The 41,131-nt window shown below is 40.3% G+C and carries 55 protein-coding genes, 1 tRNA gene and 1 pseudogene (1 of these 57 running past the window's edge); 43 read left to right on the top strand and 14 right to left on the bottom strand.

The window, feature by feature from the left end; all coding sequences use genetic code 11:
* Positions 1-68: 68 nt before the first annotated feature.
* The 4 genes from ssb to C5N92_RS04845 are packed head-to-tail and all read right to left on the bottom strand — an operon-like array spanning position 69 to position 1,225.
* Entirely contained in the window at positions 69-521 is a 453-nt protein-coding gene (gene ssb / locus C5N92_RS04855; protein ID WP_111749732.1) for a single-stranded DNA-binding protein, read from the bottom strand.
* Positions 509-772, bottom strand: coding sequence for a hypothetical protein (locus C5N92_RS04850; RefSeq protein WP_111749731.1), 264 nt, complete (start codon positions 770-772; stop codon positions 509-511). The genes ssb and C5N92_RS04850 overlap by 13 nt, the downstream gene beginning before the upstream one ends.
* Positions 747-1,022, bottom strand: a complete 276-nt coding sequence (locus tag C5N92_RS11170; RefSeq protein WP_133254057.1) for a hypothetical protein — start codon at positions 1,020-1,022, stop codon at positions 747-749. Before C5N92_RS11170 ends, C5N92_RS04850 begins: the two co-directional genes overlap by 26 nt.
* A 2-nt stretch (positions 1,023-1,024) precedes the next feature.
* Positions 1,025-1,225 (bottom strand): hypothetical protein, encoded by a 201-nt coding sequence (locus tag C5N92_RS04845; RefSeq protein WP_111749730.1) that lies wholly within the window; start codon positions 1,223-1,225, stop codon positions 1,025-1,027.
* A 201-nt stretch (positions 1,226-1,426) separates the two neighbouring features.
* Here C5N92_RS04845 and C5N92_RS04840 point away from each other — a divergent pair, with 201 nt between their 5' ends.
* Positions 1,427-1,648, top strand: coding sequence for a hypothetical protein (locus C5N92_RS04840; protein ID WP_111749729.1), 222 nt, complete (start codon positions 1,427-1,429; stop codon positions 1,646-1,648).
* Here the strand turns inward: C5N92_RS04840 and C5N92_RS04835 are convergent.
* Together C5N92_RS04835 and C5N92_RS04830 are read right to left on the bottom strand one after the other, a co-directional pair.
* Complete coding sequence (locus tag C5N92_RS04835; RefSeq protein WP_111749728.1) at positions 1,617-1,847, bottom strand: hypothetical protein; 231 nt, start codon at positions 1,845-1,847, stop codon at positions 1,617-1,619. The two genes, C5N92_RS04840 and C5N92_RS04835, sit on opposite strands and share 32 nt — an antisense overlap.
* A gap of 119 nt (positions 1,848-1,966) precedes the next feature.
* Positions 1,967-2,044: transfer RNA gene (locus tag C5N92_RS04830), tRNA-Arg, on the bottom strand.
* An 805-nt stretch (positions 2,045-2,849) separates the two neighbouring features.
* Here C5N92_RS04830 and C5N92_RS04825 point away from each other — a divergent pair.
* Both C5N92_RS04825 and C5N92_RS04820 read left to right on the top strand, forming a co-directional pair.
* The gene (locus tag C5N92_RS04825) at positions 2,850-3,068 is read left to right on the top strand and encodes a hypothetical protein (protein WP_111749727.1); all 219 of its coding nucleotides are present in this window, start codon (positions 2,850-2,852) and stop codon (positions 3,066-3,068) included.
* 145 nt (positions 3,069-3,213) lie between these two features.
* Complete coding sequence (locus C5N92_RS04820; RefSeq protein ID WP_111749726.1) at positions 3,214-3,810, top strand: hypothetical protein; 597 nt, start codon at positions 3,214-3,216, stop codon at positions 3,808-3,810.
* Between the two features lie 85 nt (positions 3,811-3,895).
* On the opposite strand, the gene C5N92_RS04815 is transcribed toward C5N92_RS04820, so the two are convergent.
* From C5N92_RS04815 to C5N92_RS04800, 4 genes are read right to left on the bottom strand one after another with little or no spacing between them, the layout of a single operon-like run.
* Entirely contained in the window at positions 3,896-4,591 is a 696-nt protein-coding gene (locus C5N92_RS04815; RefSeq protein WP_111749725.1) for a hypothetical protein, read from the bottom strand.
* Positions 4,564-4,938, bottom strand: a complete 375-nt coding sequence (locus tag C5N92_RS04810; protein ID WP_111749724.1) for a hypothetical protein — start codon at positions 4,936-4,938, stop codon at positions 4,564-4,566. The genes C5N92_RS04815 and C5N92_RS04810 overlap by 28 nt, the downstream gene beginning before the upstream one ends.
* The gene (locus C5N92_RS04805) at positions 4,928-5,776 is read right to left on the bottom strand and encodes a ParA family protein (protein ID WP_238138438.1); all 849 of its coding nucleotides are present in this window, start codon (positions 5,774-5,776) and stop codon (positions 4,928-4,930) included. Before C5N92_RS04805 ends, C5N92_RS04810 begins: the two co-directional genes overlap by 11 nt.
* Before the next feature lie 58 nt (positions 5,777-5,834).
* Entirely contained in the window at positions 5,835-6,440 is a 606-nt protein-coding gene (locus C5N92_RS04800; RefSeq protein ID WP_111749723.1) for a helix-turn-helix domain-containing protein, read from the bottom strand.
* A gap of 150 nt (positions 6,441-6,590) precedes the next feature.
* Between C5N92_RS04800 and C5N92_RS04795 the strand changes: the two genes are divergently transcribed.
* From C5N92_RS04795 to C5N92_RS11165, 12 genes are all read left to right on the top strand, one after another.
* Positions 6,591-6,854 (top strand): Cro/CI family transcriptional regulator, encoded by a 264-nt coding sequence (locus C5N92_RS04795; RefSeq protein ID WP_111749722.1) that lies wholly within the window; start codon positions 6,591-6,593, stop codon positions 6,852-6,854.
* A 74-nt stretch (positions 6,855-6,928) separates the two neighbouring features.
* Positions 6,929-7,369 carry a YmfL family putative regulatory protein gene (locus tag C5N92_RS04790; RefSeq protein WP_111749721.1) on the top strand — a complete coding sequence of 147 codons (441 nt, stop codon included), beginning with the start codon at positions 6,929-6,931 and terminating at the stop codon, positions 7,367-7,369.
* A 44-nt stretch (positions 7,370-7,413) separates the two neighbouring features.
* On the top strand, positions 7,414-8,139 hold the full coding sequence (locus C5N92_RS04785) for a Rha family transcriptional regulator (RefSeq protein ID WP_111749736.1): 726 nt from the start codon (positions 7,414-7,416) through the stop codon (positions 8,137-8,139).
* Positions 8,136-8,966: a DNA replication protein gene (locus C5N92_RS04780; RefSeq protein ID WP_111749720.1), complete on the top strand. Its 831-nt coding sequence runs from the start codon at positions 8,136-8,138 to the stop codon at positions 8,964-8,966. Before C5N92_RS04785 ends, C5N92_RS04780 begins: the two co-directional genes overlap by 4 nt.
* Positions 8,966-9,640, top strand: coding sequence for a replication protein P (locus C5N92_RS04775; RefSeq protein WP_111749719.1), 675 nt, complete (start codon positions 8,966-8,968; stop codon positions 9,638-9,640). Before C5N92_RS04780 ends, C5N92_RS04775 begins: the two co-directional genes overlap by 1 nt.
* Positions 9,637-9,915 (top strand): DNA N-6-adenine-methyltransferase, encoded by a 279-nt coding sequence (locus tag C5N92_RS04770; protein WP_111749718.1) that lies wholly within the window; start codon positions 9,637-9,639, stop codon positions 9,913-9,915. Before C5N92_RS04775 ends, C5N92_RS04770 begins: the two co-directional genes overlap by 4 nt.
* Positions 9,843-10,862, top strand: a complete 1,020-nt coding sequence (locus C5N92_RS04765) for a DUF968 domain-containing protein (protein ID WP_111749717.1) — start codon at positions 9,843-9,845, stop codon at positions 10,860-10,862. The genes C5N92_RS04770 and C5N92_RS04765 overlap by 73 nt, the downstream gene beginning before the upstream one ends.
* A gap of 3 nt (positions 10,863-10,865) precedes the next feature.
* Complete coding sequence (locus C5N92_RS11245; protein ID WP_165827748.1) at positions 10,866-11,039, top strand: hypothetical protein; 174 nt, start codon at positions 10,866-10,868, stop codon at positions 11,037-11,039.
* Between the two features lie 2 nt (positions 11,040-11,041).
* The gene (locus C5N92_RS04760; protein ID WP_111749716.1) at positions 11,042-11,395 is read left to right on the top strand and encodes a RusA family crossover junction endodeoxyribonuclease; all 354 of its coding nucleotides are present in this window, start codon (positions 11,042-11,044) and stop codon (positions 11,393-11,395) included.
* Positions 11,385-11,741 carry a hypothetical protein gene (locus tag C5N92_RS04755; protein ID WP_111749715.1) on the top strand — a complete coding sequence of 119 codons (357 nt, stop codon included), beginning with the start codon at positions 11,385-11,387 and terminating at the stop codon, positions 11,739-11,741. The genes C5N92_RS04760 and C5N92_RS04755 overlap by 11 nt, the downstream gene beginning before the upstream one ends.
* Before the next feature lie 125 nt (positions 11,742-11,866).
* Entirely contained in the window at positions 11,867-12,307 is a 441-nt protein-coding gene (locus tag C5N92_RS04750) for a hypothetical protein (protein ID WP_161494254.1), read from the top strand.
* A gap of 195 nt (positions 12,308-12,502) precedes the next feature.
* Entirely contained in the window at positions 12,503-12,697 is a 195-nt protein-coding gene (locus C5N92_RS11165) for a hypothetical protein (RefSeq protein ID WP_133254056.1), read from the top strand.
* On the opposite strand, the gene C5N92_RS04745 is transcribed toward C5N92_RS11165, so the two are convergent.
* Positions 12,660-13,109: a hypothetical protein gene (locus C5N92_RS04745; RefSeq protein ID WP_111749713.1), complete on the bottom strand. Its 450-nt coding sequence runs from the start codon at positions 13,107-13,109 to the stop codon at positions 12,660-12,662. The two genes, C5N92_RS11165 and C5N92_RS04745, sit on opposite strands and share 38 nt — an antisense overlap.
* A gap of 111 nt (positions 13,110-13,220) precedes the next feature.
* Between C5N92_RS04745 and C5N92_RS04740 the strand changes: the two genes are divergently transcribed.
* The 28 genes from C5N92_RS04740 (at position 13,221) to C5N92_RS04615 (ending at position 37,615) form a co-directional block, all read left to right on the top strand.
* Complete coding sequence (locus C5N92_RS04740; RefSeq protein ID WP_181015871.1) at positions 13,221-13,520, top strand: hypothetical protein; 300 nt, start codon at positions 13,221-13,223, stop codon at positions 13,518-13,520.
* Positions 13,495-14,037, top strand: coding sequence for a lysozyme (locus tag C5N92_RS04735; RefSeq protein WP_111749712.1), 543 nt, complete (start codon positions 13,495-13,497; stop codon positions 14,035-14,037). The genes C5N92_RS04740 and C5N92_RS04735 overlap by 26 nt, the downstream gene beginning before the upstream one ends.
* A complete protein-coding gene (locus tag C5N92_RS04730) occupies positions 14,013-14,369 on the top strand; it encodes a DUF2570 family protein (RefSeq protein WP_111749711.1) in 357 nt (118 codons plus the stop codon). The genes C5N92_RS04735 and C5N92_RS04730 overlap by 25 nt, the downstream gene beginning before the upstream one ends.
* A complete protein-coding gene (gene lysC / locus C5N92_RS04725) occupies positions 14,332-14,547 on the top strand; it encodes an Rz1-like lysis system protein LysC (protein WP_181015870.1) in 216 nt (71 codons plus the stop codon). Before C5N92_RS04730 ends, lysC begins: the two co-directional genes overlap by 38 nt.
* A 74-nt stretch (positions 14,548-14,621) precedes the next feature.
* Positions 14,622-14,972 (top strand): HNH endonuclease, encoded by a 351-nt coding sequence (locus C5N92_RS04720; protein ID WP_111749710.1) that lies wholly within the window; start codon positions 14,622-14,624, stop codon positions 14,970-14,972.
* Positions 14,973-15,081: 109 nt separating this feature from the next.
* Positions 15,082-15,567: a phage terminase small subunit P27 family gene (locus C5N92_RS04715; protein WP_111749709.1), complete on the top strand. Its 486-nt coding sequence runs from the start codon at positions 15,082-15,084 to the stop codon at positions 15,565-15,567.
* Positions 15,564-17,267, top strand: a complete 1,704-nt coding sequence (locus C5N92_RS04710; protein WP_111749708.1) for a terminase large subunit — start codon at positions 15,564-15,566, stop codon at positions 17,265-17,267. The genes C5N92_RS04715 and C5N92_RS04710 overlap by 4 nt, the downstream gene beginning before the upstream one ends.
* Before the next feature lie 44 nt (positions 17,268-17,311).
* Positions 17,312-17,464, top strand: coding sequence for a hypothetical protein (locus C5N92_RS11240; protein ID WP_165827747.1), 153 nt, complete (start codon positions 17,312-17,314; stop codon positions 17,462-17,464).
* Positions 17,461-18,678 carry a phage portal protein gene (locus tag C5N92_RS04705; protein WP_111749707.1) on the top strand — a complete coding sequence of 406 codons (1,218 nt, stop codon included), beginning with the start codon at positions 17,461-17,463 and terminating at the stop codon, positions 18,676-18,678. Before C5N92_RS11240 ends, C5N92_RS04705 begins: the two co-directional genes overlap by 4 nt.
* Complete coding sequence (locus C5N92_RS04700; protein ID WP_111749706.1) at positions 18,671-19,270, top strand: HK97 family phage prohead protease; 600 nt, start codon at positions 18,671-18,673, stop codon at positions 19,268-19,270. The genes C5N92_RS04705 and C5N92_RS04700 overlap by 8 nt, the downstream gene beginning before the upstream one ends.
* A gap of 86 nt (positions 19,271-19,356) precedes the next feature.
* The gene (locus C5N92_RS04695) at positions 19,357-20,553 is read left to right on the top strand and encodes a phage major capsid protein (RefSeq protein WP_111749705.1); all 1,197 of its coding nucleotides are present in this window, start codon (positions 19,357-19,359) and stop codon (positions 20,551-20,553) included.
* A 38-nt stretch (positions 20,554-20,591) separates the two neighbouring features.
* Complete coding sequence (locus C5N92_RS04690; protein ID WP_111749704.1) at positions 20,592-20,912, top strand: head-tail connector protein; 321 nt, start codon at positions 20,592-20,594, stop codon at positions 20,910-20,912.
* A 38-nt stretch (positions 20,913-20,950) separates the two neighbouring features.
* On the top strand, positions 20,951-21,283 hold the full coding sequence (locus C5N92_RS04685; RefSeq protein ID WP_111749703.1) for a phage head closure protein: 333 nt from the start codon (positions 20,951-20,953) through the stop codon (positions 21,281-21,283).
* On the top strand, positions 21,267-21,746 hold the full coding sequence (locus tag C5N92_RS04680; protein ID WP_111749702.1) for an HK97-gp10 family putative phage morphogenesis protein: 480 nt from the start codon (positions 21,267-21,269) through the stop codon (positions 21,744-21,746). The genes C5N92_RS04685 and C5N92_RS04680 overlap by 17 nt, the downstream gene beginning before the upstream one ends.
* A complete protein-coding gene (locus C5N92_RS04675; protein ID WP_111749701.1) occupies positions 21,743-22,090 on the top strand; it encodes a DUF3168 domain-containing protein in 348 nt (115 codons plus the stop codon). The genes C5N92_RS04680 and C5N92_RS04675 overlap by 4 nt, the downstream gene beginning before the upstream one ends.
* A 2-nt stretch (positions 22,091-22,092) precedes the next feature.
* On the top strand, positions 22,093-22,737 hold the full coding sequence (locus C5N92_RS04670) for a phage tail protein (protein WP_111749700.1): 645 nt from the start codon (positions 22,093-22,095) through the stop codon (positions 22,735-22,737).
* 80 nt (positions 22,738-22,817) lie between these two features.
* Positions 22,818-23,228, top strand: a complete 411-nt coding sequence (locus C5N92_RS04665; RefSeq protein WP_342767552.1) for a hypothetical protein — start codon at positions 22,818-22,820, stop codon at positions 23,226-23,228.
* A gap of 44 nt (positions 23,229-23,272) precedes the next feature.
* Positions 23,273-23,497, top strand: a complete 225-nt coding sequence (locus C5N92_RS04660) for a DUF4035 domain-containing protein (RefSeq protein ID WP_111749698.1) — start codon at positions 23,273-23,275, stop codon at positions 23,495-23,497.
* A gap of 62 nt (positions 23,498-23,559) precedes the next feature.
* Positions 23,560-23,760 carry a hypothetical protein gene (locus C5N92_RS04655; RefSeq protein WP_111749697.1) on the top strand — a complete coding sequence of 67 codons (201 nt, stop codon included), beginning with the start codon at positions 23,560-23,562 and terminating at the stop codon, positions 23,758-23,760.
* 55 nt (positions 23,761-23,815) lie between these two features.
* Positions 23,816-27,181, top strand: coding sequence for a phage tail tape measure protein (locus tag C5N92_RS04650; protein ID WP_111749696.1), 3,366 nt, complete (start codon positions 23,816-23,818; stop codon positions 27,179-27,181).
* Complete coding sequence (locus C5N92_RS11160) at positions 27,108-27,359, top strand: hypothetical protein (protein WP_161494255.1); 252 nt, start codon at positions 27,108-27,110, stop codon at positions 27,357-27,359. The genes C5N92_RS04650 and C5N92_RS11160 overlap by 74 nt, the downstream gene beginning before the upstream one ends.
* Positions 27,360-27,415: 56 nt before the next feature.
* Positions 27,416-27,745, top strand: coding sequence for a phage tail protein (locus C5N92_RS04645; protein WP_111749695.1), 330 nt, complete (start codon positions 27,416-27,418; stop codon positions 27,743-27,745).
* Entirely contained in the window at positions 27,745-28,458 is a 714-nt protein-coding gene (locus C5N92_RS04640) for a phage minor tail protein L (protein ID WP_111749694.1), read from the top strand. The genes C5N92_RS04645 and C5N92_RS04640 overlap by 1 nt, the downstream gene beginning before the upstream one ends.
* A 2-nt stretch (positions 28,459-28,460) precedes the next feature.
* Positions 28,461-29,222 carry a C40 family peptidase gene (locus C5N92_RS04635; RefSeq protein ID WP_111749693.1) on the top strand — a complete coding sequence of 254 codons (762 nt, stop codon included), beginning with the start codon at positions 28,461-28,463 and terminating at the stop codon, positions 29,220-29,222.
* Entirely contained in the window at positions 29,159-29,803 is a 645-nt protein-coding gene (locus C5N92_RS04630) for a tail assembly protein (protein ID WP_111749692.1), read from the top strand. Before C5N92_RS04635 ends, C5N92_RS04630 begins: the two co-directional genes overlap by 64 nt.
* Positions 29,804-29,806: 3 nt before the next feature.
* On the top strand, positions 29,807-36,994 hold the full coding sequence (locus C5N92_RS11365) for a TipJ family phage tail tip protein (protein ID WP_111749691.1): 7,188 nt from the start codon (positions 29,807-29,809) through the stop codon (positions 36,992-36,994).
* Between the two features lie 73 nt (positions 36,995-37,067).
* On the top strand, positions 37,068-37,361 hold the full coding sequence (locus tag C5N92_RS04620; RefSeq protein ID WP_111749690.1) for a hypothetical protein: 294 nt from the start codon (positions 37,068-37,070) through the stop codon (positions 37,359-37,361).
* On the top strand, positions 37,361-37,615 hold the full coding sequence (locus C5N92_RS04615; RefSeq protein WP_111749689.1) for a hypothetical protein: 255 nt from the start codon (positions 37,361-37,363) through the stop codon (positions 37,613-37,615). The genes C5N92_RS04620 and C5N92_RS04615 overlap by 1 nt, the downstream gene beginning before the upstream one ends.
* 66 nt (positions 37,616-37,681) lie before the next feature.
* Here C5N92_RS04615 and C5N92_RS04610 read toward each other — a convergent pair.
* From C5N92_RS04610 to guaA, 3 genes and pseudogenes are all read right to left on the bottom strand, one after another.
* Positions 37,682-38,681: pseudogene (locus C5N92_RS04610) on the bottom strand (IS481 family transposase).
* 117 nt (positions 38,682-38,798) lie between these two features.
* Positions 38,799-39,998 carry a tyrosine-type recombinase/integrase gene (locus C5N92_RS04605; protein WP_111749688.1) on the bottom strand — a complete coding sequence of 400 codons (1,200 nt, stop codon included), beginning with the start codon at positions 39,996-39,998 and terminating at the stop codon, positions 38,799-38,801.
* Between the two features lie 202 nt (positions 39,999-40,200).
* Positions 40,201-41,131, bottom strand: partial view of a glutamine-hydrolyzing GMP synthase gene (gene guaA, locus C5N92_RS04600; RefSeq protein WP_111749687.1) — the 3' portion only. The gene runs 641 nt beyond the window's last position; only the last 931 of its 1,572 coding nucleotides appear in the window; the start codon falls outside the window, past its right edge; its stop codon occupies positions 40,201-40,203.

The raw sequence follows: 41,131 nt of genomic DNA, 5'->3' as shown, positions 1-41,131 counted from the left end.
AGTCTTATTTTATAAGGCTTCTCTCTGGTTTCTATGATGTATTTTTACATAATTTCTGTATATGGATTTCAGAACGGTATGTCCGAATCAAAATCCCGTTTTTCATCTTCTGACAAAATGTCATCTTGGCGGTGGTTTTGGCTTGGTGGTTTACCCTGTGGCTCTTGTGCCCAGTTATTATTACTTTGAGCATTGCCGAGCATTTGTAATTGATCGGTGATAATTTCAGTGGTGTAGCGGTCTGTACCGTCTTGTGCTTGCCATTTGCGTGTGCGGAGCTTGCCTTCAACATAAATTTGAGAACCTTTTTTTAAGTACTTCTCAAATATTTCAGCGAGCTTACGAAATGCAATAACAGTGTGCCATTCCGTATTTTCCTTTTTTTCGCCACTTTGTTTATCTATCCAAGTTTCAGATGTTGCGACACTAATACGAGCAACGGGATCGCCATTGGGTAATGTGCGTAACTCAGGGGCATTCCCTAATCGACCTAAGATGATGACTTTATTTACTCCTGACATTCAGCATTCTCCTGTTTTTTAGGTGATGGCGGTTGTTTATAACTCATCCAGGCGTGGATCAACGGATATTCTTTTTCTTGGTTTCGATCTTTAATGATTAAATCGTAGCTAAATGCTTGCTTTTCGCTCTCCCATTCGCTTAAGAAAACAAAGTTCTTTCGGTCTCCTTTTTTCTTACCAACAATGGCAACAACTAAATATTTGCCATCTTGAGTGGGTTTTTCTTCATCGATATATTTCCAATCTGACATTTGTAATCTCCTGAGTTGGTTGACAATCTTCATAGGCGACACACCAATCTTTATTATAGATTTGCTCTTTTTGGCGGGTCATACTTCGTATTTGTTCACGTCGCATCACTGCACTTTGACATAGGCAGATTGTGCCGTGGCTTGCTTGCCAGCTATCGTAGTTATTTGTGACGAGATAGCCTTGTTGTTCACGGTTTCCGTTGGGGAGAGCAACAATACAAGGCTTGATGGTATAAGTCCGTTTCTTCATAGCTATTCACAGGTTAAGGATTGTTGAAAGAAAATGCCGTTTGGTTTAGTTACTGCTTTTTGTCCAAGATCTTGGCATTCAAGCAGTGACACTACTTGTTTACCATCGTAGTCATCATTTAGGGTAATACCTGCAGCAGTCATTGCGAGAGACAACCCAACAGCCAAGACGATTGCCCAAAGTAGATTAGTTAGTGTGTTCATGTTTTGTCTCCTAAAAAAACGCCCACCTGTTACAGTGGGCTAACGGATCATCATTATGATTACGGGTGTTTTAAGTGCTTACCGCATACACTTTTGTTCAGTCCGATTTTGACGAGATCGGGAACTCGCCTCTTGTATGCGACTACACCGAGGAATATAATGTTTTCTGCGACTACATTTTAATCAAGAGGAGAAAACATTATGAACAAGTCATCTGCTGACTCACTTGCTTTGCTTTTCGCAAGAGATATTTTAAAAGCTTCAAATGCTTCGACAGCATCGTCTTTTCTTTGCTTAGATAAGGAAAACGCAAATTCTCTTGCTGACTTTATCGAGACTCTTTCAAGTAGATTTGAGTCAATAGACGATGGTGTATCATTACCAATGATTTTTAATTCTCATAAGAATCAATCAGATAGATAGCTTTACAAGTGAGTTTTGCTAATTCATCTGGTGGATAATCAGTTTTTCTTGATACACTTTCCAAAACAGCCTGTTTAATTCGTTCTTTATCTAAGTCAGACAGGCTGTTTTTTATTACTAATAGTTTTAACTTCTCAGGCTGTTCAAGCTGGTCATTAAGAATAATCTTTTTAACCATTTCATAATTTTCGGTTTCCATTATTAATCTCTTTTGTTTGTTGCCATTCAAAACCGCACTTAGTTCTGGCTTAGTTATCCTTGATTTGGTAACAGCGCTATTACCCAGACCTTTAGCGGATCTCTAAATGCGGTTTTGAATGGCGACCGCAGTGGGATTTGAACCCACAACATACTGCTTAGAAGGCAGTTGCTCTATCCGATTTGAACTATTCGGTCGATGGTGACTGTGAATTATTTATACTCGCCACAGTCGAGCGAAGAGAGTACATTTAAAAATTTGGGTCGTCATCCCTTGTCAGGACCTCTACTGAGATAGCTCGTAGTGACTAAATCTTTGAGCAAACTTAACTACCATGTTAAGTCCATTGAAGCGTTGATTTGCTACGCTAGCTCAACGCTAAGCCTCGATAGCCATTTCGTTGAGTTCAACGAGATGGTCAGCCGTCTCTCCGAGCTGTCACGTTTTTAGCTAACGTTTGCTGTCTGTTGCTTTTTCATTGTTCACCAACTAAAAAACAGACCAAAAAATGTGGTTCTGCCCCCACTATCCGTTCCACTCACTGGCAAACTTGTCAACAATGGGTTAGTTGCACCTCAATGGTTCTGTTGCCAATCTGCCGTCACGGCAGTTTTTCACATAAGACTAAACGTTCAATCAGCCTACGGGGCTTTCAATCCGCAAATTTAAGCATCTGCACTTATTGACCGCTTGAGGTGTTTTTGAGTAAAATTTTTAAAGAGCAAGAAACCTTGTTGGGACTCGGTTTTGTTTATGTGACAATTTAAACATTGTGTTTAAGAAAAATCAACATCAAAATGTTTAAGTTGTTAATGGTTTTTTGCAACTATTTGTTTTTAAACGATATTTAATTTTTTGATTGATTAAATTTTAACCTATTTGTTTTATTTCTTACTTGGTGAGATTGTTTTTTAATCTATTGAACGCTAGCTAGTTGAACTAAATGTTGCTATAAAATATACTGTTCAAAAAAACAGTTATAATAAAAAGGAGGAAGTTGAAATGGAGAAGTTTGTTATCAATGACAGTGTTGATAGTTTGTATTTTTCAACGAAACGGATCGAAAATATTGTTGCGCTGTTAGGTGTTTTAGAGAAAACAGATTTGAGTTCGATCCCTGTTGGTGAAATGAACTGTGTATTTGGCTTATTGTATGACGTATTAGGAGAAGCATACGATGTTCAGGCCGAGTGGGTCGCAAGAGGAATAGAAATCCATTAACGATAAGAGCGGGAGTGATCCCGCTTTTATTTTGCCATTTAGAAATCTAAAGTGGTTTGTAAAAATTTGATGAGATGTGACCGCTTGTAGAATTGTAAATGGGAAAATAAAGAAAATACAATAAAACAAGTAAAGGAGACAACTTATGAAAAAACTACTGACTACCTTATGCCTTTTTCCTGCTATTGCCTTAGCAACAGAAACAGGTGAAAGCTGTGCCAAGATCGAAGATAGCACTAAACGTCTTGAGTGTTATGACGGTGTTTTCTTGAAAACAGAACAGAAAACCAATGAAGTGAAAGTTGAAAAATCACAATGGGAGTATGAACAGGAAAAGGATGAGTTAAGAAATGCGACAACATACAGAGCTGATAATGCATCTCTTAATGCGGTTGACTTCGGTTTTCCTTATCATGGTTCAAAACTCTATTTAACATTAAGGAAAGATCCTAAATATGGTAATGATGTGATGTTTTTCATCAATGGGCAGTTTAATGGTTGTATGATTAATAGCTGTAAAATTACTGTAAAATTTGATGATGGTAAACTAGAAAGCTATCGTATGGTTGGTTCAGATAGTGGCAGTAATGATACGATTTTCATTGAAAATGCAAAATCAGTGAAAACCTTTGTAGATAAATTGAAAAAATCTAAGAAGTTGATTGTAGAAGCCAGCTTTTACAACTATGGTAAAGGTCAATTCACCTTTGATACACAAGGTTTAGAGTGGAAACATTTTTAATTGAGAAAAGCTACGCAGTTGCGTGGCTTTTTTTATTGATGCATAAATGGGGTAGGGGATAAAAGAAAACCGCCACGGTGGGCGGTTATCGACTCAGATTTGGAACAAAAACGCAACTGATTGTTTTAGGAAGTAGTTCAGGAATAAACAGGTGGTTTCGCCCTATGTTTCTTAACATATCTTCTTTTCTGCATAATGATAATGCTCTAATGCTATTCTCTAATAGAGATAATAGTTGGTTTAGTAGTGATTTAATTTCATCTGATGTTAATGGTTCTGGCTCCATAATTTTTGAATAACTAAGCATAACATTAAGCCCTGATGCTTGATTGTTGTGAATATAACCGCAAGCATCTGAATATTCCTTCATAAAATCGCTATATATATCTTGAGAATAAACTTGATGATTGGATAGTTTATCTCTAAGTGCTTGAAACAGAGGTGTTATTCTTGTTTCGTCATCAGCACTCTTTTCTAAACAGCAACGAGCCACATTCTCAATTAAGGAGCGATAAGAAAAATAGAAATATCTAGTATGATTTACTTTGATGTTATTCAAACAACATAAAGCATCATAAATAATACTATTCATAAATCGGTCACTTTTAGCAGTGCTTACCTTGATGAAAATAATGCGTTTTATAATGGTGTTTACGATACTTAAATTTTCATATCCAATTTCTTGGAAATGGTCTTTAAACCATCTTAATTGCTGCTTTATTTTGAGCGGATCATCATCAATGTAGTTCATTTCTATTTGCCCAAGATTTTTGTTATCCATTGGAGAGACTCATCTTTCTTATTTTTTCTATGTCTTATTTTAATTGGTTCGTCATTTTCCCTTTCTTTTGTCACTCTCAAGATATGATTATATAACGATACGCTCATATTTTCTTTATATCCTTTTTGTAGGATATGTTTAATAGTAAATGCTACAATAAGCGTTCTTGAAGAAAGAATATAAGGTTTTAAATTCAATTTAATTTCTTTTGTTAAAAATAAATTGATTGTTTCATTTTTATTAAAAATGTTTTTATCAAATAATGCCTTTGCAAGGAAACCCAAGAAAAAATAGATGTTTTTATTTTTTGTAAGCAGGTCTAATTCCTCATTAAAATTAACGTTCATTTTTTATCCCCCCTTGTTTTAATTGCTGCTCAAGTTCATCGCATATATTTGCGATATTAGAACTTGTTCGAGCATATCTGGTTGCAACATTCCCACGCCCTGAATGTTTAAGATCATTCGCTGTATGAAACTGATTATTAAAAAAGTACATATCAGGCAATTTACTTTCCATATCTCTTTTCAAAGCTTTTTGCTTCTCTAGTAACTCTTTTGGAGTGTCAGTGTATATTATACCAAGAGGACGTACTTGTATTCTAGCTCTCTTTACTAATCCTTTAACGACATTTACTAAATTGGCGGTGCCAAAACCTGAATATTTATCAATTTTAGACGGAAGAATATAATAGTCACTGCAAAATAGCGATGCATCCGTATAAATTGAAATAGTAGGAGGACAATCAATTAAAATATAATCATATTTATCTCTTAACTTGTTATCACAAATAAAATTTTTAAGTCTATGTATTTGAGATGAGTCGCTATGGTTTTCATTTATAATGTTTATATCTCCCAATACAATATCTAGATTTTCGTCAATGGATTTAATAAGCTGTTCTGCATCTGCTTCATCCGAATCTTCATATAATGTATTATTGGTTTTAAAGATTTTCCGAATAGTATTTTCATTAGAGACTTCTTTAAGATATTCATCTATTTTTTCTTCTGTATCATAGAAGGTTTGAGTGCAGTTAAATTGCGGATCTGCATCTACAATTAGCACCTTCTTTCCTTGTTTGGAAAAGCAATCAGCAACACTTACACACAATGTTGTCTTCCCAACACCACCTTTCATATTGATAAAACTAATTACTTTTGCAGATTTATTTTCTGTATTCATCTAATAACTCCTACCTAATTTACACCTAAAGTATTAACTAATAAAATCCACTTCCGTTCTACAAATAACTCCTATGCTCAACCGCCACGCCGATAATATCTGCTTCTGTAATGGACGTGACAAGGTCGCGCTCATTTAGTGGTACAAGTAAAAGATTGTCTTTATTTATTTGTCTAAATTTCCCGAAGTACAACTTATTGTCGAGATGAACAAAGATATAGCACCCTGAAATCAGTTTGGTTTTTTGTTCAAATCTTATTGTGTCACCTTGTTTGAATCGATCGATATCACTCGTAATAGTAATGATGAATGAACGGTAGTCAGCTAAGTGTTTGGCAAGGCTGTCCCAAGTTTGCTGTTCATAATTCTCTACTGGATAAACATCGTTGTTTGGCGGTGACAAGGTTGGGTTCTCGTTATTTGGTGCTTCGACACCAAAAATTAGCCACTCTGGTGTTACACCTAAAAAATTAGCGAGATCATAAGTTGCTACCATTGAAGGCGTAGCTTCAGCATTAAACCAACGTCTAACCGCACTTGCTGTAAGGTTAGTTTCTTTAGCTAGTTTTGAGATTATCCCTCGTTCTTCCAATAACCCTTTATCTTTTAAGATTCTGGTTAGTCTTTTTGAGAAATCTTGTCTGAATTTTTCTTCAGTAAACATAAGTAGCTTCCCTTTTTAATATAAACATTTTGTTTAAATAATAAAAAAAATCAAAAAAACAATCACGCACTCAAAATACAGGCACAAAATGTTTACATTCATTTTGTTTTTTATTAAACTTAAACAAAATGTATAAATCATAAGGTAAACATGACGAGCTTAACTGAGATTATCAACTCATTTGGTAGTGTATTAAAAGCTGCCGAATATTTAAATGTAAGTCATTCTGCTGTTCACCGATGGTTAAAAGCAGAGGCTCTCCCCAGAACTGAATGGACAGGTGAAACGAATTATGCCGAACGGTTATCGCAGGCACTTGGTGGGAAATTATCAAAAGAGGAAATCCTTAAAATCGCCCACCCTCGTAATAATCAAACAGCCAATCCAGCTGGGCGAGGTAAGCGTACTAAATAGGATTTAATCACTTACCGTTAGCTATCGTAACAAACAAATTCTTAGAACAACACCATAAAAAAAGAGGGATTTTTATGACGATGAAGCAAATCATTATGTCGATGATAGAGAAGTGTCATGGAGGTAAAACAGCGGTTGCCGCATTTCTTGGGATGTCAGAGCAGTCTTTTAATAATCGACTTTATCAGACTAAAGGGCAGAAATTCAGTGATGAAGAGCTGATTGCCATTGAAACAGAATATGGCGTAAGTGATTGGTCTGACGAAGTCAATCGTAGATTAGGAAAGGTTAGTTTTATCCAACCAAATAAAAATGAACTTGATACTGTCGAGATTTCTCGGCTTCAAATGCAAGATCAGGCAGCTAATGGGTCACTGTATATCAAGTTAGACGAGTTCGTTAGAGATGGGCATTTAACACAAAACGAGCAAGAAGTATTAAGGCAGCTTTTGTACAAGGCTCAGCAAACGAAAGCAGCACTTTTTGAAAGCGTTATTGTGCTTTATTCCAAATAAAAACCCACGCTGGAACGTGGGTATATCAAAGGGAGATAATGTTTATGAAAACAGAGTTATTATCTACTAATCAGAGAGAAAATGCAACCCTAACGATGAGTAGTCGGGAGATTGCTTTATTAATCAATAAAAATCACGCTGATCTGTGCCGCTCAATCGAAAGATTAAGTGCAAAAGGGATTATTAAGGGGTATCAGCCGATGGCGTACACCCACCCACAGAACGGACAAACATACTATGAATACCATTTAGAGAAAAGAGATTGTTTAGTTGTGGTTGCTCAAAATTGTCCAGAGTTTACAGCTGCGATTGTCGATCGCTGGCAAGAATTAGAGCAAAAGCAAGTGCAACAACTCCCTAGCTATTCAGAAGCATTACGCCAACTCGCCGATAAAATCGAAGAGAGCGAGCAGAAATCTCTTCAAATTGCCTCAATTGAAAGTTATTTCCGCAATGGCATTTCTCCCTTTGAGTTTGTAAAAGGCTTAAATGGTGTGAACTCACTGAAAATCGGTGCGTTTTTAGTGGATAAAAACTGGCTCTATCAAGATGGTAATCATAAGCGGGTGAAGTCGTATGCTCGTGATCAGTATTTGACGGAAGAAACGACGGAGATTTCTCAACACGGCAAAGATCCGTTTGTGGCATATAAACCTATTTTACTCAAGAAGGGGGCGGCAAAGCTCTATGAGTGGTACACAAAGCGAGAATTACCGATGAAAGCAAATTGGAATGGCGTATTTACTCAAGATAAGGTGGTGGGATTATGAGTTTTAGCCAAAAATTACGCCAATTGGGGCAACCTATTGCGTACTATCCGCAATTAGCAAAACCGTTAGGCGGTGTGACAGCTGCAATTTTATTTGGACAATTATTCTTTTGGCAGGATAAGACCTCAAACTCATTAGGCGTATATAAAACACAAGCTGAGCTTGAGCAAGAAACGGGATTAAGTCGCCGTGAGCAAGAAACAGCACGCAAAAAATTAGTTGAGTTAGGTATCTTAGTTGAAACTCACAAACGTCTAGAACACCGTATTTATTTTAAGCTGGATTTAGTTAAATTTGATGCATTAATGGACGACATTCGGGAAGAAACAAAACCGCCATTACCCAATGTCACTAATGAGCATTCCCCAATGGCGGAAAGCGACATTCGGGAAGAAACAAAACCGCCATTCGTTAATACAGAGAATACTACAGAGAATACTAACAATAATACTTCCCTGACGGGAAGTATAAACGCGTGTGAGAAAAAATCTGAAACGTTGATTTTGCTTGAGCAGTTTGGGATTACCGAACAACTGGCAAAAGATTTCATCGTACACCGCAAAGCCAAAAAATCTCCGATCACTGAAACTGCGTTGAAAGGTTTTCAGCGTGAGGCGGACAAAGCCAAAATTCCTATTCAACAAGCCATTGCAATTTCAATTGAGCGTGGTTGGCGTGGGTTCAATGCTGGTTGGGATTGGCAAGATGGCGGAGTTTCTGCAAAAAATCCACAAAATCCATCCGCTCGTAATACTTCCAAGCCGTTTATCCCTGATGACGAAGGCAACTGGGCGGAAGGTATGTCTATCACGCTAAGGGGAAGTTAATGCAAAACGTGGCATCAATGAACTTGAAAAGCCTTGTCGGGCAAGAGCCAAATTACCAAGTGCCAGCAAAGACAACGGCAATTCCAGACGGTGCGATTAGAGCCGTTAATCAATTATTCATTCAGCTTCGGGCGATTTTTCCTGCGTGGAAAAATTCATTCCCTGATGCAGACAGTTACCGTGAAGCAAAACGGATTTGGCTTGAAACGTTGGTGAACGAAAAAATTACGACGATTGAGCAACTGCAAAACGGGATTGAGCGAGCGAAAAAATCTAAAAATCCATTCTGGCCAAGCGTAGGCGAGTTTGTGGAGTGGTGCAAAGCGGTGGACTACGAAACGTTAGGTTTGCCTGATGAGGATAAACTTTACAAGCGGTTACAAGCGTTTATGGCATTTGGTATGGAAGAAATCCAGCAGTTTAAGTTTGTTTCTACGGCGGAGTATTACTTGATTACCGATTTATATGTGCGTTGTCGGACTGGTGAATGGAGCGATAAGCAACTCAAAGATGAGATTCAAAAATCTCTCGTCAAGATGAGCAAGCGGTTAAAAACAGGGGAGGTTTTACCAGAACCCAAACTGGCGTTACCTGAAGAAGTGAAGGTAATTGATCGTGAAAAAGTTAGCGCTTTCTGGAGTGGTTTGTTGAAACAGGTTAGGGGGAGAAGATGAGTTTTGACAAAAATACATGGCAGACACCGAAATATGTTTTTAATTGGTTATATAACCTATTTTGCTGGTTTCATTTGGATGGTTGTGCTAATGCAAGAAATACACTGTGTCACCGTTGGATCGGCAAAGATAGCGAAATTTGCGAGGATTTGTCACTCGTTCAGTCAGTTTGGATTTTATTAAATCCTGTGGAAATAACTAAATGGCATTACTTCTCACACCTTATTTTCAAACGGAGCTTGGTTTGGTGTTTTATCGCATACCGCCAACGGTGAGCGTGTCAGATTTTGGTGAACGAACAGTATTGCAACCAGCTCCAGAGACATTGCGTACCGTAAAATCGGGGAAAATTGCAAATTTTGAGCATAATCCAACCGCTTGTAAGCAATTAAAAGCCTTTGCTAAATCGCTTAAGGTGAGAGCGAGCGTTAATAAAAATGCATTTGGTACTTATGGCGATTTACCTTATGTCAAATTTGTTAAAAGCATTAAAACGTGCCAATGCCGTGATGGTGAGTATTGTCATCCTGAAAAAACCTTGGCGGAAGTAGAGAGTGGTTCTGCGTTAGTTTGTTGGCATCATGACAAATTATGGATAGAAGGGAAAATTGACGCATCTACGATATCAGCTTTGGCGGAGCAAAATTGGTGTGATTTTATCGCCATGTGTATTCGTAACGATTTGAGAAAATCACAATATGCCAGTATTGAATTTGCAGATTTGGTTTTTTGGGCAACGCTCAAAGGATTATTAGGTGAATTAAATCAGGATGAATTACGTCAGTTTTTAGGTTTGCCTGTGCAGGTAGATTTAGGCAAAGAGAGTACGATTGGGTTCGAAGTTGCCTCGCCAATGTCAACACTACAAAACAGCATTAAGCCTCTATTGGCTCTTAAGGTCGATCCCGAACCACTATCAAGCTTTCTCGCAAGACCTAAATTAAAACGTTTTGAGTGCCGTAAGTGGTTGCAGTTTGTGAAATCTCAGCCTTGTGTTTGTTGTGGCCAACGTGCTGACGATCCACATCACATTATCGGGTATAACGGCAAAATGGGTGGTAAAGAGCATGATTTATTTACGATTCCACTTTGTCGTAGTCACCATAACGAATTACATGCGAGTGTAGAACGATTTGAACAGCAGTACGGTTCGCAGATTACGTTACTGTATAAATTTTTAGATAGAGCAATTGGTATGGGTGCATTAGTAATTGATGGATAAATTATGGGCGTATATGTATTGAAATGCCCTTGTTGTGGGGCAGATATGAAAGATTGGCGGAACTATGCAGAAAAAGACGAAGTAGACCGCATCAAACCGTTTGAGTGTACAGGGTTTCGTTGTGGTAAACGGTGGGCTGAAAATGAGTTAGAGCCAAAACTCAAAGGGAGCGAATAAGTATGGTTACGTTAGAGCTACCTTATCCGCCAACGGTGAATCACTATTGGAAGCATACTCGCAATGGGATTCATTATGTGACCCCAAAAGGCAAAGCATTTCAACAAGCGGTGATTTGGCAAACAAAACATGCAAAAAAATTCAAAGGGAGAGTAGAGCTCAAAATTGATATTTACCCACCAGATAACCGTAAACGTGACATTGATAATATTTTCAAAGCATTGTTAGACGGTTTAACCAAGTCTGGTGTAATTGCTGATGATAGCTTGGTGTATAAATTAGTGGCGGAAAAACTCGCCCCAGTACAAGACGGCAAAGTCGTGGTGATGATTAAGGAGATTGAACATGGTCATTAATATTCATTCGGTGTTGATTATTTGGGGACAAATGGCGAGAGAGAAGGGGTGTAAAGGTTATCCAACCATGGAAAGTTTTTGTCGAGAAAGCAAATATCAGGGAACGTCATCTATCAGATTGTCGGACGATACTTTTTTTGCAATCGATAAATTATTTATTGCCTTGTACGATCATGACATCACGCAATTTCAGATTTTGCGTAATAAATACATTAAAGTTCAGGATGATGTAGAGAGTTACAAATCATTAAATTTAAATCGTAGAACTTATTTTACTTATCTTGCTTACGCTAAAGCATTTGTGACTGGCGGTATTATAGGTAGAGATATTCAGGTTTGGGTATGACATAAATAAGCCACCGTTCTACGGTGGTTTTTTTTGTAAAAATATGTCAAATTTGTGAGATGCATCACGGATTTATAATCAAAAATTGTATAGATTTAGTGCGTTTTTTTAAGGGAGATCTTACAATGAAAAAATTATTACTTATCTTAACATCTCTATTAATTGTTGGTTGTGCGGGTGGTCCTAAAGCAACAGTTGAAGATGACGCTAAAGCTAAACAATTTGTTGTCCCAACGGATAATACAGCAAATTTATACGTTTACCGCAATGAAAATTTTGGCGGGGCTATTAATATGGATATTTTGATTGATAATCATCGTGTAGCTACAACAGGACCCAAAACTTATATTATGAAAAATTTACCTGCAGGTGAGCATAAAGTTGAAGGTATTGCAGCGGAAGGTACAAGTATCCTTACAGTCAATTTATTACCAAATACAATCAAATTCGTATGGCAAGAAGTTAAAATGGGCGTATTTGCTGCAAGAAATAAACTTCAAGAAGTGTCAGCAGAAGTTGGTAAAAAAGGAGTTCAAGAAAGTAAGCTATTGTTGCATGAAAAATAATTATGAGTTTCTAACTTAGTGGACTTTATTTTAGTGGTAAGCTTTTCCCAGATGTCTAGAGATAAAAAGTAGTTGCAAGTGCGCACTAAAGTTGATACATTTCAGCTATGCTTGCAACTCGTACAAGCGAGAGAAAGCGAAATAATTTTGTAACCCTGAGCAGAAATGCTTGGGGTTTTTTGTTTGGGGGAAGGGATGGAAATTACATTAGGCGATAAAATTAAAATCAATGGCGAAGAAGTGCCAGAGTATTTGCTCAAGGCACTTCGAGATAATATCAATGTTTTATACCCGCAAAATCCAGTTGAGTGCAATGGTAAAATTATCACCTCTAGTATAGAGGTGAATAAATTCAACGTCTCACAAAACCATATTCCGCAGAGTGCTTGACACAAGGGTACAGTAATTCAACAATTTTATGTGTTAGTTCTTCATTGCGAGCATTCATGAAAGCGTGAACTAATTCTTCTAAATATGCCCCTACTTGAGATTCATAAGAAAGAGTAGATGATTCCACTACATTAAGGTAGATGAAATTTCTTATGTGAAGATGTAGTGCTGGTTGTGGGATGTAGTATGAAAAAGGTATTCCATCAATGTCAACTTGCATTTGTCTCGAACCAAAAATTAAAACTACCTTTTTGTTAATGTGGCAGTGAGAGTTTATAATATCTACAGCTGTTATAAACGCCTTAATTGCTGTTTGATATTGTTCATTATCTTCAAACTCCATTGATTCTATTTCAAAAAATGATCTTATAGGATATGGAATAGAATTAATAATTGTATTATGGTCAATCATTTTAAACCTCTGCTAGTTTATTTGTTGGGGAACAATATTCTAGCAGATTTTTTAACCAAGCTCAGTCTTTACGGACTGGGCTTTTTTATTGCCTGATATGAGGGCTAAGGTATGAAAAATGCTATGAGAGATGCAGGAATGCAGAGCTATGCATGGAATGGGCTTACAGGTTGGTTAGCATGGTTAGGCGAACAACAAAATTTAATGTTCATTAGTTTGGCTCTAGGGATTATTACAGCGCTAGTTAATATGTACTCAAAATGCCGAGAAGGGAAAATAAAAAAACGCCAAGAAGAAAGGGCTGAAGAAAAGCATAAAGCAGAGATGCGCCACCTTGAAGAAATGCATCAGATACGTAAACAACAACTCTCAAGAGGATTAAGAGATGAGCCGAATAAAAACACTAGGTAAATTTGGCGGTGGGGTTTGTTTTGTCAGTGCCATTATTGCGGTGTTAAATACAGATTTTCACGGTCAATTTCGTACAAGTCAGCAAGGGCTTGAGATTATCGGCGATGCAGAAGGTTGTAAACGTGAGCCTTATTTGTGTCCTGCAAATGTGCTTACTGTTGGTATTGGTTCAACGGAAGCGTCAAGCGGTAAGATTGAAAGAAAAGTTTACACAGACAAAGAGATTGCTGAGCGTTGGTTGGTCGATATTAAAAATGCGGAAAAATGTGTGAACCGTTACGCAAACGGTGGTGATATTCCGCAGTCGGTGTTTGATGTTGCTACTTCGCTGACGTTTAATGTTGGGTGTGGTGCAACGAGTAAATCCACTTTCTTCCGCAAAATCCGTAGTGGCGATTATGTAGGTGCGTGTAATGAATTGCCTAAGTGGGTTTACGCGGGTGGCAAGAAATTGCGCGGTTTAGAAATCCGTCGTGAGAAAGAGCGTACATTATGTTTAGCAGGTTTAACCAACTAATTTATGGCGTTTGTGCCATTGTGATTTTGGGCTTGTGTGCGTGGTCGTGGGGTCAGTCACAGAGGATAAGTGCATTAACAGCCGAGAACCAGACGCAAGCCCAAACCATTGAGCAACAGCAAGAAGCAAACAATAAGCTGACAATGCAACTGCAACAAGAGCGACAAGCGGTTGAATATCAGCAAAACGTTGCAAATAAACTACGAAAGCAGGTGGAGCAGAGTAATGAACAGATTAAATCTATTTTACAGAAAGAGCCGTGTGGCGTTACTGCTTTGCCTCGCCCTGTTGTCGATGAGCTTAAGCAGTTGCACAGCAAGGACAAAGATTGAGTATTTATATCCACCGCAAGCCTTTTTAGTGCAGTGTGAGCGGTCAGAGTTTAGTGGCACAACCTATGGCGATGCTATCGAGTATCTTGTCAAAGTGATGGGAGAGCGTGACTTGTGTGCGGGTCAGATTGATAGCATTAGAGAGTGGCAAGCACGAACTAAGCAAGGGTTTAAATAGCTGATTAACGTTTGTGTCACGATAGAGAGCGGTCAGATGATCGCTCTTTTTTTAATAATTTAGTAAGGGTAATTATGCCACCACGTATCGCAAAAGCCTGTCGCAAACAAGGTTGCCCACATATTACGACAGATCGTAGTGGATATTGTGAGCAACATCGTGGTTGCGGTTGGCAACGACATCAGAAAGGTAGAACAGCAACGCAACGTGGTTACGGTGCTGAATGGCGTAAGCTAAGAGGCTTTGTGCTCGAACGAGACAGTTATCTCTGCCAAAGCTGTTTAAGCAAAGGCTTATATGTGACAGCAACAACGGTCGATCATATTGTGGCAAAAGCTCACGGTGGAACAGATTCATTATCCAATTTACAAAGTTTATGTGATGCATGTCACAAAAATAAAACTGCTCGAGAGAGATTGAGATGACGTTCTATCAAGGTGGGGGGGGTAAATCTCTACCACCTTTTGCCCCAAAAACCGCCCCCGGAACTCAATTTTTACAACCGCAAAATTAAAATTTTAGGGTAAATGCCAAATGACAGGAAAAGCCACTACGCCAGGGCGAGGTAGAAAACCCACCCCGACGAAAGTGAAAGAACGTCGAGGCAACCCTGGTAAACGCAAGCTGAATGAAAACGAACCCCAATTCAGCGAATTTAACGAACACAGCCCACCACCACCCCAACTCAATGAAGATGGCAAGCGAATGTGGGCTTTTTTATTGAAAGAATTACTTCCGCAAGGCGTACTATTCCAAACGGATCTTGAAACCGTTGCCAACTACTGCCTTGCCTACCAAAACCGCAACATTGCCTGTAAGGACATTGATAAGTATGGCACTTTTGTTGAGAACGGTAATGGCGGATTATCAAAAAATCCAGCCTTTACCGTGTTTAATGAAGCTGTTCGCCAAATGTCCACGTTCGGATCACTACTCGGCTTAGACCCAAGTAGTCGCCAACGGCTTATCGGTAAAGCAGATGAAGCACACAACAACCCATTCGCAGAGCTATTACAATGATGAATAACGTAGAAAAAGCTAACAAATACGCCCAAGATGTCGTATCTGGCAAAATTGCCGCTTGCCGTTACATCAAAAAAGCCTGCCAACGCCATTTAGACGACTTGGAAAAACAGCAAGATCTTGCGTTCCCCTACCATTTCGACAATGAAAAAGCGGAAAAGGCGTGTAAGTTTATCCAATACTTACCTCACACCAAGGGCGAATGGGCAATGCGGCGACAAAGTATCACCCTTGAAGCGTGGCAATTATTCATTATTGCTAATGCCTTTGGCTGGTTGCGAAAATCCAACAACTTACGTAAATATCGCCAAGTTTATACCGAAATTCCACGCAAAAACGGCAAGTCAGCGATTTCCGCAGGCGTAGGGCTATATATGTTCTGTATGGATAACGAATTTGGTGCAGAAATCTATTCAGGGGCAACCACAGAAAAGCAAGCGTGGGAAGTTTTCCGACCTGCTCGGCTAATGTGTAAAAACACCGACTTACTTCGCCAAACATTTGGCATTGAAGTAAACGCATCAAACCTGAACCGACCAGCCGATGGTTCACGCTTTGAACCCTTAATCGGCACACCAGGCGATGGGCAATCCCCAAGCTGTGCGATAGTCGATGAATATCACGAACACAAAGATGATGAACTTTATACAACTATGCTCACAGGTATGGGGGCAAGAAAACAACCGCTAATGTGGATCATCACCACTGCAGGTTACAACATCGAAGGGCCGTGCTACGACAAACGTCGAGAAGTGATTGATATGCTCAATGGTACAACCCCGAATGATGAATTGTTTGGAATGATTTACACCATTGATGAAGATGACGACTGGACTGATCCAGTCATCTTACGCAAAGCCAACCCCAATTTTGATATTTCTGTTTATGGTGATTACCTTGAAAGCCAACAAAAACAGGCGATCAATAACCCACGCTTTACCAACAAATTCAAAACCAAACACCTAAATGTTTGGGTATCGGCAAAAGAGAGTTTCTTCAATATGGTGAGTTGGGAAAATTGTCGTGATGACAGCCTAACCCTTGATGATTTTGCTGGCGAAGATGTGGTACTCGGCTTAGATATGGCTCGCAAGCTCGATATGAATAGCCTAGTGCCAGTATTTACCCGAATAATAGACGGCAAACGCCACTATTACTGTATTGCCCCAAAATTTTTCGTGCCAGAAGATACCATTTTCAGCACAGACACAGCGCTTAAACGAGTGGTGGATAAATATCAAAAATGGGTAGTAAGCGGACATCTTACTGCAACAGACGGTGCAGAAGTCGATTACCGAGAGATCTTGGAAAGCATCAAAGATACCAACAAAGAGCATAAAGTCGTTGCTTGCCCGATTGACCCACACGGTGCAATCGCTATCAGCCACGACTTAGCGGACGAAGGCTTAAATCCGATAACCATTACCCAAAACTACACCAACTTATCTGACCCAATGAAAGAACTTGAAGCTGCTATCGAAGCGGGCAGATTTCATCACGACGGCAATCCGATTATGACGTGGTGTATCGGGAATGTGGTCGGTAAATATACAGCAGGGAATGATGATATTGTCCGCCCCGTCAAAGAAATTCCCGAAAACAAAATTGACGGAGCAGTTGGCTTAATGATGGCAATCGGGCGGCTAATGCTCAATGATGATGACGGCTATATGCCTGATGAAATTCTAACGTTGTAATTGCAAAAATCACCCAATATTTGACCGCTTGTAACGGAAATCCTATGAAAAACTTTCTCACTGATCTTGTCGGTATTGCTGGCACAGCAATGCTTTGCTATGGCGTTTATCTGCAGTTTGGCTTACCGATTGCCTTAATGGTTGGCGGTGGGCTACTGTTGCTTTATGCCTTATTTTCCGCACGGAGTAAACGATGATTTTCGACCAACTTTTCGAGCCACGCTCGCTAGAAAATCCGCAAATACCACTCTCGGCAGAAAATGCCGTTGATGAACTCTTTGGTGGAGGTATCGGGAGAACGGTTAGCCCTGATCTTGCGATGAAATCGGCAGCGGTTTACGCCTGTGTCAATGTATTAGCAAGCTCACTGGCTCAATTACCGCTACACGTTTTACGCAAAGAGAAAGACAAAATTGAAGGGGCTAGAGATCACCCACTGTTCTACCTACTGCACGACAGCCCGAATTTCTGGCAAACGTCCTACAAAATGCGGGAATATAACCAAAGTGCGGTATTACTCTATGGCAATGCCTACTTACATATTGAACGCAATAAAAAAGGCGAAGTGACTAGCCTTGAAACTCGTGAGCCTTGGCTTGTACAACTGCTCAAAAATGGTAATCGCTATGTCTATGGCTATTACAATGAAGATGAAACTTTAGCCATCAACCCTGATGAGATGATCCACATTAAAGCATTGGGAACATCACTTAAACAGGGAAAATCAGTGATTCAGCAACACGCTGAAACCATTGGTTTAGGGCTAGATGCACGAGATTTTGCCAAAGGCTTTTTCAATGGGAATGCTCGCCCCTCTGGTATTGTCACAATGAAACAGCAAGTGAATGCCAGTGCGTGGGATAACTTCAAAAAAATGTGGGAAAAGGCACAGTTAGAGTTACGCAAAAAAGAGAACAAAACCATTCTCTTACCAGCAGACTTAGACTACAAGGCACTGACAATTTCGCCAGTGGATACCGAATTACTCTCAATGATGAAGCTCAACCGCTCAGAGATTGCAGGGATTTTCAATGTGCCAGCGCATATGATCAACGACTTAGAAAAAGCCACCTTTTCTAACATTTCCGAGCAAACTATCCAATTTATCCGATACAGTCTAATGCCTTGGATTGTGAATTGGGAGCAAGAGATCAATCGCAAAGTCTTCACACAAGCGGAAAGAAAAGCAGGCTATTTCGTCAAATTTAATCTATCAGGCATTATGCGTGGCACACCAACAGAGCGTGCTGCGTTCTACCATAATGCCATCATAGACGGTTGGATGAGCCGTAACGAAGCCCGAATGTTTGAAGATATGAACCCAGTAGAAGGCTTAGACGAGTTTCTTGTCAGCGTCAATGCCGCACAACAAATCAAAGATAACAACCAACAGGAGCAACCGAATGAGTGATATTGAAAAACGATCTTATCTCGGCGAAGTCCGAGCAGAAAAACGAGAAGATGAACCCACGCATATTATCGGTTATGGCTCGGTATTTAACAGCAAATCAGAAGTCATGTGGGGCTTTCGTGAAATTATTATGCCAGGCGCATTTGATGATTGCCTAAATGATGATGTGCGTGGCTTATTTAACCACGATCCAAACTTCATTTTAGGCAGAAGCACTGCAGGAACATTAAGCCTATCCGTTGATGAAACAGGCTTAAAATACGACATCACCGCCCCTGATACCCCAACCATTCGGGATTTAGTGATTGCCCCATTGCAACGTGGTGACATCACGCAATCGTCGTTTGCATTCCGCATTGCCCGTAATGGCGACGAATGGTATGAAAACGATGATGGCGTGATCATTCGTGAAATCCACAAAATTTCCCGACTGTACGATGTTAGCCCCGTCACCTATCCCGCTTACCAAGAAGCAAGCAGTACCCTTCGCTCACTGGAAGCGTGGAAAGAAGCACGTCATTCAGGTGCAATCAAAAATGCTATCAATCAACGCTCCGCTCGGGAGCGTTTTTTACAGCTGATTTCAGCTTAATTTTGCCTTACAAGCGGTCAGATATTGCCAGTTTTTTGCAAGTCTGACCGTTTTTTTATTCCCACTTCATCAAAAAGGAAACCACTATGAGTTTAAAAGAACTTCAACAAAAACGTACCGCCCTTGCTGGAAATATGCGTAATCTACACGAAACCATTGGTGAAAACGAATGGACGGTCGATCAACGCACCACTTGGGAAAATATGAAAAAGGAACTCGATAATCTCGACACTCAAATTCAGCGTGAAGAAGATTTACGAGCCTTAGACAAAACCTTTGTCGAAGAAACGCCACCACCACAAGATGACAAACGTCAAGCGCAAGAAGAACAAGGCAATGTCTTTGACGAGTTCCTACGTCGTGGTATGGCGGATATGTCGCCTGAACAGCGTAAGATCTTGGCGGAAATGCGTGCTCAATCTGTTGGCACCAATGAACACGGTGGCTACACCGTACCCAAAGAGTTTCAAGCACGCATTGTTGAACAGATGAAAGCCTATGGTGGTATTGCTTCAGTCAGTAAAATTCTTACCACATCAGATGGTCGCAATATCGAATGGATCACTGCAGATAGTACCGCTGAAATTGGTGAGTTGATTGGCGAAAACCAAGCTGCGACCGAAATGGATACCAGTTTTGGTGTGGCAAACTTAGGTGTGAAAAAACTCACGTCTAAAATTATTCGTGTTTCAAACGAATTGTTGCAAGACAGTGCGATTGATATTGAAGGCTACCTTGCTCAACGCATTGCTGAGCGTATCGGCCGTGCAGAAGCGAAGTTCTTAATTCAAGGCACAGGTGTAGGTTCGCCTGCTCAACCAAAAGGCTTAGAAGTGAGTGTAACGGGTACAACCACCGCAGCGGCTGCAGGTAAAGTGGACTGGAAAGACATCAATGCCTTAATTCACTCTATCGACCCTGCCTATCGTGGCGCAGGCAACACTCGTTTAGCCTTTAACGACAACACCTTCCGCCTTTTACAAGAAATGGAAGATGCACAAAAACGCCCAATTTGGTTGCCTGATATTCGTGGTGTTGCCCCAGCCACCATTTTAGGCCACCAATATGTTATCGACCAAGGTATCAAAGATATTGGTACAGGTAATAAATTCATCTACTTAGGCGATTTCAATCGTTTCATCGTCCGCCGAGTATCTTATATGACCTTAAAACGTCTTGTAGAACGCTATGCGGAATTTGATCAGGTTGGTTTCTTAGCCTTCCACCGTTTCGACTGTGTGTTGGAAGATACTTCGGCAATCAAAGCCTTAGTGGGTAAATAGTTTCAGGTGGGGTAATCCCACCTGATTTGTGAGGTGTTATGAAAATTACCCTTGATGAAGTCAAACAACAGTGTCGCATTGAACACGATTTAGAAGATGAACTGCTGACAACTTATCTGAACTCAGCAAAAGCAACCATCGCTAATTTAACCAATCGCACCTTGTTTGAAAAATTACCATCACCACCGCCGACTGATGCTCTAGAAATCAATGATGATCTCAAATTAGCCATTTTAATGCTAACAGCACACTACTACGAAAACAGAAGTGGTTGGAATGAAGCAAATAACTCACCGAATTTTGCAATTCCACCCACCGTAGAAGCCATTGTTCAGCGGTATCGCTTTATTACACTTTAACCGTTCTCTCTTTATCAAAGGGGGATTAAGGGGGATTTTTGAACATCGGCAGACTTCGCCACCGCATTACATTGCAGAAACAACGTAACCGCCCAAGCGATTATGGTGCCACTATTGCCGAATGGCTAGATGTGCATCACGTTTGGGCGGAAGTGAAACCGCTCTCAGGTAGAGAGTATTTTGCAGAAGCGCAAATACAGTCGGAAGTGACCACGCAAATTTGGCTACGTTATTTGCCTAATGTGGATAGCACAATGCGAGTGGTATTTAACGAGCAGATTTACGACATCGTCAGCGTGATCAACTACAAATCACTCAACAAAACGCTGTTATTACAGTGTAAGGACGTGGCAAATGAGCGTGAGCGTTAAAGTTAATGGGCTCAAAGAGCTAGGGAAAAACTTGCAAGCCCTAGATAAAAAGGTACGAAATCGTATCTCAGCCAAAGCAATGCGAGCGGGTGGGCGAATAGTGCGAGATACCGCCAGAGCCAAAGCTCCTGTATTGCAAGAAAGCGTACCGCACCGCCGAAAAGGCACTCTCAAACGTTCCATTGTTGAGCGGACGAAAGTCAGTAAAAACGGCAAAACAACCACATTAATTTCTGTTAAAAACCTCAGTGGTAAGCAAATTGCAAAATTCAAAGGGAAAACAGGCAAAAGCGGAGCAAAAAATCCAAACGATCCGTTTTATTGGCGGTTTGTCGAGTTTGGCACAAGCAAAATGCCCGCCAAACCTTTTTTAAGACCAGCCTTTGAACAAAGTAAACAGCAAGCGGCTAATACCATTATTTCCACCTTACGCACTGAAATTCTCAATGAGGGTAACAAATGATTCAACAAACACTCTATTCGGCCCTGTCGCCGTTGGTGGCAGGGCATTGTTTTTATGAAGTGATCCCCGACAATCATCGGAATTTCCCCGTTATCGTCTATCAATTTCCCAATATATCGCCAAATTCTGCACTAGAAGATGGTGATCTAGACGATTTCACCGTACAAATCGACATATATAGTCCAAATCCTGACGACATTTTTCGCCTACGCAAACCGATTCAGCAAGCGGTCAATTCCGCCTTTGAATTTGCAGAAAGGCAGTCAGATTTTAGTGACTACGAAGCCGATACCAAACTCCATCGGCGAATGTTTTCTTACCAAATTGCTTATGAGGATAACTAACTATGGCAAAAACAACTCCCTTTAAAGGCACAAAATTCCGTATTGGCGTAGGGCGTGAGGGGCAAAAAGCGATTACCGCCATTGCCCTTGCGACTAATGAAATTACCGTTGCCAGCTCAGGCTATCAAAAAGGCGATGCCATTGAAATTACTGGTGCAGGCTCTCTTGATGGTGTTTACCCTGTGCTTTCTGTCAGTGGCGATAAAGTCAAATTCTGCGAAGAAGTGAATTGGGTAGGTAAAGATCTCCCAACCAGCTATGCCAACGTGAAAGCAGCTCGGGTACAGTGGTCTGCCCAATTCTGTGCGATTAAAAATATTGAAAAGTCGGATGATACGCTCACAACAGAAGATGTAACGACGGTATGTTCAGAAGGCACAGAAACCGAACCTGGTGAAATTGAATTTGGTTCTCTCAAACTCAGTTTCTTCTTCGCACCAAGTACCGAAATGCAAAAACGCCTACGCAAACTGTTCTACGACAAAGAAACCTTCCCATACAAATTAGAGTTGCCAAACGACAACGGCACAACCTACGGTCGTGGTTTTATCGAATCAGGCAACGGCTTTAGTGGTGAAGTCAAAGGTAAATTTGACGGCTCGGTATCCATTAAACCTGCAGGGCGTGATTACTTACTCCCAGCCTAATTGCAAAAAATTGGCAAAAACTGACCGCTTGTATTAAGTAACAAGCGGTTTTTTATTTTCAGCTCACCAAAAAGGAAAAAATGATGACACTTCGTGAACAACTTCTCTCAAACAAACCCAAAACCCAACCTATCGACATCAACGGCACAACCTACTATCTGCGTGAGCTTACAGTTGGTGAAACCAATAAACACATTTTTGGACAACGTCAGCACCTGATTAAATTGGCACAAGAGCAGGGCCTTGAACTTGATTTTGAAAACGAAGAAGCATTACAAGGTGCTTTAAAAAATGTATATGACCAACACGCATTAACACGTCAAATCGCAATTCGCCTTTGCGACGAGAATGGAAATAACTTATTTGATCCTGAAAATGACGATGACTTGGCAGAACTGGCAAAATTAGATAAGTCTGTATTTGAAATTGTTACAGAAGCCTTATCGGCGGGTGAACCAAAAAACTCAGCGAGCGAAGAAAGTTCCAGCTAACACTTTCGCTTACATTAGGTAAAACGCTAGAAGAAATAGAGCAAATGCCTGAGCAACACTTTGCTGAATATCAACTTTTTTACCAAGAGCAACCATTCGGCTTGTGGCGCGAAGATTATCGCACCGCCCAAATCGCCCATATTCTTGCAATGATCAACCGAGATCCGAAAGGCGAGCCACCGAAACTGGCGGATTATATGCCATTTTTTAATGAGCAGACGGTGGAAGTAGAAGATGACGGCGTGGCGGATTATTTGGCAAAAAGATAGTGAAAATACTTGAAATCGACATTAATTATCTATATAAAACATATACGTATGGAGGTATAGATATGAAAGAAGAATTCAAATTATTTGCTTGGGGTATTGGGAGTATTGTCAGAATGTTTCTTGCTTTAGCAATAATCATCGGTGGATTGTCAGCTCTAGTTTATATCTTATCTTCTAGAACATTAGTATTAACTATTGCTTCGGTTATGATTTTTATTAGCTTTTGGTTTTTTTACATTGCTTATAAACAGCATCATCAATAGTTATTAAACTTTATACGAAAGCCCGCATATTGCGGGCTTTTTTATTGGGGGAAATATGTCATCTTTGGGTGGTTTAAATATCATTCTGAATCTGGAAACTATCCAATTTCAAAATGGATTAAGCAAGTCTGATCAAGAAACAAAAAAATTTGTAAAGCAATTCGAAGCTAATTTTTCATCGGCACAAAAGAAAGTTCGTGAGTTCTCTGAGCGAACAACACAGTATTTAAACAATATTGAAAATGCAGCTCATAATATCAATAAAACATCGAGTTGGAATTTCAAAATTGATAATTTTGAACGTATTAAAAGTCTAGCGGCCAATTTTGTTGAAATTGCAGATAAAAGTACAGAATTATCAAATAAATTAAAATTAGTGACTGAAAATGAAGTGCAACACGCCAAAGCAATGGCGGATGTGTACGATATTTCGCTAAAAACCGCTCAATCAACGCAAGCGGTATCTGCTATTTATTCTTCATTCTCTCAGAATGCGAAAGAGCTTCGTATCAATCAGCAACAGGTTGCTAGCATTACAGAAACAATTTCCAAAGCGGTTGCAATTTCTGGTGCAAGTACTTCAGAAGCTCAAAATTCCCTGACGCAATTTAGCCAAACGCTCTTAATGGGTAAAATGCGATCGCAAGAATACAACTCTATTATGACTCAAACACCTGCTGTACTACAGGCAATTGCTCGTGGTCTTGGTATTACAATGGGTGAATTGAAGAAGATGTCTGATGACGGTAAACTGACAACAGACAAGATAATTCAAGGGTTAGAAAAATCCAAAACGTCTGTAGATGAACTTTATAGCAAGACGACAACCACCGTAAGTGGGGCAATGCAAAATTTACAGACCGCTACACAAAAATGGGTAGGAGAGTTAGATACTTCGCTTGGAGTATCTGATAAAGCTGTAAAGGTGACAGAATTATTAGCGAGACATCTTGATGATCTAGCTAAAACAGCCGTTGTCGTTGGTGTTGCTTATGGTAGCTGGAAATTGAGTTCGGTTATTCAAGGTCAATATAACAGTATTAAAGCAACTCAAGCAGAGACTACGGCAAAATATGAAAAACTAGCAGCCCTTACTCAGGAAACACAAGCTACCTATCAAACCCAATTAGCCACTTACCAAAGCATACAGTCAAAACAAGCTGATGTTGTCGCGACACAAGCGCAAATTCAGGCGGAGCAAGCTAAGTTACGCATTCTCTCATTGTCTGCTACAAGTTATGCAGAACGTAAAGCTATTCAAGTCGAATTACAAGCATTAGATCGGATTAGTGCGGAACTTACACAAAAGCAAACATTCTTAGATCAGCAACAAGCTGCAGCTAAAAAAGCATTAAGCTTAGCTTATCGAGAAAATGCGTTCGCCCAATCAGCCTTTGCAGCAAGTACTAAAGCGAGTGGTATTGCAATGACAGCATTTAGTGCTATTACGGCAGGCGTAAAAGCTGAAATGAATGCCTTAAAGGTAGCAATGCTTTCAAATCCTATTATGATGGGGCTTACAATTTTAACGACGGCAAGTTCTCTACTCTATATGTTCTCGTCAAGCACTAATGATGCCACAGAAGCATCGTTACGTTATGCAGACTCTATTGAACAGGTACGTGGCAATCTTGAACGAATGACGGCAGCTCAAACTTTTGCTGAACTAATTAAAGTGAAACGCTCCATTGAAGCACAACAAGAAAGTGTTGCTAATTTAAAGGCAGAACAGGACAAGCTAATTCAGCAAATTGAAACGGGAATAAATCGTTCTATGGATGAGATGACAGGCATCTTATTCGAGAGTATTCTCAGTGCAAAAGAGTTAGCTGAGAAAAAAGAAAAACTGATTATAGTTACTGCAGATTTAGAGAACGAACAAAATAAATTAAATCGGACATTGGAATGGCAAAGGGATTTAAAAGCTCATATTCCAATCGCCGAACTCCGAGATCGTTTCGCAGAATTGTTCCCGAATATAGAACAATCGCAAATTAAGGTTGATGGCTTGAATGTATCTGTTGGTAATTTTACTTTTGCGATCCCATCAGCAACAACAGAAGCTTTGAGCTTTGCTGGGGCAATCGGTACTGTAGCGGCTACTGCATTGCAAGCAGCGGTTGCAGTAGCAAATTTTCAACAAGTTAGCACAGGTATTTCGGCTGATGCACAGAAAATTATCGACCGTAATAGTAAACAGTTGAAAATCCAGCAACTAGAAAAATCAGGTAATTTTGCAGAAGCAGCGAAACTTAAAGCAGAATTACAAATTGATAGTGATAAATTTCAAGGTGCAGATTTTGATGCGTTAATGAAGTCCTATACCGAAGGTTTTTTATATCAGTACAATAATAAGCCTAAAGGTGGTGGTAAGCCTAAGAAACCTAAGAAAACCGAAGCGGAGAAAGCAGCAGAGAAAGTCCGTAAACAAGCGGAAAAATCTCGTGAAGATTACCAAAAACAATTTGGTGAGATGTCGTATCGTTTGTCTGAGTTAAAAGCGAATACTAAAGATATTGAGATGTTTGGTCAGGTATCACAATATCAAGAAGTCAAAAAATTGACGGAAGATATTACACTTAATGCGGAAAAATATGCTGGATATGGCTCAGAAGGTATTGCAAAACTCAAAGTTCTTGCTTCTCAGATAGATTCAGAAAACCAAAAAATTGCAATTGCCAAATTAAAATTTGAAAGTAATGAATCTCTAGATGCAATGAAATTAGGTATTGATCTCTTAGGTAAAACTCGTACAGAGCAAGAGTTGATTCAGTTTAATCATCAGCTTGATTTGGAGGTGACAAAACTTCGTCAGGATATGAGTAAAGAAAATATTGCCATTCTTGATCAAGAAATTGCAAAAATTAAAGAGCGACACGCTAATCTTCAAGCAGAAGCAGAAACAGCACGTAGTAGCTGGAAATTAGGTATGCAGCAGGGTTGGAATACTATTCAAGACGACATTACAAATGTGGCAGAAAACACGAAGAACATTACTGTAAATGCCTTTGGTCAGATGTCTGATGCGATGACGGAGCTTGTTACAACAGGTAAAGCTGATTTCCGATCAATGACACAATCTATTCTGAAAGACATTTCTAATATGATCATAAAAATGTTGATTTTTCGAGCTATATCCAGTGCTTTTGGTGGGTGGGCTGGAGGTACAACAACGGTAAATGCTAATGCGGTTCACGGTATGGGGACTTGGGCCACAGGCGGCTACACAGGAGATGGCGGCAAGTTTACCCCTGCAGGTATCGTCCACAAGGGCGAATACGTTATTACCAAAGAAGCCACAAGCCGAATTGGCTTGGATTACCTCAATTATCTCAACTACGGCAAACGTGGTTTTGCAAGCGGTGGTGGCGTGGCTGTGCCGAGAGTACCGAGCATCAACCATCAACCATCAGCTTGCTAGCAATGGTGAAACTCATAATAGTGTGACGGTCACGGTAAATATCGATAAAAACGGTAATGCCGAATCAAGTGTTGAACAGCAAGCTCAACAAGGCAAACAGCTAGGTAATTTAATTCAAGCCAAGGTGCTAGAAGTACTATCCAGAGAAAGACGAGCTGGCGGAATGTTGGCGCATTAGTAACTTTTGCTATCAGCCCTAACCCCCTTGAATCTGATTTAATTTAGGATGTAAAAATGACCCTACAAACACTCCCTTTTTGCCCACAGCCAGGTTACACCAGTGAAAACGAACCTCGGCGAAAGGTCAATCAATTTGGCGATGGCTATCAGCAACGAATCGTTGATGGGCTCAATCCATTACAACGAAAATATAGCCTGTCGTTTAACCTAGTCCATTCACAAGCGGTCATTTTAGACCGCTTTTTTACAAATCACGGTGGGGTAAAAGCCTTCCAGTTTCTGGATAAAGATCGTGGTATCGTTAAAGTCGTCTGCCCGAAATGGTCGACCTCCAAAGGCAAAACCCATACCAAGTTTAGTTGTGAGTTTGAAGAGGTAATCTAATGCCAAGTCACATTTCCCCTAAGTTTCAGCTTGAGCTGGCTAAGTTAGAGCAAGATGCTTTATTAAGTCTATTTGAAGTTGATCTGCGAAACCTGACATCAACATTGGGAGAACGTGGTGAGTTATTCCGATTTTATGCGGGCACGAACGAATTACAACAGCCCATAGTATGGCAAGGGCAAACTTATCAACCTTTTGGGGTTAAGGCGGAAGGATTTGAATTATCGGGACAAGGCCCAAGCAATCGTCCTACGCTAACTGTTGCTAACTTGAATGGCTTTATTACAGGATTATCGAACGAATTTGAACAATGCCTTGGTGCGATTGTTCGTCGTCGTCAGGTTTATGCGAAGTTTCTTGATGCGGTCAATTTTAAAGATGGTAATCGATACTCTGATCCACAACAAGAACGGGTAAGTTACTATCTAATTGAACAGTTAAGCAATCTTACCCACGAGATCGCCACTTTTACATTAGCTCTACCAACAGAAACAGATAATGCGTTAATTAATAGTCGCACAATGTTAGTGACTTGTGGTTGGGTGTATCGTTCAAGTGAATGTGGCTACACGGGAACAGAAATGTTTACCGATAAAGATCAGCCAACCATTGATCCAAAAAATGACAAGTGCAGTGGTTGCCTACGTGCTTGCCAGTTACGGAACAATACCAGAAATTATGGTGGATTTATTGCTGTGAATAAGTTGAGTTAAAAATGAAAATCCCTGATGAATTAAGAAAAGAAATTCTTACTTATTGCAAAACCGCAGAGCCTAACGAAGCCTGCGGTTTTGTTATTTTGAGTTATCAGAAAAGCGAGCCAGTTTTTTTATCTTGTGAAAATGTTGCTGTCGATCCTGAAAATTACTTCGAGATTTCGCCTGATGATTTTATCCAAGCAGAACAGAAAGGCGAGATTATTGCTGTAGTTCATTCTCACCCAAATGGTGAAATGCGGTTGTCAATTGCGGACCGTCAAATGCAGGATTTACTCCAGTTTGATTTTTGGTTGGTATGTGGCGGTCACTTGCAAAAATTTCCAGTGATCCAACCGCTTGTAGGGCGAGAATTTATTCACGGTCAGTCGGATTGTTATTCTATTTTCCGCGATTTCTATTTCTTGGCTGGAGCAGATTTTCCCAATTTTGAACGCGTGGACGAATGGTGGGTGAAAGGTGGAAATCTTTATCTACAGAATATGGAAAATCACGGCTTTAAGCGATTAGATGATAGTGAGTCATTACAAGTTGGCGATGTAATTTTAATGCAAGTAGGTGCAGATGTGCCAAACCACGCAGGCATTTACCTTGGGGAGCAAATGGTCTTACATCATAGCCCAAAACGTTTATCAAAACGGGATTTGTATGATGGCTACTGGCTAAAACACACTCATAGTATTTGGAGATTTGAACAATGGTCACAGTTAGATTTTATGGTTCCCTTAAAACATTTGGCTCGGAATTTCAGCTCGATGTAAAAGATACGGCTGAAGCCTTGAAAGCCTTATTTTCACAGTTGCCTAATCTTCGCCAAACAATGCAGCAAGGATTTTATAAAGTCCGCATTGGACGGCAGTATCTCGATAATCGCTATTTAGAGCAAGGCTTATTTTATCGGCTGAAACCAGGAATGACGATTCATATTACCCCTGTCGTTGCAGGGGCTAAAAAAGCAGGCGTATTTAATTTAGTCGTCGGTGCGATTTTAGTTGCAGCATCTTGGTATGCTGGTGGTGCAGCTGGTTGGGGATATTTGGGAGCATCTGGGTATGGTATGGCAACGATGGGCACAATGATGGGGGTATCCATGATGCTTAGTGGTGTGTCAATGATGCTAACAAAAACACCTTCAATGGGTGGAATTGGCAGTGACTCAGATAAAAAACAATCTTCAGGCTTTGGCAATATTCAGAATATTGCTGCTCAAGGTCAACCTGTGCCGTTAGCTTATGGCCGAATTAGATGTGGGGCTATGATCATTTCGCAAGGGGTGGAAACCTACGATGCGGAAAGCGAGAAAGATAAACAAGATAAACCAATCGGATTTACAAAGGGGTGATATATGGGTGGAAGTAGTGGTGGCGAAGGTCGTACGCCATATGAAGCTCCTGATAGTGGGCGATCAACACAACAAATTAAGATTGTTGAAGTTATTTCTGAAGGAGAAATCCAAGGATTAGTGAACGGAGCGAAATCAGTCTTTTTAGATAATACTCCGATTCAGGCGGAAGACGATAGTTATAATTTTACCAATATTGAAACAGCGGGAAGAATTGGCAGCCAAGACCAAGCTGTGATGGTTGGTTTTGATACCACTGAGAAAGAAATTTCTGTAGGTACTGAAGTTCGAAAACGTACACCATTAACTCGAACAATTACCGATGGAAAAGTAACTCGGTTACGTCTAACGTTGGGCGTATCTGCACTATTTCGTCAAGAAGATAATGGAGATACATTGGGAGCAACAGTTGATTTCAAAATTACTGTTGGTAGTCAAGTTTATAACTTATCGATTGATGGTAAATATAGTTCGCAGTATTTACGTAATCTCGTTATTGATAGCTTACCACCTGTACCATTTACTGTAAAAGTTGAGCGAATGCAGGATGATTCAAAAAGTCAAAGACTGCAGAATAAAACGATTTGGGCAAGCTATACTGAAATTATCGATACAGACTTTGCTTACCCTAACACAGCATTAGTTGGAATTAAATTTGACTCTGATTATTTTTCTAATATTCCAACCCGTAGCTATGAAATTTATGGTATTAAAATCAAAGTGCCGAGCAATTATGATCCTGTAACTCGTACTTACTCAGGTTTATGGGATGGGACTTTTAAGATCGCTTATAGTGACAATCCAGCATTAATCCTTATGGATATTGTTACAAATAAACGTTACGGCTTAGGTCATAGATTAGGCGAATTTGGTGTAGATAAGTGGGCTTTATATCAAGCTGCACAGTATTGCGATCAGATGATTCCTGACGGATATGGTGGTAAACGCCCACGCTTTACTTGTAATGTGTGGATGACTGAACAACGCTCAGCTTACGATGTAATTAACGATATTTGCTCAATTTTCCGTGCGATGCCTGTCTGGAATGGTACAGAATTGACAGTGATAATGGACCGACCAAGCGACCCTGTTTGGACTTATACTAATGCCAATGTAATCAATGGTGAATTTTCTCGTCAATATTCTGCAGTTAAGGCTCGCCGCAATGCTATCCAAGTTGAATATCAAGATGCTGCCAACAATTATGAGAAAACAATTGAATATGTCTCTAATGACGATGACATTCGTAAGTACGGCTTGAATCTGAAAAAAGTAGTGGCGTTTGGTTGTACTAATCGTGGGCAAGCATACTGTACAGGTCGTTGGATCTTAGAAACAGAAAGATTAGAAACAGAAACAATCACTTTTAGTGTTGGTTCAGAAGGCTTGATGCATATCCCTGGCGATATTATCCGTGTGTCAGATAATAATTATGCTGGTACAGATATTGGCGGACGAGTATTGTCATTTAATGGCCACACAGTAACGCTTGATCGTGCAATACAACTTAATGGTAATAGTTATTTTTGCTATATAAATGCTGAAGCTAAACATAGTCATATTCGTATCTTACGAGCAAAGGGCAATGTGATCACCTTGGACAGTGAACCGGTTGGTTTAACTGATACATCTATTTGGTCATTAACAACTCAAACTATTACATCTCGTCTTTATCGAGCAATGTCAATTGCTGAAAATGATAATGGCAGTTACACCATTGTTGCTCTGCAGCACGAACCGCAGAAAGAAGCGATTGTCGATAATGGGGCTGTATTTGAGCCAGTTAATACTACCTTGCACCAAGCTCCTAAAGTGGAACATTTAGATGTCGATCTTACCTCGGGCAATGCAAAATTGACGTGGCAAACAACAAGTGGTGTCGGCACTGTAACTTACGATGTCCGCATTATTAAAGCTGGTAAACTATATGCTCAATACAAAGGGCTAACAAGCAGTGAAGTAGCATTTGACAATTTACCTGATGGTGAGTATCAAATTGTTATTCAGGCGAGGAATGCAAGCGGTCAGATTGTTAGTGAAAAAAGCAAAACATTTACGATCAATCGACCACCTGTTCCACAAAATGTACAAGTGCTTGGCGGATTAAGTGAGATCTCGCTTGCGTGGGATTATGTGGATAACGTGACCCAAACGGAAATTTGGGCAAGTGAAACCAATGATATCCGCACAGCCAAACGTATCGCCAAAGTGTTAGCCAGCTTTTACAGCCACGCTATAGGGGCAAGACAAATACGATACTACTGGCTACGCCATACAAGGGGGCAAAATGTTGGTGATTTTTACCAACAGCAAGGCTTAAGTGCGGAAACAGGGGCAGATATTGATGCCGAGCTTGCGTTACTGAATGAAAAGCTAGGGCAAAATATCATTGATGAAGTCTTTGATACAGCAATGCCGGCACGCAAATTAGAGATGACTAAAACCGTTGCTCGCATTGATAACCCAACGGAAAACATTGGGCATAACCAATTGTATAACGAAGCTGACGGCAAGTTATATGTATGGGACGGCAGAAAATACACCGCTAAAGTACAAGCGGTCGATTTAGAAGGAAAACTTGCAAGTAGTCAATTAGACCAAGCTCTTATTAATCAGCTTACCCAAGCAAGCAGTACAGCCAATAATGCCTTATCCAAAGCTAACACCGTACAAAGTGCGTTAGCTCAGGAAGTCAATCAACGCACGCAAGCGATACAAGCAGAGACAAGAGCGAGAACAACGGCAATCTCTGCTGAAGTAACTGCCAGAACGCAAGCCTTGCAAGCGGAAGCGAATGCTCGTGGTACTGCGGTGAGCCGATTAGAGCAAGTAGATCGTGATCAAGCCCAGTTAATTACAACAGCAACCGCTAAAGCCGATAATGCGTTATCAGGCTTGTCTGAAGAACGCCTAGCTCGCATTGCGGGAGATAATGCCGAATCACAAGCACGAACAGTCTTGACGACGAGAGTGGCGAATGCGGAAAGTAGTATTGCTACTTTGCAGAATAGTGTGACAAGTGCTAATCGTAGTGTTTCAGAGTTAAGCCAAAACCTTAATGCGAAGATTGATGGGATGAGTGTTGGCGGACGAAATTTATTGCTGAATAGTAACCAAAGTCTTATGGCACAAGGAACAATAAACTTTAAGCTTAGTCGTCATTTGGATTATGCGAAAATTAGAGATTTAGTATTATCTTGTGATGTAGCTTATACAAATGCAATAAGAGCAACAACTTCTGGTGCAAAGTGGTTTAGAATTGGGGCAGAAATCAGAGTTCATTACATAGATGGAACCAATCAATATTTGTCTGTTTGGCGTTTTGCAACAGTAGCACCAACTAGTTTTGATGGGCGTATTTTTGCTAAATTTACCATGCCGGCAGATAAAATCGTAAGGGCAATTGATTCAGTAAAAATTCAGATTTTTGATATTGTTGCTGAAGCAATGATAGTTAAAAACCCTAAATTAGAATTAGGCACAATTGCAACAGACTGGAGTCCAGCTCCTGAGGATGTAGAGCAGTCTATTAGTTCGGTTTCAGCAGAGTTGACAAGTTATAAGTCAGCACAAGCTGAAATAGACAGAACTCAATCTGAGCAATTGGTTACTCATACTGCACGTTTGGGAGAAGCAGAAAGTAAAATTCAAACAACCGAACAATCTTTGACAACACTAAGAGAGTCCACTGCAACTCGATTTAATGATGTTACAGCGAATTTTACACGAACAAATCAGAATGTGACTGATCTTAGTAGTCGAATTTCTACAGAAGAGACTGCGAGAGCCGATGGTGATAAGTCAAACGCGGATAAGATCGCCTCATTAACCTCAAGACTTGGAGCTACAGAATCCACCATCACGAATATCCAATCTACCAAAGCAGATAAAACCGAAGTGTCTAGTATTGCTCAAACTGCGTTGCAGGCAATTTGGAAAGCAGATGCTAAAACGGCAGTTGATAGTTTGCAGATAGGTGGACGTAACTTATTGCGTAATTCGTCACAACTTATTACGGGTTGGGGTGGTTCCGTTACTAGAGTTGATGGAGAAGCGACCTTCATAGGTAAAGGTTCGGGAGTATTCCTTGTATATACGTTACCAGAAATCCCTGAAATTGGGGCAGCTTATACAATAAGTTTTTTAGCTAAATCTAATCAAGATGGTCATTTAGTTATCAGATTTAGACGGAGAGATAATACCACTAAAGCGTCGGATATTAGTAAAACTATCCTCATTAATAGTCGGGAATATAAGCTATATACTGTAACACTAGTTTATCAAGATATAGCTGCTTTTGAGGTGGTTTCGGTTAATTTTGAGGTTGTTTCTTACGCAGCAACAGGTATTGATATAAATTTCAAGCTACCTAAAATGGAGAAAGGCAATATCGCAACCGGCTGGAGCCCAGCACCGGAAGATATTGAAAGCTCGGTTAATGCGGTATCAGCGGATTTAACCACTTACAAAGCTACTCAGGCTAATGTAGATAAGGCACAGACTGACCAAATCACGGCACATACAGCAAGATTGGGGACGGCAGAGAGTAAAATCAGTGCGGCAGAGCAAACACTGACGACCCTGAATAGCTCAGTGGCGACTAAGTTTAGTGAAGTTGCCGCAAATTTTACGCAAGTAAACCGCAATCTTACAGCTAATCAAACAGATTTTGAGGCAAAAATAGTCACGGAGCAAAAAGCTCGAGCGGATGGCGATAAAGCAAATTCAGATAAAATTGCTACGTTGACTTCTCGTGTTGGAGCCGCTGAGTCGACTATCAGCAATATTGAATCTACTAAGGCAAGTAAAACTGAGGTGGCAAGTATTGCTCAGCAGTCGCTGCAATCTGTTTGGCAGGCGGATGCTCAAGCTAAAGTGGATAGTGTTAAGGTTGGCGGTAGAAATCTTATATTAAGATCTGCCACGAGTATAACTCAGACACAAAGACATCAAATAATATTTGATTTGAGTCCGTCCATAGATTACGCCAAAATTAATAGTTTGGTTATATCTTGCGATGTAAATTACACGAATGCCACTAGATCGACAGTTGCTGATGCTAAATGGTTTACTGTTGGTGCAGAAGTGCGAGTTTGGCTAGATGATAAGAGTACTTTTTACCTTAATATTTTTAAGGTCATACCCGCAGATGGTACAGAGAGTTTTAATGGTCGAATTAGTAAAACTTATGTAGTACCAGAAGGACGTCGCATTATTCGGCTCACAGCACCATTAATCCGTCTATATGATATTGTTGCAGATGATATTGTGGTAAAAAACCCTAAATTAGAATTAGGTACTATTGCAACGGACTGGACACCTGCTCCCGAAGATGTAGAGCAGTCTATCGATGTAGTGTCAGCAGAATTGACGAGTTACAAGTTAACCCAGTCAAATAAAGAGCAAGCACAAGCGACTCAAATATCAGGATTAACAACTCGCTTAGGAAATGCTGAATCGAGCCTATCCACAACAAGTCAATCTATCACAACACTTAATGGCACTGTCAGTGCAATGCACACAATCCAAGCCGTTGCGATTACTGGTGGCAAAAAAGCCATTGCTGGCATCTCAATGGGTGCAAGTGGTAGCGAAAGTTCTGTGATTGTGATGGCTGATAAGTTTAACGTGGTCAAAAATGCACAAGATGGTAACGTTAAACCGATGTTTGGTGTGGTTAATAACAAAGTAGCGGTTAATGGCGATTTGATTGCAGATGGAACAGTATCGGCTAGAATGATGGCGACTGACTCGGTACAGGCTGGAGCAATCGCAGCAGGTGCAATTCGGGCAAATCATATTGCAGCAGGGGAGATTTCTGCGGATAAATTAACGATTGGATTGGGTGGGAATTTAATTTTTAACCCAATATTCGCCAATCCAACAAACGGTATACCTTATGGGTGGACAAAAGAAGGAAATGTAGGCAATTTTGAATGTTTCCAAGATCCTGATTGGGGTATGGCAAAAGGCTCTTATTTGCCTAATGAAAATACAGTCAAATACTCGACTGGTGAAGATTTAGGATCTACATCTATCATTGGTATTTGGCAAAATATCCCTGTGAATCCTAGCCAGTGGTATATAGCCTCCGTATATATGGGTAACCATAGGGCAAGCAAAGTCGAGATGATTTTGCAATTTTATCGATCTGATAACACGGTGATAGGTAGTGCAGTACATACCACCGCTAACCCAAAATCATTTGCGGGGATAGTTAATGCAGATCGTGTTTTCAGAAAGGTAAAGACCCCAGCAGACTGTAAATACATTCGTATGCATTTACGGAAATCAGCAACAGTTACTGGAGCAAATCCTGCAAATAGTTATATGTTCGTCTGTCGCCCAATGCTCGAAGAATGCACCGAACATACCCGAGAGCCTAGCCCTTGGCAGAATGCGGGAGTAACCGCAATTCATGGTGGCAGTATTGTTACAAACACTATTACCGCACAACAAATGGCGGCTAATACCATCACAGCGAATGAAATTGCAAGTAATGCGATTGCAGCACATCATTTATCTGCTAACTCTGTTAATGCTGGTCATGTTGTTTCCCAATCTCTTACAGCAGATAAGCTTAACATCAATAGTTTATCTGCGATTAGTGCGAATTTGGGTGCGGTGACGGCGGGGAGTATTCGTGGGGTAACGATTACAGGTAACACAATATCTGGTAATACGATTAGTGGTGGTACGATATCAGGCACCACGATTAGTGGTACAACAATCAATGGTGGGACAATTAAAGGTGCAAGAATTGAGGGTATAACGATTGAAGCACAGAATATTATAGGTGATGTTGTAAAGGTTTATTCATCCTCTTTGCGTAAAGTAAAGAGAGATTATGTAATTGATCAAATCGTGATACCGCGTTCCAATAAAAATCGTATTGCTTTTTTAATGCCAGTATTATTAGTCCAAATCAGTACTTGGTATCGTCCTGGTCCAGGGGAAAATGATGTTGGAGATTGGAGTACAACATCTGCCACAACTATTCAGGTACTGATGAATGGACAGTTAAAACTCAGTGCCAGCACAAACGGATACGATGGTCAAAATCATGTCGTAACGTTACAAGGTACGATTGAGCTACCCGCTAATACGGACATCACGTTATCATTTACGCATAACGGCGGTTCGGCAGTACCAGAGGGTACGCAATTTGTCTTTTTTATAAACAATGTTTAATTCAACAAAGCCCCAAGTGATTTACTATCATTTGGGGTTTTTCTTTTTCTAACACAAACCAAAGGAGTCTTATATGACAACATTTAACAAAATTTTAAATCCAGTTTATTCAACTATCGCAGGTTTCGGGATGAACCCAGACGGCTCAATGAACGTCACCTACCAAATCGGTACTGCAACGGAAGAGAACGAACAAATCACCGAGTTCAACCCGCTTGTGACAGAGTACAAATACCTTGATGCATCACAAGTACAAACGATTATGTTTGCCCCATTGACCAAAGATTGCATCGGCAAATCTTTCCAAGATCTCATGTTAGGTCGTATCTACCATTATATGAAAGAGCAAGGGATGATTCAGGTTTAATGGCAAAGAAACAATATTGCACGGGGCTGAAAAATGCCCCTGAAAACATAAATACTTGCTGTCATCAGCACGATCGTGATTACGGTCAAAATGGGAAAGTGAGTAGAGCAGAAGCAGATCGTAGATTGCGAGAATGTTTAATCGCTCAAAAACGTCCTGTTTTTGCTTGGTGTGCTTGGATGGCGGTGAGATGTTTGGGGTGGGTGTTTTATAAGCGAAAAAGTAAAGAAACAGTAAATGGCCATTCTCTGTAGATGGCTATTTGTAGAAGATCAAACCCAATCTGACAGTCCCCGTTTAAAATTACAGTGCTTGTCAGATTAATTTGAGCTTAAATTCTTTTCTGCCCAAATTCGTTTCCCATCAAGTAAAGTTGCCATCATGGTTATAATACATCAACCATTCATCTAAATCAGCTTGCAATGTCGCTAAATCAGTATAAATTTTATTCCGAAATGCCACTTGATAAAACTCTTGCAAAATTGTCTTATGGAAGCGTTCACAGATACCATTTGTCTGCGGATGCTTCACCTTTGTTTTACTATGTTCAATATCGTTTATCGCTAAATAAAGCTCATAATCGTGATTTTCTACCTTACCGCAATATTCACTTCCACGGTCCGTCAAGATACGTAACATTGGTAATCCTTGGCTTTCAAAGTAAGGTAACACCTTATCATTGAGCATATCAGCAGCACTGATAGCGGTCTTCATTGTGTATAATTTTGCAAAGGCGACTTTGCTATAAGTATCAACAAAGGTTTGTTGATAGATACGCCCAACGCCTTTCAAATTCCCAACATAGAAGGTGTCTTGTGAGCCTAGATAGCCTGGGTGTGCGGTTTCGATTTCACCACAAGCCACATCATCCTCTTTCTTACGCTCTAACGCTTGCACCTGTGCTCCGTTAAGAATGATGCCTTGCTCTGCAACCAATTTCTCAAGAGCTGCCAATCTTTGTTTAAAGTTTGCCAGGTTATGTTTAAGCCAAATTGAACGTACGCCACCTGATGATACAAAGATGCCTTGCTTACGAAGCTCGTTACTTACACGTACTTGTCCAAAAGCAGGATTATCTAAGGCAAACTTTACAACAGCTTGTTCAACGGCTTCATCTACCCGATTTTTGAGATTGGGTACACGTCGATTTTGATTCAGTAGAGCTTCAACACCACCTTGCTCTACGGCTTGTTGGTATCGATAGAAGGTATCTCGGCTCATCCCCATCACTTTACAGGCTTGAGAGATGTTACCGAGTTCTGCTGCTAAATTTAATAAACCCGTCTTGTGTTTAATGAGTGGATTGCTAGAATAAAACATGAGAGTTTCCTTTTTTGTTTAGATTGAATTTTTGCACTCATATTCTAAACGGGAAACTCTCACTTTTAGAGTGATTTGTCAGATTAAGTCTGATCTTCTACAGGCTATTAGCTCTTACTACAAATTAATACCTTTTATCCATTCATCAACTTTATCAGCCCATTGTTGCAACATTGCTCGGCGCTGTTCCGCATATTCAGCTTTATTGTAGACAGCACGCACACCCTGTTGCTCATGGGCTAAACTTTTTTCAATCCAATCACTATTAAAACCCATTTCATGTAGTAGAGTAGAGCCAGTACGGCGTAAGTCGTGAACAGTAAAATCATCAATTAACTGTTCATGGCGGTTGATGTATTTAATGCAATTAGCAATAACTCGATTTAGTGAACTATTAGCGATTGGCTGCTGTCGATTTACACGGCCAGGTAACAAATATGGTGATCCTTCCGAATAAATCTGAAATGCCACGATTAAATCAATAGCCTGTTCAGATAAATACACATTATGCGCACGATCTGCTTTCATTCGTTCTGCAGGAATGGTCCAAACTTTATTTTTAAAGTCCACTTCATTCCATTTGGCATTGATTAACTCGCCTTTTCGTACAAGCGTTAGCAGAATGAATTTGACTGCTTTTTTCAAGCCAAAATCCGATTGCGTTTCCTCAAGGGCATTAAAGAATAAATGAATTTCACGTGGTGTTAATGTGCGTTCACGCTTTTTAAATGTAGCAATTGATGAGTTCGCTATTTCGTCCGCTGGATTCGTGAACTTATGCCCACGCTGGATAGCGTAACGGTAAACATTAGCAATTAAATCACGCACAAAAATAGCCGTGGACGGTGCGCCACGATCTTTAATTTGCTCGCAATGGCGACGAATTTCATCCGTTGTGATTTCCGTCATCAGACGATTACCGAACGTATTTTTTATATCTCTCTCATAAGTAGCAACACGTAAAGCCTTGGTGCTGTCAGCAAGTTGTACATCGGCAAGATATTTTTCAGCAAATACGCAAAAGCGATCAGCATTACGAATTTGATTTCGTTCGGCCCGCTTTTCTCCGGCGGGCGAAATACCTTCACTTACTTGCTTACGAGCAATCATCAAACGTTCACGTGCTTCCGCAAGATTGATACCGTCAGCACCATATTTGCCTATTGTTAGAGTTTCTCGTCTGCCGTTGATTCTGTAATCATACCGGAAGGTTATAGTACCGGCAGTAGATACTGTCACATAAAGTCCATCACGATCTGCGACTTTATAAAGTTTGTTTTTGGGTTTAAGAGATTTGATTTTTGTATCTGTTAGCATTTTACGTTATTTTTACCGTCATTAATTTGACGGTATTTTCTATCTTTTTACCGACAAGCGCAAGGCTATACCGTCAATTTTACCGAAAGAAAAATAAACTACTACGAAATACTATGAAATGATGTGAAATAGAAAAGCCCTGTAATTACAGGGCTTTGAGCTATTTTTGAAATGAATTGAAATTAACTGAAAAGCGGATTTTTTATTCCCACTCAATCGTTGCAGGTGGTTTGCCTGAAACGTCGTACACCACACGAGAAATGCCATTGACTTCATTGATAATACGATTTGAGATCTTACCGAGTAAATCGTATGGCAAGTGAGCCCAATGAGCGGTCATAAAGTCAATTGTTTCTACTGCACGCAAGCTAACAACCCAGTCGTATTTACGTCCATCGCCCATTACACCAACAGATTTTACAGGCAGGAACACGGTGAATGCTTGACTGACTTTGTAGTACCAACCTGAAGCGTGAAGCTCTTCCATAAAAATCGCATCAGCACGGCGGACTAAATCGCAGTACTCTTTCTTAATTTCGCCTAACACACGCACGCCTAAGCCTGGACCTGGGAATGGGTGGCGATTGAGCATTTCAGCAGGCAAGCCTAATGCCAAGCCGATTTTACGAACTTCGTCTTTAAATAATTCACGCAATGGCTCAACTAAACCAAGCTTCATATAATCTGGTAATCCGCCAACATTGTGGTGCGATTTGATCACGTGAGCTTTGCCTGTTTTGCTTGCGGCTGATTCGATCACATCTGGGTAGATTGTGCCTTGTGCCAACCATTTGACAGACGTGAGTTTTTTCGATTCGTCATCAAACACGTCCACGAACACTTTACCAATCGTTTTGCGTTTCGCTTCAGGTTCATCAATACCTTTGAGTGCGTCTAAGAAACGGTCTTCTGCGTTTACACGGACGATGTTCAAGCCGAATTTATCGCCGAACATTTCCATTACTTGATCGCCTTCGTTTAAACGCAACAAGCCGTTATCGACGAATACGCAGTGCAAGTTTTTGCCGATTGCACGGTGTAACAGCAATGCGGTAACAGATGAGTCCACACCGCCTGATAAGCCTAAAATCACTTCATCATCGCCCACCTGTGCTTTAATGCGAGCTACGGCG

Source organism: Glaesserella australis (assembly GCF_003260095.1).
Lineage (GTDB): Bacteria > Pseudomonadota > Gammaproteobacteria > Enterobacterales > Pasteurellaceae > Glaesserella > Glaesserella australis.
Note: the sequence above shows the minus strand (reverse complement) of the source record. Positions and strands in the feature narration are given on the sequence as shown.

Bases quoted from the DNA above. Each gene is read 5' to 3' on its own strand.
- ssb (WP_111749732.1), bottom strand. From the start codon at position 521: ATGTCAGGAGTAAATAAAGTCATCATCTTAGGTCGATTAGGGAATGCC.
- C5N92_RS04850 (WP_111749731.1), bottom strand. From the start codon at position 772: ATGTCAGATTGGAAATATATCGATGAAGAAAAACCCACTCAAGATGGC.
- C5N92_RS11170 (WP_133254057.1), bottom strand. From the start codon at position 1,022: ATGAAGAAACGGACTTATACCATCAAGCCTTGTATTGTTGCTCTCCCC.
- C5N92_RS04845 (WP_111749730.1), bottom strand. From the start codon at position 1,225: ATGAACACACTAACTAATCTACTTTGGGCAATCGTCTTGGCTGTTGGG.
- C5N92_RS04840 (WP_111749729.1), top strand. From the start codon at position 1,427: ATGAACAAGTCATCTGCTGACTCACTTGCTTTGCTTTTCGCAAGAGAT.
- C5N92_RS04835 (WP_111749728.1), bottom strand. From the start codon at position 1,847: ATGGAAACCGAAAATTATGAAATGGTTAAAAAGATTATTCTTAATGAC.
- C5N92_RS04825 (WP_111749727.1), top strand. From the start codon at position 2,850: ATGGAGAAGTTTGTTATCAATGACAGTGTTGATAGTTTGTATTTTTCA.
- C5N92_RS04820 (WP_111749726.1), top strand. From the start codon at position 3,214: ATGAAAAAACTACTGACTACCTTATGCCTTTTTCCTGCTATTGCCTTA.
- C5N92_RS04815 (WP_111749725.1), bottom strand. From the start codon at position 4,591: ATGGATAACAAAAATCTTGGGCAAATAGAAATGAACTACATTGATGAT.
- C5N92_RS04810 (WP_111749724.1), bottom strand. From the start codon at position 4,938: ATGAACGTTAATTTTAATGAGGAATTAGACCTGCTTACAAAAAATAAA.
- C5N92_RS04805 (WP_238138438.1), bottom strand. From the start codon at position 5,776: ATGAATACAGAAAATAAATCTGCAAAAGTAATTAGTTTTATCAATATG.
- C5N92_RS04800 (WP_111749723.1), bottom strand. From the start codon at position 6,440: ATGTTTACTGAAGAAAAATTCAGACAAGATTTCTCAAAAAGACTAACC.
- C5N92_RS04795 (WP_111749722.1), top strand. From the start codon at position 6,591: ATGACGAGCTTAACTGAGATTATCAACTCATTTGGTAGTGTATTAAAA.
- C5N92_RS04790 (WP_111749721.1), top strand. From the start codon at position 6,929: ATGACGATGAAGCAAATCATTATGTCGATGATAGAGAAGTGTCATGGA.
- C5N92_RS04785 (WP_111749736.1), top strand. From the start codon at position 7,414: ATGAAAACAGAGTTATTATCTACTAATCAGAGAGAAAATGCAACCCTA.
- C5N92_RS04780 (WP_111749720.1), top strand. From the start codon at position 8,136: ATGAGTTTTAGCCAAAAATTACGCCAATTGGGGCAACCTATTGCGTAC.
- C5N92_RS04775 (WP_111749719.1), top strand. From the start codon at position 8,966: ATGCAAAACGTGGCATCAATGAACTTGAAAAGCCTTGTCGGGCAAGAG.
- C5N92_RS04770 (WP_111749718.1), top strand. From the start codon at position 9,637: ATGAGTTTTGACAAAAATACATGGCAGACACCGAAATATGTTTTTAAT.
- C5N92_RS04765 (WP_111749717.1), top strand. From the start codon at position 9,843: ATGGCATTACTTCTCACACCTTATTTTCAAACGGAGCTTGGTTTGGTG.
- C5N92_RS11245 (WP_165827748.1), top strand. From the start codon at position 10,866: ATGGGCGTATATGTATTGAAATGCCCTTGTTGTGGGGCAGATATGAAA.
- C5N92_RS04760 (WP_111749716.1), top strand. From the start codon at position 11,042: ATGGTTACGTTAGAGCTACCTTATCCGCCAACGGTGAATCACTATTGG.
- C5N92_RS04755 (WP_111749715.1), top strand. From the start codon at position 11,385: ATGGTCATTAATATTCATTCGGTGTTGATTATTTGGGGACAAATGGCG.
- C5N92_RS04750 (WP_161494254.1), top strand. From the start codon at position 11,867: ATGAAAAAATTATTACTTATCTTAACATCTCTATTAATTGTTGGTTGT.
- C5N92_RS11165 (WP_133254056.1), top strand. From the start codon at position 12,503: ATGGAAATTACATTAGGCGATAAAATTAAAATCAATGGCGAAGAAGTG.
- C5N92_RS04745 (WP_111749713.1), bottom strand. From the start codon at position 13,109: ATGATTGACCATAATACAATTATTAATTCTATTCCATATCCTATAAGA.
- C5N92_RS04740 (WP_181015871.1), top strand. From the start codon at position 13,221: ATGAAAAATGCTATGAGAGATGCAGGAATGCAGAGCTATGCATGGAAT.
- C5N92_RS04735 (WP_111749712.1), top strand. From the start codon at position 13,495: ATGAGCCGAATAAAAACACTAGGTAAATTTGGCGGTGGGGTTTGTTTT.
- C5N92_RS04730 (WP_111749711.1), top strand. From the start codon at position 14,013: ATGTTTAGCAGGTTTAACCAACTAATTTATGGCGTTTGTGCCATTGTG.
- lysC (WP_181015870.1), top strand. From the start codon at position 14,332: ATGAGCTTAAGCAGTTGCACAGCAAGGACAAAGATTGAGTATTTATAT.
- C5N92_RS04720 (WP_111749710.1), top strand. From the start codon at position 14,622: ATGCCACCACGTATCGCAAAAGCCTGTCGCAAACAAGGTTGCCCACAT.
- C5N92_RS04715 (WP_111749709.1), top strand. From the start codon at position 15,082: ATGACAGGAAAAGCCACTACGCCAGGGCGAGGTAGAAAACCCACCCCG.
- C5N92_RS04710 (WP_111749708.1), top strand. From the start codon at position 15,564: ATGATGAATAACGTAGAAAAAGCTAACAAATACGCCCAAGATGTCGTA.
- C5N92_RS11240 (WP_165827747.1), top strand. From the start codon at position 17,312: ATGAAAAACTTTCTCACTGATCTTGTCGGTATTGCTGGCACAGCAATG.
- C5N92_RS04705 (WP_111749707.1), top strand. From the start codon at position 17,461: ATGATTTTCGACCAACTTTTCGAGCCACGCTCGCTAGAAAATCCGCAA.
- C5N92_RS04700 (WP_111749706.1), top strand. From the start codon at position 18,671: ATGAGTGATATTGAAAAACGATCTTATCTCGGCGAAGTCCGAGCAGAA.
- C5N92_RS04695 (WP_111749705.1), top strand. From the start codon at position 19,357: ATGAGTTTAAAAGAACTTCAACAAAAACGTACCGCCCTTGCTGGAAAT.
- C5N92_RS04690 (WP_111749704.1), top strand. From the start codon at position 20,592: ATGAAAATTACCCTTGATGAAGTCAAACAACAGTGTCGCATTGAACAC.
- C5N92_RS04680 (WP_111749702.1), top strand. From the start codon at position 21,267: ATGAGCGTGAGCGTTAAAGTTAATGGGCTCAAAGAGCTAGGGAAAAAC.
- C5N92_RS04675 (WP_111749701.1), top strand. From the start codon at position 21,743: ATGATTCAACAAACACTCTATTCGGCCCTGTCGCCGTTGGTGGCAGGG.
- C5N92_RS04670 (WP_111749700.1), top strand. From the start codon at position 22,093: ATGGCAAAAACAACTCCCTTTAAAGGCACAAAATTCCGTATTGGCGTA.
- C5N92_RS04665 (WP_342767552.1), top strand. From the start codon at position 22,818: ATGATGACACTTCGTGAACAACTTCTCTCAAACAAACCCAAAACCCAA.
- C5N92_RS04660 (WP_111749698.1), top strand. From the start codon at position 23,273: ATGCCTGAGCAACACTTTGCTGAATATCAACTTTTTTACCAAGAGCAA.
- C5N92_RS04655 (WP_111749697.1), top strand. From the start codon at position 23,560: ATGAAAGAAGAATTCAAATTATTTGCTTGGGGTATTGGGAGTATTGTC.
- C5N92_RS04650 (WP_111749696.1), top strand. From the start codon at position 23,816: ATGTCATCTTTGGGTGGTTTAAATATCATTCTGAATCTGGAAACTATC.
- C5N92_RS04645 (WP_111749695.1), top strand. From the start codon at position 27,416: ATGACCCTACAAACACTCCCTTTTTGCCCACAGCCAGGTTACACCAGT.
- C5N92_RS04640 (WP_111749694.1), top strand. From the start codon at position 27,745: ATGCCAAGTCACATTTCCCCTAAGTTTCAGCTTGAGCTGGCTAAGTTA.
- C5N92_RS04635 (WP_111749693.1), top strand. From the start codon at position 28,461: ATGAAAATCCCTGATGAATTAAGAAAAGAAATTCTTACTTATTGCAAA.
- C5N92_RS04630 (WP_111749692.1), top strand. From the start codon at position 29,159: ATGGTCACAGTTAGATTTTATGGTTCCCTTAAAACATTTGGCTCGGAA.
- C5N92_RS11365 (WP_111749691.1), top strand. From the start codon at position 29,807: ATGGGTGGAAGTAGTGGTGGCGAAGGTCGTACGCCATATGAAGCTCCT.
- C5N92_RS04620 (WP_111749690.1), top strand. From the start codon at position 37,068: ATGACAACATTTAACAAAATTTTAAATCCAGTTTATTCAACTATCGCA.
- C5N92_RS04615 (WP_111749689.1), top strand. From the start codon at position 37,361: ATGGCAAAGAAACAATATTGCACGGGGCTGAAAAATGCCCCTGAAAAC.
- C5N92_RS04605 (WP_111749688.1), bottom strand. From the start codon at position 39,998: ATGCTAACAGATACAAAAATCAAATCTCTTAAACCCAAAAACAAACTT.